General features: G+C 70.1%; 47 protein-coding genes and 12 pseudogenes (1 of these 59 cut by a window edge). 25 read left to right on the plus strand and 34 right to left on the minus strand.

Annotation, left to right across the window (positions count from 1 at the left end):
- Positions 1-629: 629 nt before the first annotated feature.
- Positions 630-908: a hypothetical protein gene (locus tag JW592_RS12820; protein WP_307805393.1), complete on the minus strand. Its 279-nt coding sequence runs from the start codon at positions 906-908 to the stop codon at positions 630-632.
- Positions 909-1,118: 210 nt separating this feature from the next.
- On the opposite strand from JW592_RS12820, the gene JW592_RS32705 reads away from it, so the two are divergent.
- A complete protein-coding gene (locus JW592_RS32705; RefSeq protein ID WP_229375883.1) occupies positions 1,119-2,015 on the plus strand; it encodes a hypothetical protein in 897 nt (298 codons plus the stop codon).
- 47 nt (positions 2,016-2,062) lie between these two features.
- Here the strand turns inward: JW592_RS32705 and JW592_RS12830 are convergent.
- From JW592_RS12830 to JW592_RS12850, 5 genes and pseudogenes are all read right to left on the minus strand, one after another.
- Positions 2,063-2,462: pseudogene (locus tag JW592_RS12830) on the minus strand (response regulator); the annotation flags it as partial.
- A gap of 314 nt (positions 2,463-2,776) precedes the next feature.
- Positions 2,777-4,090: an FAD-binding oxidoreductase gene (locus JW592_RS12835; RefSeq protein WP_209265170.1), complete on the minus strand. Its 1,314-nt coding sequence runs from the start codon at positions 4,088-4,090 to the stop codon at positions 2,777-2,779.
- Between the two features lie 193 nt (positions 4,091-4,283).
- Positions 4,284-5,708 (minus strand): MFS transporter, encoded by a 1,425-nt coding sequence (locus JW592_RS12840; protein ID WP_209265171.1) that lies wholly within the window; start codon positions 5,706-5,708, stop codon positions 4,284-4,286.
- Positions 5,701-6,615, minus strand: a complete 915-nt coding sequence (locus JW592_RS12845; RefSeq protein ID WP_209265172.1) for an NADP-dependent oxidoreductase — start codon at positions 6,613-6,615, stop codon at positions 5,701-5,703. The genes JW592_RS12840 and JW592_RS12845 overlap by 8 nt, the downstream gene beginning before the upstream one ends.
- Positions 6,616-6,646: 31 nt before the next feature.
- The gene (locus JW592_RS12850) at positions 6,647-7,150 is read right to left on the minus strand and encodes a nuclear transport factor 2 family protein (RefSeq protein ID WP_209265173.1); all 504 of its coding nucleotides are present in this window, start codon (positions 7,148-7,150) and stop codon (positions 6,647-6,649) included.
- A 115-nt stretch (positions 7,151-7,265) separates the two neighbouring features.
- Here JW592_RS12850 and JW592_RS12855 point away from each other — a divergent pair, with 115 nt between their 5' ends.
- The gene (locus JW592_RS12855) at positions 7,266-8,162 is read left to right on the plus strand and encodes a LysR family transcriptional regulator (RefSeq protein ID WP_209265174.1); all 897 of its coding nucleotides are present in this window, start codon (positions 7,266-7,268) and stop codon (positions 8,160-8,162) included.
- A 332-nt stretch (positions 8,163-8,494) separates the two neighbouring features.
- Here JW592_RS12855 and JW592_RS12860 read toward each other — a convergent pair.
- Positions 8,495-9,291 (minus strand): annotated as a pseudogene (locus JW592_RS12860) (transposase family protein).
- Positions 9,292-10,273: 982 nt separating this feature from the next.
- Between JW592_RS12860 and JW592_RS12865 the strand changes: the two are divergent.
- Positions 10,274-12,250 (plus strand): hypothetical protein, encoded by a 1,977-nt coding sequence (locus JW592_RS12865; RefSeq protein ID WP_209265175.1) that lies wholly within the window; start codon positions 10,274-10,276, stop codon positions 12,248-12,250.
- A 66-nt stretch (positions 12,251-12,316) separates the two neighbouring features.
- On the opposite strand, the pseudogene JW592_RS33190 reads toward JW592_RS12865, so the two are convergent.
- The 3 genes and pseudogenes from JW592_RS33190 to JW592_RS12880 form a co-directional block, all read right to left on the minus strand.
- Positions 12,317-12,604 (minus strand): annotated as a pseudogene (locus tag JW592_RS33190) (transposase); the annotation flags it as partial.
- 277 nt (positions 12,605-12,881) lie between these two features.
- Positions 12,882-14,038 (minus strand): annotated as a pseudogene (locus JW592_RS12875) (IS3 family transposase); the annotation flags it as partial.
- A 203-nt stretch (positions 14,039-14,241) separates the two neighbouring features.
- Positions 14,242-15,852 carry a serine hydrolase domain-containing protein gene (locus tag JW592_RS12880; RefSeq protein ID WP_209265176.1) on the minus strand — a complete coding sequence of 537 codons (1,611 nt, stop codon included), beginning with the start codon at positions 15,850-15,852 and terminating at the stop codon, positions 14,242-14,244.
- 82 nt (positions 15,853-15,934) lie between these two features.
- Here JW592_RS12880 and JW592_RS33340 point away from each other — a divergent pair, with 82 nt between their 5' ends.
- The gene (locus JW592_RS33340; RefSeq protein WP_209265177.1) at positions 15,935-16,591 is read left to right on the plus strand and encodes a TetR/AcrR family transcriptional regulator; all 657 of its coding nucleotides are present in this window, start codon (positions 15,935-15,937) and stop codon (positions 16,589-16,591) included.
- A gap of 38 nt (positions 16,592-16,629) precedes the next feature.
- Positions 16,630-17,068: pseudogene (locus tag JW592_RS32720) on the plus strand (transposase); the annotation flags it as partial.
- Between the two features lie 252 nt (positions 17,069-17,320).
- Here the strand turns inward: JW592_RS32720 and JW592_RS12890 are convergent.
- A complete protein-coding gene (locus JW592_RS12890) occupies positions 17,321-17,965 on the minus strand; it encodes a hypothetical protein (RefSeq protein ID WP_209265178.1) in 645 nt (214 codons plus the stop codon).
- Between the two features lie 107 nt (positions 17,966-18,072).
- On the opposite strand from JW592_RS12890, the gene JW592_RS12895 reads away from it, so the two are divergent.
- Positions 18,073-18,339: a hypothetical protein gene (locus tag JW592_RS12895; protein ID WP_209265179.1), complete on the plus strand. Its 267-nt coding sequence runs from the start codon at positions 18,073-18,075 to the stop codon at positions 18,337-18,339.
- A 185-nt stretch (positions 18,340-18,524) separates the two neighbouring features.
- Positions 18,525-18,832, plus strand: a pseudogene (locus tag JW592_RS33580) (mycothiol-dependent nitroreductase Rv2466c family protein).
- Between the two features lie 62 nt (positions 18,833-18,894).
- Here the strand turns inward: JW592_RS33580 and JW592_RS12900 are convergent.
- Positions 18,895-19,455 carry an NUDIX hydrolase gene (locus tag JW592_RS12900; protein WP_209265180.1) on the minus strand — a complete coding sequence of 187 codons (561 nt, stop codon included), beginning with the start codon at positions 19,453-19,455 and terminating at the stop codon, positions 18,895-18,897.
- Between the two features lie 291 nt (positions 19,456-19,746).
- Here JW592_RS12900 and JW592_RS12905 point away from each other — a divergent pair, with 291 nt between their 5' ends.
- From JW592_RS12905 to JW592_RS12920, 4 genes are all read left to right on the plus strand, one after another.
- Positions 19,747-20,427: a class I SAM-dependent methyltransferase gene (locus JW592_RS12905; RefSeq protein ID WP_229375884.1), complete on the plus strand. Its 681-nt coding sequence runs from the start codon at positions 19,747-19,749 to the stop codon at positions 20,425-20,427.
- 196 nt (positions 20,428-20,623) lie between these two features.
- A complete protein-coding gene (locus JW592_RS12910) occupies positions 20,624-21,232 on the plus strand; it encodes an NUDIX domain-containing protein (protein WP_307805394.1) in 609 nt (202 codons plus the stop codon).
- A 13-nt stretch (positions 21,233-21,245) separates the two neighbouring features.
- Positions 21,246-22,646: a phosphotransferase gene (locus JW592_RS12915; protein ID WP_209265181.1), complete on the plus strand. Its 1,401-nt coding sequence runs from the start codon at positions 21,246-21,248 to the stop codon at positions 22,644-22,646.
- A 35-nt stretch (positions 22,647-22,681) separates the two neighbouring features.
- A complete protein-coding gene (locus tag JW592_RS12920; RefSeq protein ID WP_209265182.1) occupies positions 22,682-22,918 on the plus strand; it encodes a class I SAM-dependent methyltransferase in 237 nt (78 codons plus the stop codon).
- A 153-nt stretch (positions 22,919-23,071) separates the two neighbouring features.
- On the opposite strand, the gene JW592_RS12925 is transcribed toward JW592_RS12920, so the two are convergent.
- The 6 genes from JW592_RS12925 to JW592_RS12950 form a co-directional block, all read right to left on the minus strand.
- On the minus strand, positions 23,072-23,515 hold the full coding sequence (locus JW592_RS12925) for a hypothetical protein (protein ID WP_209265183.1): 444 nt from the start codon (positions 23,513-23,515) through the stop codon (positions 23,072-23,074).
- Positions 23,516-23,527: 12 nt separating this feature from the next.
- Complete coding sequence (locus JW592_RS12930) at positions 23,528-23,815, minus strand: hypothetical protein (RefSeq protein ID WP_209265184.1); 288 nt, start codon at positions 23,813-23,815, stop codon at positions 23,528-23,530.
- Positions 23,816-23,848: 33 nt separating this feature from the next.
- Positions 23,849-25,390, minus strand: a complete 1,542-nt coding sequence (locus JW592_RS12935) for a caspase, EACC1-associated type (protein ID WP_209265185.1) — start codon at positions 25,388-25,390, stop codon at positions 23,849-23,851.
- Positions 25,383-25,772 carry an effector-associated constant component EACC1 gene (locus tag JW592_RS12940; protein ID WP_229375886.1) on the minus strand — a complete coding sequence of 130 codons (390 nt, stop codon included), beginning with the start codon at positions 25,770-25,772 and terminating at the stop codon, positions 25,383-25,385. Before JW592_RS12940 ends, JW592_RS12935 begins: the two co-directional genes overlap by 8 nt.
- A 71-nt stretch (positions 25,773-25,843) precedes the next feature.
- Positions 25,844-26,059: a hypothetical protein gene (locus JW592_RS12945; RefSeq protein ID WP_209265186.1), complete on the minus strand. Its 216-nt coding sequence runs from the start codon at positions 26,057-26,059 to the stop codon at positions 25,844-25,846.
- A gap of 595 nt (positions 26,060-26,654) precedes the next feature.
- Positions 26,655-27,506, minus strand: coding sequence for a helix-turn-helix transcriptional regulator (locus tag JW592_RS12950; RefSeq protein ID WP_209265187.1), 852 nt, complete (start codon positions 27,504-27,506; stop codon positions 26,655-26,657).
- 86 nt (positions 27,507-27,592) lie between these two features.
- Between JW592_RS12950 and JW592_RS12955 the strand changes: the two genes are divergently transcribed.
- Positions 27,593-28,387: an SDR family NAD(P)-dependent oxidoreductase gene (locus JW592_RS12955; protein WP_209265188.1), complete on the plus strand. Its 795-nt coding sequence runs from the start codon at positions 27,593-27,595 to the stop codon at positions 28,385-28,387.
- An 811-nt stretch (positions 28,388-29,198) separates the two neighbouring features.
- Here the strand turns inward: JW592_RS12955 and JW592_RS12960 are convergent.
- The 4 genes and pseudogenes from JW592_RS12960 to JW592_RS32730 all read right to left on the minus strand — a co-directional run.
- Complete coding sequence (locus tag JW592_RS12960) at positions 29,199-31,052, minus strand: glycoside hydrolase family 15 protein (protein WP_307805395.1); 1,854 nt, start codon at positions 31,050-31,052, stop codon at positions 29,199-29,201.
- 142 nt (positions 31,053-31,194) lie between these two features.
- Positions 31,195-31,362: a hypothetical protein gene (locus JW592_RS12965; protein ID WP_209265189.1), complete on the minus strand. Its 168-nt coding sequence runs from the start codon at positions 31,360-31,362 to the stop codon at positions 31,195-31,197.
- A gap of 194 nt (positions 31,363-31,556) precedes the next feature.
- Positions 31,557-31,649 (minus strand): annotated as a pseudogene (locus tag JW592_RS32725) (transcriptional regulator); the annotation flags it as partial.
- 27 nt (positions 31,650-31,676) lie between these two features.
- A pseudogene (locus tag JW592_RS32730) lies at positions 31,677-31,973 on the minus strand (Tn3 family transposase); the annotation flags it as partial.
- Between the two features lie 54 nt (positions 31,974-32,027).
- On the opposite strand from JW592_RS32730, the gene JW592_RS12975 reads away from it, so the two are divergent.
- Positions 32,028-32,231, plus strand: coding sequence for an immunoglobulin domain-containing protein (locus JW592_RS12975; RefSeq protein WP_209265191.1), 204 nt, complete (start codon positions 32,028-32,030; stop codon positions 32,229-32,231).
- 7 nt (positions 32,232-32,238) lie between these two features.
- The gene (locus tag JW592_RS12980; RefSeq protein WP_229375887.1) at positions 32,239-32,625 is read left to right on the plus strand and encodes a hypothetical protein; all 387 of its coding nucleotides are present in this window, start codon (positions 32,239-32,241) and stop codon (positions 32,623-32,625) included.
- Here the strand turns inward: JW592_RS12980 and JW592_RS12985 are convergent.
- Complete coding sequence (locus tag JW592_RS12985) at positions 32,608-32,844, minus strand: hypothetical protein (protein WP_209265192.1); 237 nt, start codon at positions 32,842-32,844, stop codon at positions 32,608-32,610. The two genes, JW592_RS12980 and JW592_RS12985, sit on opposite strands and share 18 nt — an antisense overlap.
- A 405-nt stretch (positions 32,845-33,249) precedes the next feature.
- Positions 33,250-33,807, minus strand: coding sequence for a TetR/AcrR family transcriptional regulator (locus JW592_RS12990; RefSeq protein ID WP_209265193.1), 558 nt, complete (start codon positions 33,805-33,807; stop codon positions 33,250-33,252).
- Between the two features lie 74 nt (positions 33,808-33,881).
- Between JW592_RS12990 and JW592_RS12995 the strand changes: the two genes are divergently transcribed.
- Positions 33,882-35,057: an FAD-dependent monooxygenase gene (locus tag JW592_RS12995; RefSeq protein WP_209265194.1), complete on the plus strand. Its 1,176-nt coding sequence runs from the start codon at positions 33,882-33,884 to the stop codon at positions 35,055-35,057.
- A gap of 247 nt (positions 35,058-35,304) precedes the next feature.
- A pseudogene (locus JW592_RS13000) lies at positions 35,305-35,501 on the plus strand (transposase); the annotation flags it as partial.
- A 54-nt stretch (positions 35,502-35,555) separates the two neighbouring features.
- Here JW592_RS13000 and JW592_RS13005 read toward each other — a convergent pair.
- The gene (locus tag JW592_RS13005) at positions 35,556-36,008 is read right to left on the minus strand and encodes a bacteriocin immunity protein (RefSeq protein ID WP_229375888.1); all 453 of its coding nucleotides are present in this window, start codon (positions 36,006-36,008) and stop codon (positions 35,556-35,558) included.
- A gap of 242 nt (positions 36,009-36,250) precedes the next feature.
- Between JW592_RS13005 and JW592_RS13010 the strand changes: the two are divergent.
- Positions 36,251-36,709, plus strand: a pseudogene (locus JW592_RS13010) (transposase); the annotation flags it as partial.
- A 122-nt stretch (positions 36,710-36,831) separates the two neighbouring features.
- Entirely contained in the window at positions 36,832-37,050 is a 219-nt protein-coding gene (locus tag JW592_RS13015) for a hypothetical protein (RefSeq protein WP_372446501.1), read from the plus strand.
- Between the two features lie 653 nt (positions 37,051-37,703).
- Here the strand turns inward: JW592_RS13015 and JW592_RS13020 are convergent.
- Complete coding sequence (locus JW592_RS13020) at positions 37,704-38,339, minus strand: TetR/AcrR family transcriptional regulator (RefSeq protein ID WP_209265196.1); 636 nt, start codon at positions 38,337-38,339, stop codon at positions 37,704-37,706.
- A gap of 145 nt (positions 38,340-38,484) precedes the next feature.
- On the opposite strand from JW592_RS13020, the gene JW592_RS13025 reads away from it, so the two are divergent.
- Positions 38,485-39,243, plus strand: coding sequence for an SDR family NAD(P)-dependent oxidoreductase (locus JW592_RS13025; protein ID WP_209265197.1), 759 nt, complete (start codon positions 38,485-38,487; stop codon positions 39,241-39,243).
- A gap of 237 nt (positions 39,244-39,480) precedes the next feature.
- Here JW592_RS13025 and JW592_RS13030 read toward each other — a convergent pair.
- Positions 39,481-39,798 (minus strand): annotated as a pseudogene (locus JW592_RS13030) (iron chelate uptake ABC transporter family permease subunit); the annotation flags it as partial.
- A 398-nt stretch (positions 39,799-40,196) separates the two neighbouring features.
- Between JW592_RS13030 and uppS the strand changes: the two are divergent.
- The 3 genes and pseudogenes from uppS to JW592_RS32735 form a co-directional block, all read left to right on the plus strand.
- Positions 40,197-40,883 carry a polyprenyl diphosphate synthase gene (uppS, locus tag JW592_RS13035; protein WP_229375890.1) on the plus strand — a complete coding sequence of 229 codons (687 nt, stop codon included), beginning with the start codon at positions 40,197-40,199 and terminating at the stop codon, positions 40,881-40,883.
- Positions 40,880-42,349, plus strand: a complete 1,470-nt coding sequence (locus tag JW592_RS13040; RefSeq protein WP_209265199.1) for an oxygenase MpaB family protein — start codon at positions 40,880-40,882, stop codon at positions 42,347-42,349. The genes uppS and JW592_RS13040 overlap by 4 nt, the downstream gene beginning before the upstream one ends.
- 68 nt (positions 42,350-42,417) lie before the next feature.
- Positions 42,418-42,798 (plus strand): annotated as a pseudogene (locus JW592_RS32735) (transposase family protein); the annotation flags it as partial.
- A gap of 7 nt (positions 42,799-42,805) precedes the next feature.
- Here JW592_RS32735 and JW592_RS13045 read toward each other — a convergent pair.
- Positions 42,806-43,435 carry a TetR/AcrR family transcriptional regulator gene (locus JW592_RS13045; RefSeq protein WP_209265200.1) on the minus strand — a complete coding sequence of 210 codons (630 nt, stop codon included), beginning with the start codon at positions 43,433-43,435 and terminating at the stop codon, positions 42,806-42,808.
- Positions 43,436-43,544: 109 nt separating this feature from the next.
- Here JW592_RS13045 and JW592_RS13050 point away from each other — a divergent pair, with 109 nt between their 5' ends.
- Positions 43,545-43,955, plus strand: coding sequence for a DUF6069 family protein (locus tag JW592_RS13050; RefSeq protein WP_209265201.1), 411 nt, complete (start codon positions 43,545-43,547; stop codon positions 43,953-43,955).
- Positions 43,956-44,259: 304 nt separating this feature from the next.
- Here JW592_RS13050 and JW592_RS13055 read toward each other — a convergent pair whose 3' ends face one another.
- Positions 44,260-45,813, minus strand: a complete 1,554-nt coding sequence (locus tag JW592_RS13055; protein ID WP_307805396.1) for a serine/threonine-protein kinase — start codon at positions 45,811-45,813, stop codon at positions 44,260-44,262.
- Between the two features lie 565 nt (positions 45,814-46,378).
- Between JW592_RS13055 and JW592_RS13060 the strand changes: the two genes are divergently transcribed.
- Together JW592_RS13060 and JW592_RS13065 are read left to right on the plus strand one after the other, a co-directional pair.
- The gene (locus JW592_RS13060) at positions 46,379-47,443 is read left to right on the plus strand and encodes an alpha/beta hydrolase (RefSeq protein ID WP_229375892.1); all 1,065 of its coding nucleotides are present in this window, start codon (positions 46,379-46,381) and stop codon (positions 47,441-47,443) included.
- A 470-nt stretch (positions 47,444-47,913) separates the two neighbouring features.
- Positions 47,914-49,419 (plus strand): MFS transporter, encoded by a 1,506-nt coding sequence (locus tag JW592_RS13065; protein WP_209265202.1) that lies wholly within the window; start codon positions 47,914-47,916, stop codon positions 49,417-49,419.
- A 607-nt stretch (positions 49,420-50,026) separates the two neighbouring features.
- Here the strand turns inward: JW592_RS13065 and JW592_RS13070 are convergent.
- The 5 genes from JW592_RS13070 to JW592_RS13090 all read right to left on the minus strand — a co-directional run.
- The gene (locus JW592_RS13070) at positions 50,027-50,641 is read right to left on the minus strand and encodes a cytochrome P450 family protein (protein WP_209265203.1); all 615 of its coding nucleotides are present in this window, start codon (positions 50,639-50,641) and stop codon (positions 50,027-50,029) included.
- A gap of 184 nt (positions 50,642-50,825) precedes the next feature.
- The gene (locus JW592_RS13075) at positions 50,826-51,872 is read right to left on the minus strand and encodes a methyltransferase (RefSeq protein WP_209265204.1); all 1,047 of its coding nucleotides are present in this window, start codon (positions 51,870-51,872) and stop codon (positions 50,826-50,828) included.
- Positions 51,873-52,239: 367 nt separating this feature from the next.
- Positions 52,240-53,367 (minus strand): lantibiotic dehydratase C-terminal domain-containing protein, encoded by a 1,128-nt coding sequence (locus tag JW592_RS13080; RefSeq protein WP_209265205.1) that lies wholly within the window; start codon positions 53,365-53,367, stop codon positions 52,240-52,242.
- Entirely contained in the window at positions 53,364-56,147 is a 2,784-nt protein-coding gene (locus JW592_RS13085; RefSeq protein WP_209265206.1) for a lantibiotic dehydratase, read from the minus strand. The genes JW592_RS13080 and JW592_RS13085 overlap by 4 nt, the downstream gene beginning before the upstream one ends.
- A protein-coding gene (locus JW592_RS13090) for a SagB/ThcOx family dehydrogenase (RefSeq protein WP_209265207.1) crosses the window boundary here: on the minus strand, positions 56,144-56,401 show its 3' portion. The gene runs 1,473 nt beyond the window's last position; the window shows 258 of its 1,731 coding nt (coding positions 1,474-1,731); its start codon lies beyond the right edge, outside the window; the stop codon is at positions 56,144-56,146. The genes JW592_RS13085 and JW592_RS13090 overlap by 4 nt, the downstream gene beginning before the upstream one ends.

The following is a 56,401-nucleotide window of genomic DNA, read 5'->3' on the forward strand; positions in this document are numbered from 1 at the left end:
CCCGTTCAGGCGTCGTCCAGGCCGGGCCGCACCCTCACGATGTGTCGGGGGCGTCGGTACGCTTGCACCGCCGCAGCAACTGCCGCTCTCCGATGGATTTTAGGGATTTTCGCACCGGGGGTGGCGGCCCACACCACGGGGTCTGTTGTGGCGCCCGCGTAGTCCGATACCGCCACGCGAAGGGGGCAGATGGTAAGCGGCGGCCTCCCGCACCACCGGGAGGCCGCCTCGCGTAGCCCGATGCCCACCTCTGCGGCAAGACCGCCAGGAGGAACGACATCAGTACCGACAAGGAGCCTAGCTCCAGCGACAACGACGAGTCACCCCGGCGCTGGCAGGGGATGCGCCGCACGGTGGCGCTCAGCCTGCTCGCCGGAGCCGCGACCTCCCTCGGCAGCCACTTCATCACCGGCCTTGTCTGGTGGCTGCAGAATCGCTGACCCGCCGCAAGCCATGCGCGTCCGCGGCGAGACTCCCGGGCGCGCACCGCTCTTCAGGAAGGGCAATGACGTCGGCTGTTCCGCAATGCTTCGGCCTCGGCCAGGTGGCACGGAGTTTCGGGGTCATGCCGGGCAGACCACAGTTCGAACGCAGGTGGGGCCTCAGGAAGCCCGGCGCTTCACCTGGCGTCAGGGGCAGTCGCCTTCCCAGTCCCACAGCCGAGGATCAGAAGAGCGAGGTCCGTAGAGCGTCCGGCCCCCGGGACCGAACCGGCCGATCTCGGTGATCAGGGCCGCTCCGTCGGCCAACTCCTCGTCGCTGCATGCGGTGACATCGAGCAGCAGCCCGTCGAGTGGGCCGCCGACCAGTTCGCGGTAGCGGCCGGGGTGGGCGTAGGGGTGCGGGTCGTCGTGATCGCTGCCGTAGACCCGCCGACGCGGCTCACTCCCACCCGGAACTGACACCACCGCCCAGCCCCCTCTGACACTGGTGCGCAGGCCCCACTGACATTGGTGCGGTCACCGGGGACGGCCGACCCCGCCTACACGAACGGCACGTCATCCACCCGGCCCACAACAGGCCACCAGGCCCTCACTCCTGCTGACACCCAACCCGCTTCCACCGCATCCCCAATTCACACCGGTTACATAAGGTGACTTCTGCCTGATGATGTGGTCATGAGTGACAGAAGAGCACGCACCTACGCGGTGTGCGCAGTCAAGCTGGACGAGGACCACACAGACGCCGCCGAGGGGACCTTCGACGCGGCCCTGACGAACGCTTTGGTCGCGATCGTCGCCGCCGAGTGGCCCAAGGAAGTAAGGAAGTCCAAAGGCCCCACGTCCCAGACCAAGCCGGCGTCAGCCCTCCTGAAGCTGATCAGGGATAAGGCCGAAGAGGCGGGGAGCGGTGTCCGAATTGCACCCGATGGCCATGATGTGTTCCTCCTCAGCGACCCCCACGCCGACGAGGGAAACCGTGGTGTGGAGGAAGCACCTGCTGCGGAGACGCCTTGGGACGACCTCTTCTCCGAGCCGTGGCCGGCCGCTGGGCCCCTCGAAACGCGGGTCGACGTCGGCACGCTCCAGGACGCCCTCGACGTCACCCAACCGGTCCGCCACGCCCGCGAAGACGGGGACGAGGCGGAGGAGGAGCCACGGCTGCTGGAGCGGCGGCATGTGGAGGCCCTGCTCGCGCTGGACTCCCACCCCAGCCTGAGGGCCCTGGTCATGGAGCAGGAGTACCGATACGAGGACAGCGCGCAAAAGCAGGACGAGAGGGAGAGGGAACAGGCCGTCCGGACCCTGGAGCGCATAGGCGAGGAGGAGGCCGACCGTCGGGCGGCGGCCGCGGACGAACTCCACGACGGTCCGTCCCCGGGCGATCCGTACGCGCTGGAGATCCAGGAGTGCCCGGTGTGTGGCTACGAGGCGTTCAGCTCCGACGATGGCGACGAACTGGGCATGGGGGTCGGCTTCGGTGAATGCCTGGTGTGCCACTACCGGCGCACCCCGGCCATCGCCAACGCCATCGCGCGCCAGATGGAGTGGCAACGACGCTGGGAGCGCGACTGACCGAACGGCACCGGGCGGGCGTGTGTGAGTGGAGTGTCTCAGGGTTGTCAGTGGTTGCTGCGTTGGTTTCGTTCGAGGTGGATGCCGGTGAAGACGGCGACTTTGGCGCGTAGGACCCAGGAGTCGAAAGGTTTGGCTAGGTAGTCGACGGCGCCGGCGGCGTAGCCGCAGGCGGAGTTGTCGGGCCCCCATGGCGGTGAGAAAGATGATGGGGATTTCGCGGGTGGCGGGGGCGGCGTTTGATGTGGGCAGCGGTCTCGTAGCCGTCCACGCCCGGCATCTGCACATCCAGCAGGATGACGGCGAAGTCGTCGTGGTCCAGAAGTTCCTTGAGTGCTTCGCGGCCGGAGGAGACCGCAACGATTTCCTGGTCGAGGGGTCGAGGACCGCCTTCATGGCCATGCGGTTGTTGAGGTTGTCGTCCACGAGCAGCACCCGCGGCATCCGCCTGGCCCCGCGCCCCCGGTCCGGGGACGGCCTGGGGAAGTACCTCTCCCCCGCCTTCTTCTTCGGCTTCGGCGCTCTCCTCCAGGCTGCGCAGCTGCCGCTCCAGCGCGTGCACCGCTCCTCGGCCTGCGCGCGGCGCAGCTCGGTCTCGCGTACTTCGAAACGGTCGGGGCCCAGGCAGCGCCGGGTGCCGCGGCGGCAGGGACGTCGGTGACCGAGTGCACGCCGAGGAGGACCCGGCTGGCGGCGACCAGCGCCGCAGGCGCCTGGCCGCCGGCCAGCCGTGTTCGCTTCACTCCATCGTTTCGCGGCGATCAGGAGGCCGGGTCCGCCAGGACGGGGAAGTTACTACGGAACACGCCGTGCGGGTCGCGTTCTCGCTTGATCGTTCGCAGCCGGGCGAGAGCGTCCGGTGTGAACGCGGCTGAGGCGTCCTCGCCGGGCGCGAGGTAGGTCAAGGGCTTGCGGCCGCTCAGTTGCGGGGCGAGGGCTGTGCGCAGCTCGTCCTGCCGGGCCCGGATAGCGGTCGCGGTGTCCGGTGTGGCGGGCACGCCGAACAGATAGAGGGCGAAGGGCTCGGTCAGTGGCCCCTGCGGGCTGTCGGACGGTCCGGCCAGGGCGCCGCCGAGGTGCCGCAGCTGCACCGTGAGCAGCGGCTCGATCGGTTCGGCCAGCAAGGCTTTGGCGGTGACGTCGGTGAGCTCGGTGAGAAGCTCCCCTCTGGCGAGTCCTGGGCCGGGATCGGTGGGCTCGGCGGTGATGGCGCCCAGTTCGGCGATCGGGATGGTGGCGCGGCTGTCGGAGGTCGGTGTTCCGAGGTCCCCCAGCGGACGCAGCAGTGCTCGTCCCTCGGCCGGGTGGCCGAGGTAGGTGGCGTCGACCGCAACCAGCGGAGCGGAGCCGGGGAAGTGCAGCAGGTCGACCCAGACGGTGAGCTCGTCCGGCGCGGTGGAGGTGATGTCGCGGAATGTGGCGAGTACGTCGGGGGCGTGGTCGGCGGGCCAGAGCATGCGGCCGCCGTACAGTTCGGGAGCGGGGTGCAGGGTGAATTCGAGGGCGGTGACGATCGCGAAGTCGCCACCGCCGCCGCGCAAGGCCCAGAACAGCTCGGGGTCGGACTCGTCGGTCACCCGCGCGCGGTGTCCGCCGGGGTCGACGATGTCGAAGGCGGTGACACTGTCGGCGGCCCAGCCGTGCTTGCGGCCGAACCAGCTCAGCCCGCCGCCGAGGGTGTAGCCGGCCACGCTGACCACTGGGGAACTGCCCGGGAGACCGGTGAGACCGTGCGGGTCGGCAACGGCCTGGATCCGGCCCCAGCTGACGCCGGCGCCGACGCGGGCGGTGCGGGCGGCCGGGTCGACGCGCACTTCGTTCAGCTGCCCGGTGCGAAGCAGGATCACTCCGTCGACGTCACCGGTGGCACCGTGGCCGTTGGGTTGCGTCGCGATCGTCAAACACTGGTCGCGAGCGTAGCGGACCAGCGCGGCCACGTCGTCGGCGTCAGCGGCCTCGACGACGGCGGCCACCGGCTGGTCGACGGCGAGATTCCAGGGCTTCGTGGCCGGGGCGAAGTCGTCGTCGCCGGGCAGCAGGACACGGCCTCGGATGGCGGAGCGAAGGTTCGTCATGAGTTCTGTCCTTTGGGGATGGGCGAGATCGGGCCGGTCTGCCTGCGAGCTCGTGTCATCGATGGTTCCGTCCTTGTCGCCGAGGAGTTCGCCATACCGGTGCCGCCAGCAGGTCGAGAACGCCCAGGTCCGAGACGAAAGCCTGCGGGATCGTTCGCGTTGGTCAGCAGGGCGGCGATGTCGCGTCTGGCGTTCACGGGTCGACTCGTGCGGCTGAGTTCGCCGGATCGGCCTGCCGGAGGGACGGGGTGAAGCCGAGAGCGGTGACAGCGGCGGCCAGGATGCCGGCTGCTGCGGCGAACAGTGCGGCGCGCAGGCCCTCGACGGTGGCGGCGGTTTCGCCCAGGCCGGCGACGGCGACGAGCACGGCCAGGCCCACGGCACCGCCGATCTGCTGGGTGGTGGAGGCCATGCCCGATGCGATGCCCTGGTCCCGGGTGCCGATGCCGGCGGTGGCGGCGCCGAACATCACCGTGTATCCGGCTCCTTGGCCCAGGCCGAGCACCAGTAGGCCGGGCACCAGGGTGAGGTAGCCGGCCGTGGTGCTCAGGCACAGACCCACCGTGATCGTGCCGGTTGCGCCGACGAGCAGGCTTGCCACAACGGCGGTGCGCATGCCGTGACGGGTGGCGAACCAGCCGGCGATCTGCGATCCGGCGGCGATGGCCGCCATCGGAACCAGGAACGCCAGTCCGGTTGCCAGGGCGCTGTAGCCGTGCACATCCTGGAAGTAGAGGGTGAGGAAATACAGCAGCGCACCGAATGTGCCCATGTAGAGAAACGTGATGGCGGTGCCGGTACGCAGGTCGCGGTCGCGCAGCAACCGCATCGGCAGCAACGGCTCGGCGCTGCGCCGTTCGATCACGACGAACGCGCTCAGCAGTATCAGGCCGGTGGCGGCCGGAGCGAGCACCGCCGGGGCGGACCACCCCGACTCGGGGCCTTGGACCAGTGCGAACACCACAAGTGTGATGCCGCCGGTGGCCGACAACGCGCCGGGCAGGTCGAACCGCCCGCCCGCACGCCGGTTCCCGCGGGGAATGAGCGGCAGCGCGCCGAGCGCGGCGAGCACCGCCAACGGCACGTTCACCAAGAGCACGGCGGTCCAGCCGAACGCGTCGGTGAGCACTCCGCCCAGCAGTGAGCCCAGGATCATGCCGCTGCCGCCGGCGGTGCCCCAGACGGCGAACGCGCGGTTGCGTTCCCGTCCAGCGGCGAACCCGGTGCTGATCAAGGTCAACGTGGCAGGGAACAGCAACGCGCCACCCAGCCCTTGCACCGCCCGCGCGGCGATCAACATTCCCGGTCCGGTCGCCAACCCGCCAGCCAGCGAGGACACCGCGTAGAGCACCAGCCCCAGCACGAACATCCGGCGCGGTCCGGCCACGTCGCAGGCCCGGCCGCCCAGAAGCAGGAACCCACCGAAGGCGACCGCGTAGGCGCTGACCACCCACTGCAGGGTGTGCGCCGAGAAGCCGAGGGCGTCGCTGATCTCCGGCAGTGCGACGTACACGATGTTGTAGTCGAGGGCGATGATCAGCTGCGCGAACGCCAGCAGCGCCAACGTCGCGACCGGCCGCCGGAACCGGGCTGGCGCGTCGGTCAGCTCGTCAGTCATCGTCGACCGCCTTGAGCACGATCTTCCCCGGCACACCGTTGTGTTTGGCGAGAAACGCCTGCCTGGCGTCCGGCAGCGCGTATGTGGCCTCGACCATCGGGCGGAGCCGCCCGGTGCGGACGCGGTCGGCGAGTTCGGTCAGCTGCGCGCGGTCGGGCTCGACGATGAAGTACACCGCCCGTCCGCCGGACACCGCCGGGGGTGGCGCGGAGATCGACACGAGCGTCCCCCCGGGCCGCACGACGGCGGCCGAGCGGGCGAGCACGTCACCACCGACCGTGTCAAAGACCAGGTCGGCCCGGCCGTCGAACCAGTGCCGGTCGAGGTCGACGAACTCATGCACGCCCGCCTCGATCGCCACCTCCCGTTGAGAGCTACGGTCGGTGCCGATCACGTGCGCTCCGGTGTCCCTCGCGAGCTGGACGGCCACGCTGCCGACGCCGCCACCCGCGCCGTGGACGACGACGGACCGCCCGGCGGCCAACTGCCCATGGCTGAACAACGCCTGCCACGCGGTCAACCCCGGCATCGCCAACGCCGCCGCCGCGACGTGGGTCACCGTGTCCGGCAGAACCGCCAGATCGCGTGCCTCGGCGGAGAGGTACTCGGCCGCCGCCCCGTCGCGGTGCCGGTCGGTCAGCCCGTACACGCGGTCGCCGACCCGCAGTCCGGTAGTGCCGTACCCGACGGCCGTGACCACGCCCGACACCTCGTGTGCCGGAACGACCGGTGTCCGGTCCCGGCCACCACGGTCCACCCAGGTCACCGGCCAGTCCAGCTCTCCGGGGGTGAAGGAGGCCGCGTGCACCCGTACGAGCACATCTCCCACGCCCGCGTACGGTTCGGGCGCCTCCTCGTAGACGAGTCCTTCCGGGCCACCCGGCTGATGGATTCTGACGGCTTTCACGTGTTCTTCCTTTGTGAGGTTCCGGAGCGGGTCAGGCGGTGAAGATCGCGTTCGGGTCGCCGGTGAACCAGGTGTTGTCGATCCGCATGCGGTGGATCAGCCAGCGCGTGCCGTCCCGGGTCAGTTGGACGTCATAGGGGTTCTTCAACAGCGCGAACACCCCGTGATCGGCGGTCAGCAGGTGCTGGGCCTCGACGAGCGCGGTCAGCCGCGCGGTGTCGTTCTCGATGACGACACGTGTGTTGGTGACCTGGTGGGTGGTGTCCACCCGGCCCGTGAACAGGCCCAGGATGGTGGTCACGATCGTGTCCCGGCCCGCCATCAGCGGCGGCCGCGCGCCCCACTTCGCGGCGGCCGGCCGGAAGTCGAGCTCGGCGTCCGCGGTGAAAGCCGAGGCGAACAGCGCCCTGTCCTTCAGGTCCTGGCCGAGGGCGAAGCGGTGGAGCGCGTCGACGATCTCGGCACGATCCCGCAGTTCCCGCACGACTGCCGTGCCGCTGTCGGCGGCCAGCGCGTGGTCATCGGTGACGTACATTCCTGCTCCTTTGTGGTCCGGTTTCGATATCTCCAATCTCCGGTGGGCGGAGCTGCGGAACAACGCCGATGTGTGCCACGATCGTGAAGCCACGGTTAACGAAGTGGGGATGGGTATGCTGGAGCGACACGAACTGGAGGCGTTCCTGACCCTGGCCGAGGAACTGCACTTCGGCCGCACGGCGGAGCGGCTGCGCGTGTCCACCGCCCGGATCAGCCAGACAATCCGCAAGCTGGAACGGCGGGTCGGGGTCCCGCTGTTCACCCGGACCAGCCGCCGGGTGGAGCTGTCCCCGGTAGGACGTCAGTTCTACGACGACCTCCGGCCGGTGTGGACGTCGATGACCGCCGCATTGGCCCGGGCGATCGAGACCGGCCGCGGGTTCACCGGGACACTGCAGGTCTGCTTCACCGGCGCGGCCGCCGGCCAGTTGCTCGTCGGCGCCACCGAACTGTTCCGGGAGCGCCACCCGGACTGCGATGTCCGGATCCGCGAAGCCCAGATGGCGGAACTGATGCCCTGGCTGCACGACGGCGAGGTCGACATCGCGCTGGCGACCTTCCCTGTGCACGAGCCGAACATCGACAGCGGCCCCGTGCTGGTGTCCGAGGACCGCTTCCTCGCCGTCCCCATCGGCCACCCCTTCGCCGACCGCGACTCCGTCTCCGTCGAGGACCTGGCCACGGTCACCATGCTGCGGCTACCGGACACCCTGCCCGAATCCCTGCGCGCCGACCGCACCCCCGCGACCACCCCGGCCGGACACCCGATCCGCACCGGCCGGTCCGCTGCCACGTTCCAGGAAGTGCTCACCCTCGTCGGCGCCGGCCACGGCGTCTTCCCGGTCGGCGCCAACGTCAAGCGCTACTACGCCCGCCCGGACATCGCCTACGTCCACCTCCGCGACGCGCCACCCCTGCGGTGGGGCCTGCTCTGGCGCGCCGACAGCGCCACCTCGCGCGTCCACGCCTTCAGCGACGCCGCGCATGATCTCGTCTGCGCACACCGATGACCACGCCCTCGCGCGCGTCCGCCAACTGGGAGAATCGCGACCCCAGGCCCTTCACCATCACCCATCTGGAATCGAGCCTTCCTGAGCAGGTAATCCAGCGCGCGGCCAGCAAGCCCGACGGGAGCTGAGGACGGCTGCAGCGCAAACCGGCGTCAACGGGCGCGCTCTCATGGCTGATCGATAATGCAGTCGGAAGCGCGGCAACGCTGACCAGCTGGCAGAACGGGCGGCTCGGAGAGACCTGGCCGGAGTCAGAGCAGTGTCGCAAGACTAAAGCGTGTTGCAGAAGGTCGTGTTCGGGCAGGTCAAGCCGGGTTTGTGACCCGGTCTGGTCATGCGGCGAGGGCGAGGTTGTGCATGTGGGCGACCGCCTGGACCGCATGATGGAGGCCGTTGCCGCGCTGGCGGCAGTCGCGGAGGATCTTGTAGTGCTTCATGCGGGCGAAGGCGTGCTCGACGCGAGCTCTGACCCGTCGGTGTTCGGCGTTGTCCTCCTCCTCGCCGGGCAGCAGGGCCCGTCCGGGGCGTTTGCGGTGCGGGACGATCAGGCCGGTGTTGAGGTAGGCGCCGTCGCCGAGGACGGTCACGCCTTCGCACCGGTCGGCCAAGCCGGAGTCCCGCCACGCTTTCGCGTCCGCGGTATTGCCGGGCACCGGCCGGGCCGCAGCGATGACCAACTTGGTGCCGGCGTCGATGATGACCTGCACGTTCGCCGAGAACCGGTAGTTGCGCGAGGACGCTGCGACCTTCCGGTCGCGGACCGGGAGGAGGTGCCGTCCACGATCCACAACCGGTCGACCACGTCGGCCGGACGAGAGACAGGCTCGATCGCCGGCAGCGGCCGCAGCCGCTGGATCACCCGGCACACCGTCGCCGGCGAGACCCCGAAGAGCGGCGCGAGCTGCCGCATGGTGAGGTTCGTGCGGTAGTACACGGCCACCAGCAGCACCCGGTCGGCCAGCGGCAGACGCCAAGGACGGCCACCCCCAGGACCGTTCCCGCCTCGTTCTCGCACGACCTTCAGCAGCCGCTCGAACTGCCGCATCCGCAGACCCGTGAACGTCTCCACCCACAACGGCTCAGCCCTCAACACCCCCGCATACAGGGAAAATGCCCGCCCCCCAGCCATCTGCAACACGCTTCAAGGACAACCACACCGCGGTACCGCTCTGCCACCATGTACCAATGACCAGAAGCCCCAGCAGTAAAGAACTGGCAAAGCCGCGCTAACGGAGCAGGCCAGGGAGTGTGGTCCCCGCGCGAGCGGGGGTCTTCCGCAGTACCGCACGCAGGGGCTCAACGCCCTGGTGTGGTCCCCGCGCGAGCGGGGGTCTTCCGCAGTACCGCACGCAGGGGCTCAACGCCCTGGTGTGGTCCCCGCGCGAGCGGGGGTCTTCCGACAAGAGCCGCCACCTGCGGACAACAGGTGGCGTGGTCCCCGCGCGAGCGGGGGTGTTCCGACCCACAACGTGGGCCTGTACTGCAACGTCGAGTAGTCCCCGCGAGAGCGGGGGGTGTCGCGGTGATCTCCCTTGAGACGGTGGCACCGGCAGTTGGTCCCCACGCAAGCGGGGGCGGTTCGGACCGGCGACGGCGGGGTGGAGTAAAGCATCATCCGCAGGGGTCAGAGGCGCGGCGGCGGCCTACAGCTGGGTATAGGCGTTCGATTGTGGAGTGGTGCCCGTGGCGAAGGATCCATCTGGCGACGACCCGGGGCGAGGGCGGCCGCGCCATCACGGGCCGCGGCGAGGTGCGCTTCTGGCGGAGGTAGGGCGCGAACGCGCTGGTAGCTGCCCTGATAGCCGAGCGGGACGATCTCTTCCCACAGTTTCCAGGCATTCGTGCCACCCTCATTCCAGCGGTCATCGAGGGAGGTCTTGAGCTCGTCGAGGACCGCTGCTCGGGCCCGCCGCTGACCGGTGAAGAGGTCTTCCGGCTTGGCGGCGTCCGCGTAGTGTTTGACCGTTCGGCTCGTCCCTCCAGAAGAGCCGCACCCAGCTCCTTTCCTTCCGCACCTTGCTCATGGGCGGCCCAACCCGCGCGCAGTTCGCGGGCCACACGGTCGCCGGGTACCGGCGAAAGGCGGGCACGTGATCCGGCAGGATGGCCGCATGCCCCACACCCCGATACGCCCCGCACAGCCCTTCGACGAGAAGTGGATCACCCAGGCCCTCAGCGGTTTCATCGAAGGTGCCGGACACTGGATGCCCGGCACGCTCGCCTCGTTCACCGAGGTCGGCGGCTACTTGACTGGGAGTGGCGAGGAGGCGCCCGCGCGATACCGGGGTTGGAACTGGTACCGGTTCATCGGCCGGTGCGGCGCCGTGGCCCTGCGGGCGAGCTCCTTCCACGTGCAGGACCATCTGCGCGCGGTCCAGCTGGCGATGCTGGACGTATGGGCAGAAACTCCCTTTGCTGACCCGGAGGTTCGCGCCCGGATGTGTACGGGCGTCCTCGAACTCGCCGACAAGGACACGCATGCCGCGCGGACCCACGACGGTGCGGTGGTCGCTCTGCACGGGATCGGCGCCGGCCGGGACGGGCAGCGTTTCGTCGAGTTGCGCACCGGCTCCGTGCAGCCGCCAGCACCCGGTCGGATCACGGCCACCGAGCCGGTGCCTGCAGCCGGTTGGGACACACCTGACCGGCTGCGGCGCCTCGTGCACCTCGTACGAGAGAAGGGGCCCGCGCCCTGGGACCGCGCGGCGGCCACGGTGCTCGCCGAGCGGACCGGACTGAGCCGGGCCGGTGCCGCGCTGCTGCTCGCCGGAATGCCCGATGTGAAGTACGGGTCCCGGGGCCTCAATGCCGAGGCGCGCAAGGTGATGGGGCTCAAGCAGTCCGAAGCCGAGGCCGGTGAGCAGGAGTTGGGGAGCCTGCGGGTGGCCGAGCGCCTCGATCTCCTGGCCGACGTGCTGCCCGCGGACCCCGGGCAGCTGTGGCAGGAGGGCGGGCAGCTGGCACTCGCCGAGCGGGTCGCCGAAGCCTGGCGCAGGCAACAGGGCATACGCCCCGCCGTGCCGGAGGCGACGCTCGCCGTCGCCTCCGAGCACATCGATGTGCGGATGGCCCCAGCAGCCGTGTGCGCCGTGTTCGCCGATCCCGCGCGCGAGCCGCGGCTGACCCGCGACCCGGACACCCGGCTGCGGGTGAACAGCATCAGCGGCGGCGGCTGGGAGGGCGACGAGGGTTTCCTTTTCAGGGAGCTGCTCACCGTGGTCTGCGACGCCGTCGACTGGGTGTACGCGGAGCTTCCCGAAGGAGATCCCGTACGCCAAGGTGTCCCCGCGACCGTACGGCTACTGCGGGAACGCCTGGCTCACCCGGGGTTGCTGCTCTCCGCCCGCGGCCGCAGCCTGCGCGGCCGCACCGTGGCGGAACTGCTGCCGGACTTCCCCGGCGCCCTGCCCTACTTGGACGCCGCAGAGCCGCTTGACCATCCCACACTCGACGACGGCCTGGTCGTCGTGTCCGAGGCAGGGTTCGACCGGCGCGGTGAGCGCGAGGCCCCCGGTGTGTACTTCCGGCCCGGCCGCTACGGGGCCGACGAGCGCTCGCGGCGCTTGGAGGCCGTGGTCGACGAGGAGGACTCGAATCTGGCGCTGGTCCGCCGACTGCGCGGTCCCGAGTTCGATCGGATCGTGCAGCGCATCACTGAGGGGTCGCTGCCGCCGGGCGGCTACGAGACCGATCCGCGGCTGTCCGCACCAAATGTGCTCGAGGAGGCGATCGCCGCCACCGGTCTGGATACGGACGCCGCCACGTTGTATCTGCAGCTGCTGGCCCTGCCCGTGCCCACCGACCGACGTATCCGCCGCTTCAACCAGTGGACTCCCGGGCACCACAAGGCTGTTGCGGCCGGACTCGTCGAGGCCGGTCTGGTGGTCGCCGACCGCAGGGCCCGGGCCGGGCGGGGGGTGTTCCTCCCCGGCGACTGGGCGGGCGGGGACAAGTTCTACCCTCCGATGGAGACCTGGAAGGCCGGGCTGCTCGGGGTCCGGGTCATCGGGCGCAAGGTCTACTCCCGGCCCGTCGCCGGGCCCCTTCCCGAACTCTTCGCCCGGGCCTGGCGGACGCGTCCCCACTGAGCGTGGCGGCACGTTCCGCAGGTTGCGCCGGGTTCTGGATCAGTTTGATCACGCTCTGTGCTCGCATCACGCCAGAAGCACGCGTTCCCGGAGGAGCGCGAAACCAGCTCGCCCGTACATCTGACGCTTGATCATTTTGATTCGGTTGACATGGCCTTCGACGATCCCCGCGTTCCAGGGCAGGGTGAGGCCCGTGATGACGGCGTCGAGATCACGTTCGAGGCCGTTGATGAAGGTGTGCATGCCGGGCAAGTCGTCGGCGTGAACCGCCGCCATCCATGCGATGAGTCGGTCACCCTGGAGCTGAGTGAGCACCTGGGTGAAGGAACGGACATGGCTGGCCAGGGCGTCTAAGTACCGCATCGGACCACGTTCGCCCTATTGGGCGTTGAGCGGGCCGACGTGTCGGGCGGATGATCTGGTGCTGGTTCGGTGGAGCTACTGGTCGGGATGCAGCAGGGAGATCAAGGCAGTACACACCACCTCGCGGCACCACGTGGCGATTGAGGCACTGAAGACACGCTCAGGCAACCACAAGCCACAGATCGACGTCACACTCGTCTCATCCTGCTACCAAGCCCCCGAACACGGGCCTGCTGCAGTGTTGGGTGACAGGTTCGGTTACGCGGCCTGAGCCGGCCGGTGTGGTGTTCATGACGGTTTCGTACTCGACGGGAGTGAGGCGGCCGAGTGCGGTTTGTCGACGGCGCCGGTGATAGGTGCGTTCGATCCAGGTGACGATCGCGGTCCGCAGTTCCTGCCGGCTGGCCCAGGCCCGGCGGTCGAGGACGTTCTTCTGCAGGAGGCTGAAGAAGGACTCCATGGCGGCGTTGTCCCCGGCCGCGCCGACTCTGCCTATCGATCCGGTCATCCGGTGCGCCTCCAGGGCACGGCGGAACTTCCGTGAGCGGAACTGCGAGCCGCGGTCGGTGTGCAGCACGCAGCCGGCCACGTCCCCGCGCCGGCCCACGGCGTTGTCCAGCGCGGTGACTGCGAGGTGGGACTTCATGCGGTCATCGACGGAGTAGCCGACGATCCTCCTGCTGAAGGCGTCCTTGATCGCACACAGATACAGCTTCCCCTCCGCCGTGCGGTGTTCGGTGATGTCGGCCAGCCACAGCCGGTTCGGTCCGGCGGTGGTGAAGTTGCGCCGCACAAGGTCGTCGTGGACCGGCGGGCCGGCCTTTCCGCCCTTGGCGCGCTTCTTGCCGAACACGCTCCACCAGCCGTTGTCCCGGCAGATCCGCCACGCGGTCCGCTCCGCCATGGGTGCCCCCGCGCTACGGGCCTCGTCGGCCAGGAAGCGGTAGCCGAACTCCGGGTCCTCGGCATGCGCGTCGAAGAGCGCGTTCGCGCGGTGTGCTTCTTCGACCGCCGCCTCGGTGACCGGGCGGCCCAGCCAGCGGTAGTAGGGCTGGCGGGCGAGCTTGAGGACCCGGCACGCGAACGCGACGGGCACTCCCTCCGCGGCCAGCTCCTTCACGAGCGGGTAGATCCTTTTCCCGGAAGGTGGGCCTGCGAGAGATAGGCGGCGGCCCGGCGCAGGACCTCGTTCTCCTGCTCCAGCAGCTTGATCCGCCGGCGTGCATCCCGCAGTTCCGCACTCTCCTGGCTGGTCGTTCCGGGCTTGGCCCCCTCATCGATGTCCGCCCGGCGCATCCACTTCCATAGCGTCATCGCGTGGACCCCGAAGTCGGCAGCCACTTGCTCAACCGTCACACCCGGGCCGCGGTCCCGCGCGACCCATACGACATCCTCGCGGAACTCCTTCGGACAGGGCTTGGGCACAGCGACATCCTTCCCACCCGCCCCACAGGGCAAGCCAGTTCAGACGTCACCCGATCGTGCAGCAGACCCGAAAACGTTCCCGGGGGGTTGGTAATCACCTGTCAGGGCGTGCCGCATCGAGCGTATTTATCCTGCTGGGTATTGAGCTGTGTTACTTCTTGCGGTGGCCGCCGGTTGACGTGCTTCCAGTTAGTGCCTGGCTGTCATTCAGCGATCGCGTCCGGGCCCCGTTCCGCTCGTCCCCGCACGATGTCCCGTAGTGCGAGAGTGAGCCGCACGAAGACGGTCAGGGCGCCGGCAGTGGCTGCGGCGCACAGGGCGAGGAAGGAGTCGGGCACCCAGTTCAGGAGTTGGCGCGCGCTCATCGAGCGGGCCAGGGCGAACAGTGCGATGCCCGGCAACGCGCCGGCCGCACACCAGGCCGTGGTCATGACGGCGAGGCGTGTCCGGGATGAGTACACACGCTGTCGCCGCAGCAGGGCGAGGGAGCGGATCGTGGCCGCGAGCAGCAGCAGGGCCGAGCCTGTGGTGGTCCACACTGCAGTGTGGTAGGGAAGCGCCGTGGCGGCTTCGGCTGGTTCACTGCCGGCGAGGATTCTGGCGGCTCCGAAGCCGACCTCCATGACCGCCGGATCGTGGAGGATTCCGTGCAGGTTCTGTTGGACGACGAGGGCGGTGTTCTGTTCGGGCAGGAGGAACAGCATCGCCGAGTAGCCGGGTGTGGCGCCCGTGTGCCAGATCGCTTTGCCGAGGGGCGCGTCCAGTCCGCCGATGCGCCAGCCGAGGCCGTATCCCGTGCGGTTTCCGCTCGGCCTCAGTGTGCCCTCTTCGCGCATGAGGCGTACGGACTCGGGGGTCAGGACGGCCTTGCCGTCGGTGGTCTTGCCGGCTCTGAGTTGGAACGAGGCGAAGGCCGCCAGGTCGTGCAGGTCGCCGCCGAGATAGCCGTACCCGGCGCCGTCGTCGTCGATACCGTCCGCGATCGCGGCGGGGATACCCCACAGGAGCTGGTGTCCGGGAGGCAGTGCGCGCTCGCGGGCCGAGGCGGCGTCGGTGACCGCGTCCTTCATCCCGGCCGGTTGGAGTACGGCGCGCCGTAGGTATTGGGCGTAGGGGCGTTCGGTGACGGCTTCGACGAGTGCGGTCAGGACGAGGTAGTTGGCGCTGGCGTACTGGTAGCGCGCGCCGGGTGGGCCGAGTGGCTTGATGCCCTTGAGGTCGGCTATGCGTCGCGCTGGGTCGGGGCAATGGGTGCCGAAGCAGTCGGTGATCTTGGAGGTTTTCGCCTCCGGGAGTCCGGCGGTCTGGTTCAGCAGATGTCGGACGGTGACCTGTGAGGCGTGTTTTGTGCCGCCGAAACGGAAGCTTGGGAGGTGGTCGACGACCCGGTCGTCGAGGCGGAGCCGGCCGGACTGGATGAGTGTCATGACGGCGGTGGCTGTGGCGGGTTTGGCGACCGAGCCCCACAGGAACGGGGTTTTCGCGGTGACGCGTCGGCCGTTTCCGTCGGTGCCCCATGACCGTTGGTGGAGCGGTCCGTCGGGCCCGACGACGGCGTAGGAGAGTCCTGGGGTGTTGGTGGCCGTCATGCGGGTGCGCACGAAATTGTCGAGTTCGTCGTATGTGGCGTGTGCTGCTGGCCGGTCGGCTTGGGCTGGTTGTGCCGCGGCTGTTTGTGGGATGGCGGTCAGCAATGCGAGTAGCAACAGGGTGACGCCGACGGCGGTGGTGCGCAGGTGTAGCGGCTTGGGGCCGGAGGGCGGTGGAGGGGTGGGTCTGAGGTGGAAGGGGGGTCTGGGGAAGGGGGTGGGCATGGGCACGCGCGCTCCTCGCGATAACCGTATGGATATACCGTATAGCCATACGGTTTTTACCGTACCCTGATACGGTTATCAAGTGCCGAGGACAGCGGACCATGAAGAACGCAGACGTCAGATCGCCGTGGCGGTGTGCGAACTCATCTCCAACAACGGCTTCGACGCGGTGACCGTCGCCCGCACGGCTGCGACGGCGGGCATCTCAGTGGGCCTGGTACAGCACTACTTCCGCACCAAGGACGAGATGCTGTTGCACGCCTTCCACCACGTCAGCACCCATGTCCGGCACCGGATCGACAAACGCATCCAGGCGGGCATCGAGCACCGCCGACCCATCGCCAAGGTGCTCGCAGCGGGGATGGCCGAACTGCTTCCGCTCGACGCGACCCGGCGCACCGAGTTCCGCGTGATGCGTGCCTTCGCCGGGCGCGCCCTGGATGTCCCTGCGCTCGCTGAGGTCGACATCGAGACCGCCAGGGCGCTGCGCGCGGACATCGCTCAGGCCGTGCGCAACGGCAAGGAGTGCGGCGAAGTCGAACCCGACCTGGACCCATGGCCGGCGGCCGTGCGTCTCGCCGCGGTCACGGACGGGCTGGCACTCCAGGTCTACCGCGACCCGGATGGCGTGCAGGGAGTTCCCGCGAAGGAACTCGCCGCCTCGATTCTCGATGCCGAACTCGGCGTCACGTTCACCGGGCAATGCCAGCAGTACGACTCCCGGAAGGACCGCCTGTAGCGGCTGCTTGTTTGCGCACGGCGCTGACCGAGGGCCGTGCCGCGGCCCTGGAAGCCGAAGTCAACCAGTACCTAGCTGAGTTGTCGGATGAGCGGGACGAAGTCGGGCGCCGTCTGGTGGTCCGCAACGGTCATCACCGCGAGCGGACGGTGGCCACCGCCGCCGGGCCGATTGCGGTGAAGTCACCGCGGGTGAACGACAAGCGGGTCGATGGCGAGACGAGCGAGCGCAAGCGGTTCTCGTCCAGGATCCTCGCCCCCTGGTGCCGGAAGTCCCCGAAGATCAGCGAGGTACTGCCCCTGCTCTACCTGTACTTCTGTCCTCCGGCAACTTCGTGCCAGCGATGGAACAGTTCCCGGCACGGCCGCCGGGCTCTCGCCGACCACGGTGACCCGGCTGACCAAGCAGTGGAGCGACGACCACGCCGCTTTCCAGAACCGGGACCTGTCCGGATCCGACTACGTGTACGTGGCTGTCCCATCGCCTGAGCGCTGACGGTGGCCTTGACCTTCGCCCCGGGATAGCGTCCCTCCAGCTCCTTGACCAGGCTCTGCACCCGGCGGGGGGTCTCCCCCGGGCTGACCCCCCGCATCACGGGAAGTGGCGGCAATTCCTCGCCGTTGGACCAAGACCCCTCGATGACCAGATCGGGACCGATCATCCGGGATCCCCGGTCCCGGGCCTCTTGGGCTGCCCAGTCCGGCGGCGCCGTTCTCGACACCCTCAAGGTCAGGACGTGCCAGCGTACTGCCCCTCTCGGACTGGCTCGGGAAACGCTGGCCTTGCGCGGCGCGGCTCCAGTGGGTGTCCGCGGCCGATCGGCCACAGTCTGGGGGCGTGGAGCTCGCTGTTGTAGGGCTGGAGGTACGGCCTGCCGGTTTCTGGGTTGATGGTCATACGGGCCTGCGCGATCCAGCGCTCGTACTTGCGGGAGGGCTGCGCGCGCTCACCCTCGGCTTCCACCAGAGGGAGGTCATAGACCTCCGAGATGGCGCGCTTCGGGGAGAGGCCGAGCTTGAGCGCGTAGTTGTACATCGTGCCGATGGTGGCGGCCCGCAACTGCACGCCGTCCGTCTTCTTCTTGTGCGGCGTGGGAAGGGCCAGGGAGACCACCCAAATCGAGCTACGGGGGAGTTCCCTGGCTGCCTCAGCTGCCTTTCTTATGCGCCGGACCAGTTCGGGATCGTCGGTCGGTCGCCGGGCGTTGCTCCGGGTTCGAGGGGGCGGGACGTCCCGGACAGTGCGCGAGCTCCAGGTCGACCAGTCGATGTCGACCTCTATCGCCCAGCCCGGCCACCCGTAGAGATTCCGCAGGGTGACGCCGGTCTCGGTGAGGTCCATCTCGATCTCACCGAACCCCATCCCGAATGCCATACGGCCACTATCTCGCAAGCCCGCGTTCGGCACCGTCGCGGTCGTCCGGAGAACACCCCCGATTTTGTCGGGCAGGATCTCCCGGCGATCGCAACGATGCTCGTGCCATGACCAACAGCAGCTCCACCCAGACGCCTTCCTCCCGGCCCCAGCAGTCCTACCCGACTCCCGCAGGCCCTGCTGCCGCGGCCCTGCTCCCTCTCCTGATCCTGCTCTTCGTCCTCGTCATCCTCATCATCGGAACCGGTCTGCTCTACGTGACGCTCGCGCACCCCTCGCTTGCGACCCCGCTCACAGTCGCGGTCGCCGGCGTGACTCTCCTCGTCACGATCGCGGGTGCGATCGCCGCCTTCCTCGCCGTCTCCAGGAGGTAGCTTCCCTGCGCGCAACCGGTCTGCTCTCTCCGCTGGTTGTGGACGGGCAGTGCCAATACACTTCCCACCGCTGTCCGCATGCCGCCCCTGCAGTCAGAGCACGGCAGTACGCTCGTTCCTCACGGTGACTAAGAGTGGGTTACGCATGGACGACGGCGCTCCGATCAACGTCAGCAGCCTCCTCAATGGGGACGACCCCATTGAGGAGGCCAGTGAACACGGGCCTGCCCGCCTCCCTGGCGTCGGCCGCCACGAGCACGGAGTTTGATCAGCTCATCAAGGACTCACACGACGAGGCGTTCAGCGAGGTCGGCCTTGACGTCGGGACGCCCGTTCTCCGCGTCGGCGGCACGGCTCTGTTCGGACCCGTCCTCAGGCAAGCCCCCGCGGTGAAGCTGCCGGACGGCTCTGGGACGGCCCGGTCATGGTCGCCGGGACGGACGGGTTCTTCGGACTCAAGCGAAGCCGGGACAGCAAGCCGTCCTTCGAATGAGCGAATCCGCACCGCGGCTGACGCGCCCCGGGCCCTCTGGCCGCTTCGACCGTGGGCCCGGGTCAGCCAGCCTGAGTCGGCGTGCTGATCGCTCGCGCGATGCGGGGCCCTACGAGGCGTTCGGCCAGATCCAGCGGGTACCAGCCGACGCCGGTCACCTCGGACTCCTGGATGCGCCCGATCTCGGCACCGGCCGTGGTGAAGGAGTACCCGATGTCCAGGTGGTAGTGCTCCGGCTCGTCCTTCTCGGGCCTGGCCGGCGCCTTGCCGTACTCGATGTAGGCGAGAGTCGGCGAGACGGGGAAGACCTGGCTGGGGTCGATGCCGGTCTCCTCCGTCAACTCGCGCACAATCGCGTCGATCAGCGTGGCGTCGGTCGGCTCAAGGTGACCTCCCGGCTGGAGAGTGATCCCGTACGCAAGGTGCTCGATGAGCAAGATCTCGGTGTCATCGCGGACGAGGAGCGCGCCAACGGTCACGTGCACGGTGAAACTGCGTCGGGAGGCAAAGTTCCGGCCTTGGCCCAGGAGCCGCAGCGGCTCGGACAACTGCTCGACCTCTTCCGGGTAACGCTCAAGGTAGGTGGCGAGGGCACCCGAGATGTCGGAATCACTGATCGCCACGGGCCACCTCCACACCGGCCCGAGAGCATAGGTCTCTGTGACCGATTGTTCGGGTGTGAACGACGAGAAGCGACACGATCAGCTCCATAGAAAGCGCGTGGCGTACGAGGGGGTTCGCAGCCGACAAGCGGGACCTGATCGGTGCGCCCCGACCCGCCCGTCAAGCCCGCCTCGCGACACCCGGCATCCCAACCACGAAGCGGGGTACTGACGTTGACACGAGACGCCCTTACCGGCTGAGACGAGGACGCCACCGCCGAGTCCTATGCCGCGTTCACCCGCGCCTTCCCCATGTATAGCTCCTCCAGCCGGGACCTCGCCCACCGCGCCCACCTCACCGACAGCCGCCTGATCGTGGACCTGTGCGGCGGTACCGGCGTGACTGCCGAGGCAATCCTCAGCCTGGCCCCGCCCGACGCCAGGGTCATCTCCCTCGACAGCGCTGCCGCCATGCAACGCATCGGACGTCGCACCATCAACGATCCCCGCCTGTCCTGGGCCGCCGCACCCGCCGAGGACCTGGCTATGCACGCCCCCGCCCACGCCGTCGACGCCGTGGTGTGCAACTCGGCCATCTGGAAAACCGACGTTCCCGCGGTGTTCGCCTCGGTCCACCGCGTCCTGCGGCCCGGCGGACGGTTCGTGTTCAACGTCGGGGGAGGACTCGCCAGCGTCACCCACCCCGACGGACAGACGGGCCACACCGGCCCCTCGCTCCGCTCCTTGATCCAGCAGATCGCCGCACGTGACTACGGCTATACCCCGCTACCGACGAACGGCGACAACCTGAAGTTGCCGCTCCCGGCCATCACCCACCATCTGGCCGACGTTGGGCTGCTGACATTGGTGGACACGGAGGTCACGGCCCCAGTACACCACCATGGCGGAGAGGAAGGCATGGCTGTCGATCCCGGTATTTGCCTGCCCCGACGGCGACTTCACCCACGAACAGCGGATGGAGATCCTGGATAAGGCGTACGCCCAGACCAGCCCCGCCGAAGTGACCGTGACGACTTGACTCGTCGTCGTCGCTCAGCCGCTGGCCGGCACTTCGTGACCGTCCCAGCCGCTCAACCTGCCCGCAGGCGCCCGCCGCCGTCCTTTGACCCGCGGTCGGAAGCGGCTCTCAGACAGTGCCGGGCGCGCGTTCCGCCACCAGGTGCCGCACGTGCGTGCGCATGCGGCACGGTCCTCGGGGAAAACGCTCTCCCATTCCTCGTCAAGGCTGATCCACACCGCCAGCTGGCCCCGGCGTCGCTGCCGTCGCCACCACGGTCCACCACCGCCACGTCGGAGCTGGCTTCCCCGGCAAAGAGGTGAGCGGGGGGCGCCGGAAGGAACCGAGCTCTACATTGTCGGTGTCCACCTGTACCTCCAGGACGAGCACGGCCGGATCCTCCTCGGCCTGCGCCACCCCGACTCCGCGTACGCACCGGCCACGTGGCACTTTTGGGCCGGCCACTGCGAGCGGGAGGCCGTGGTCGCCTGTCTGGTGAGGGAAGCGAAGGAGGAGGCCGGGCTGCTCATCGACCCCGGCGACGTCGGGTTCATGCACCTGGTCCACCTCATCGACTCACCGCGCGCGCTGCCGCGGATCCAGCTCGTCTTCCGGGCACGCTCCTGGTCCGGCACTCCGGAGGTGAATGAGCCCGACCGGTGCGTGGAGTGGCGGTGGTGGCAGCCGCAGAACCTCCCGGCCGTAGTTGTCCCCTACACCCGCACAGCGATCGACGGGATACTTGCCAGACGCCCGTACTCCCAGGTGGGCTGGGCTTAAGAAGGCGGACACAGTGAGCACGAGCGGCGTACAGCGCCATACCGAACCGGTCGACGTCCACTTGATCCTGCGCCGGGAGGCCGGCGGCGGGGCGGAGGTCCTCCTCTCCCGGCGCACCGGCGCGGTTTACGCGGCCGGGTTGTGGCACCTCCCCTCTGGCCACCTGGACGGTCCGCACGAGGACGTTGCCCAGGCTCTGGTGCGGGAGGCGCGGGAGGAGACCGGCGTGGTCATCGACCCGGGAGACGTCCGGGCGGTCGTGACCGTGCACCACCGCAGCCCCAGCGGCCATGCCCGGGTCGGCATCTTCTTCGAAGTCCGGCGCTGGGAAGGGGTGCCGCGTATCCAGGAGCCGCAGGTGTGCGATGCCATGGACTGGTTCCGCCTGGACGACCCGCTGCCAGGCCCGATGGTGGCGTACTGCCGCGCCGGACTGGACGCCTACCGCAGTGGCGCCCGGCTCGCGGTGCACTTTCAGCAGCCCTGCGACGCGATCGCCTATGTACCCGAGCAGGACCGCCTCCGCCTCATCCCCGCCGCCGGCCCCTCGCCCGAATGGGGCGATCCGGAGCCGCGGGTGCGGCGGTTCGCGGAGCAGGCGGTCGGACGCATTGCCCGGTGGGTGGATGCCTCCTGGGTCCGGGGCGGCAGCCGGGTATGGCGGGTGCGCGGCACGACGGGCGGAACGTGGTACGTGAAGGTCCACCAAAACGAGCGGTTCCACGAGCGGGAGGTGGGCGCCTACCGGACCTGGGTGCTCGGTCTCGGCGCGGCCGCGCCCCGGCTGGTGGCCGCCGACTCCCGGTTGCGGGCCGTGGTGGTCACCGCGGTGCCGGGCCGCCCGCTGCACGGCAGCGTGCACCCGCCCGAGGAACAGATGGGTCTCTTCCGCCGGATCGGCGCTCTCGCCGTGGCCATCCATCACAGCGCGCCCGCGCAACCCGCACCCGCCGGTGGGGACGTGCGGCTGGGGGAGGTCGAGCGGCACCTGTCCGGAGCACGTTCCCATCTCGGCCCGGGTGACGAGGACTTTCTCCGCTGCCTCGCGAAGCGCGCGGACCAAGTGCCTGCCCTGGAGCACGTGCCGACCCACGGGGACTTCCAGCTCCGCAACCTCCTGTGCGCCGAAGACGGCAGTCTCGCGGTGATCGACTTCGAGCGCAGCGAGCCCGGGCCCGCCATCCGGGACCTGGTACGTCTCTCCGACGCCTGGAACGGGCGGCCGGACCTGCACGACGCCTTCCTGGTCGGCTACGGCCGCAAGCTCACCCCGGCCGAAGAAGAACGCCTGGCCGTCGAGGCGGCCCTCGATGCCCTCTCCGGCATCCAGTACGGCGCCGCTCACGGCGACCCCGAACTGATTGAGCGCGGGCGCCGCACCCTGGCGCGCCTGCGCACCGACCAGCACCAGTGAAGACCCCCGTCCGCACCACCAACGAGGAGCGCACCGTGGCATACGACCGATCCGACTGGTCGCGGCACTACAACGAGGGCAAGGGCTTCCGGCCGCTGCGCAACGTGGAACGCGACCTGCTCGCCCGGCACACACCCGCCCCTGACGGAGCCGGGGCGCTGGAGATCGGCTGCGGCACGGGCGACCTCGCCGCCCACCTCGCCGAACGCGGTTCCGGCACAGCGCAAGGCCCGCCGCGAGTACGAGAACCGCGTCAGCACCCTCACGACTGACACCCAGCCCTGAGGGGACGCCTGCTACCGCACCAAGATCATCCCAAGGCTCCTTTTGGACTCACCTCGGCGACATCCCAGATACACACGGCCAATTCCCGGCACCCAGCCGTAGCTCGATCCGGTAGCGCGCCCGTCGGAGGGCGGTCGACGTCAGGGCCGGGTGCGGCGTTCGTGGAGGTCTGCGGCCGTGTCGAGGATGCGGTCGATACCGGCCGCGACGCCGGCGTCTGTGTTGGTCAGGTACCGCAGGATCGCCGCGCCGGCCCCGGACACCGCCGCGGGAGGCACTGGGAACGTGCGGAAGAGCAGTGGGAGTCCGTAGATCTCGCGGAGGATCTCCTCCACGACGAAAACGTTGACCGGTCGCCGCTCCCTGCGGTGTCGGGCTGCGACCTCGTCGCTGAACGCCACGATGTCCTCGATCCCGCACCGGTCGCCCAGCCGTGGCACGAGGAGCACGGCGGCTACGGAGACGAGGAAGTCGTTGAAGGCGATTCTGTCGTCCGGTGAGAGGGCGTCGTTGAGCGCCTTCGCCCTTCGGTCCTTGAGGACGAGGCATCTGACCTGGTCGCGGAACCGTGGTTCGACAGGCATGCCGGCCGCCTTCTACTCGACGTGGGTGAAACTCATGAGGACGTCGAGCACGGCGTCCTCGAACGACTCGTGTCTGCCCACCTCGTCCAGTCGGAAGAGTCCGGTGTTCCGTACGACGGCGAAGGCCGACCACAGTCCCAGGTGGTGGTCCACCCGTCCGGCGTGGAACGTCTCCCCGCCGTCTTCGAGGACGACGCCGACGATCTCCTCGCCGGGGCGCGCGTCCGGCTGCGGCCGAAGCGAGAACCGGTGGCGTTCGAGGGACTGCCGGAGTTCCGTACTGACTTCGGGAATCGTCATGTCTCCCTACCTTGTCCTGGGTCACGGTTCGGGTCACTGCGCCGCGCGAAGGAGTCCGGCAGCATGGTCGCGGAGCCTCCCCGGACCGACGGCCTCGTAGTAGTCGCGCGCCGTGCGCGCGAGGTTCGCTCTGGGTGGCAGCAGAGCGAGGAAGTCGACGAGGACGCGCTCTTGTTCCGTGTCGTCGAGGGTGGCCCACTCACCGTGAGGTCCGCCGCAGGCGTCGAGGAGGACGTCGAGGCACTGGGCGGTTGCCAGCGGTTCGCTGCCGTCCCAGTTGGCCAGCCATCGTTGTCGTAACGCCTCGGCGGCGAGACCGGAGAGAGTGGGCGCCGCGGGCGCCGGGCGCGCGGGTTCCGGCTCCTCCTCACTCCTCGCGTCCGCGGGCTCGCGGGACGTGTCGATCCCGAGGCGGATGCGTTGCCGGAGTCCGATCAGCCGCTCCTGGGCCGCGCCGTTGCCCCGGCGCGCGGCGAGGTCGTACCAGTACACGGCCTGGGCCGCGTCGTTGTACTGCTCCTCGTAGAGCTGTCCGAGGTGCAGCGGACCGACCGGGTCGCCGGCTTCCGATGCCTTCGAGTACCACTGCGTGGCCTCCAAGAGTTTCGCCTTGTGGACAGGTCCTGGCTCGACACCCTGCATTCTCGCCTGGACCCGGCCTTCGGCGATCTGCCCGAGCCGGTTCATCGAGGGGGCGTGTCCGGCTTCGGCCGCCGCCCGGTACAGCGCGGCGATCACCGGCAGCCGCTCGACTCCCTCCTTGGTCTCACGGCGGTACGCCTCGTGGAAGACGGTGTCAGGGTCGGCGCCGGGTTCGGGCGGGGCGTCGGGGGCGTTGTTGCGGGCGAACACCCAGCCGGCGGCGTGATCCTCGATGCGGCGGCCGGGCTCGGGTCTGCCGTCCTCAACCAGTTGGTCGGCGACCACGCCGAAGATATGGTCGAAGGTGAGACCGGCCGGTCCGCCAGGGATGCCCTCCTGCACCGTCCGAACGAGGGCCTTGGTGAAGTACGTCTGGGCGCCGATGACTTCTTCCGTCTCGTGCCAGGATGCCTCGAAGGCGCTGCTGCTCATCAGTACGTAGGCGCCGGACACCGGGGGCAGGCGGGTGGCGGAGAGGCGACCGTATTCCTCCGTGGCGAGCCCCGCGTAGCAGCAGTCGAGCACCGCGATTTTGACCGCGGCTCTGCTGGCCCGGAACGCGTCCCGCACCGCCTCGAACGACAAGCCTGTGGCGGCCGTGAAGTTGGGATCGGTTCGGGTGTCGCCCACGGCGAGACACAGCCGCTCGCGGTGGTCGTAGATCCCGTGTCCGACGTAGTAGAAGAGCGCGACGTCGGTGGCTTGAAGGAACGTCTCGATGAGTTCGACATGGGTCGTGCCGAGGGTGGGGCGGTTGTTGAGCAGCTTGATGGAATCGCGAGGCCACGAGCCGCACACCGGGTCCTGCAGCAGTTCCCGCATCCGGTGGTAACTGCGTCCGACCGCGGGGACGTCGTCGAAGTCCCGGTAGTCCCAGGTGCCCATGAGGACCGCACGTGACCGGGAGTAGTCCCGGTTCGCCAGGTTAGTCATCGCCGAGCAGGCGGTCGGTGATCTCGATGGCGTGCTCGGGGTTTGGAAGGTTCTTGCCGTCGAAGGTCACGGATCGGTCGCCCCGGGTGATCGTTACGCTCACGGACGATCGTCTGGATCTGATGAACGCTGGCAGGGTGCGGATCACGACGGTGAGCACTGCTGCGGACGGCACGAGCAGGTGCAGCGTCTCGGCGACGCCCAGCTTGCCATCCTCCGGGCCGGAGCGACGCCGGTTGACGGTCGCGTCCGGGATCGTGCTGAGGCGGCGGAACAGCGGACCGACGCTGGCCGGCTCGGAGACTGTCACCGCACAGACGAACGATACTTCGGCGGCATCCGGGGCGGTGTCGGAATGCTGCGCAGAGATCGGTTCGCTCATCGGGGTCCCCAGGTCGATGGTCTGCTCGGCTCGGCTCGGTCTCCGTGGGGGGCGTGCGTGTCCTCAGATCCTCAGACCTCCACCCGCCGGACCAAGTTGTAGTACAGCGAGATGTCCTCGGGACCGTGCAGGCGAATGTCCTCGCCGTCGCCGCTCACCGCGCAGACCCACCCGGGCGGAGTGGAGTGATTGGGCTCGGCGAGGGTGAAGGGACCTTGCCCGTTAATGGCCCACACGGTGCTGCCGAGGCCCACGGTGTGACCGTCCTTGGTTCGGTAGGTAGCCATGCAGCAGTCCTACCACCGCTCCTGCCTGTGCGTGGGCCCTTTCACAGAACGCCCCTACAGGCTGACCGAAAGTCGTGCCTTTCCACTTACGCGGTGTGGACGCACGGCCTGTCCATCGGAACAACCCAGCATGCCGCATGCGACAGAACGGACGGCGATCCTCCTGTGCTGGGGCGATGGGTGTTCTCGTCTAGGCAATGAGGGAGCTGGCTGCCGCGTCGGCCGCACCTCCGCCCCCCAGCAGCGTCAGGAAGTGCTGCACGGCCGCGGCGAGCTGGAGGGCGACGCTGGGGAAGGCCATGGGTTCCGGGTGCGGTCGCCCGCGGTGCCGTAGCGGGCGACGTAAGCCCGCATCAGGTTGAGCGGCCGCGACACGGCCTCGTTCCACCGGGGTCGGTGAGTTCGGCGAAGCTCATCGCCGTGTCCCCGTACTCGATGTCCAGGCGGAAGGTGCGCCGTACGGGTTGACGTTGGACGAGAACAGCGCGGTCAGGCCGCACCGGTCCTCGCCACTCAGCTTCTTCACCCAGGCCCGCTCGGACACTCCCGCGTGTCGCGCAGTCGGCGATGGTGTTCGCGGTGGCTGGCTGTGGCGCTACGGCGTGTAGTGACTGGCCTGTGCTCCCAGGACGTTCAGCAGGGCGAGGGCCTCGGCACTGGGAGATCCCGGCGTCGCGGTGTAGAGCACGAGGTACTGGTCCCGGTCGGGAAGAGTGAGGGTGTCGCAGTCGACGGTGACCTCCCCGACGGCTGGGTGGCGGAAAGTCTTCGTGAGCATCGGCGCGGTCTGTACGTCGTGCCGTTCCCATAGGCGGGCGAAGTCGGGGCTGACATCGCGGAGTTCGCCGACGAGTCCGATCACCGCGGGATCGGTGGGGTAGCGGGCGAGGGTGGCGCGGAGCTGCATCACGACGCCCAGCCGGAAATCGGCGGTATCGGAGAGCCCGTAGAGCGTCGCGTCGGTCGTCTGCGGCCCGGGGAAGGCCCGGCGCGCGAGGTTGCGGTCCTTGGCTGCGAGAGGGGCGAAGTCCTCCATGAGCGCGGCCGCGAGTTCGTTCCATGCGAGGACCTCGAACGCGGCGGACATCACGAAGCCGGCCGTCTGCGGCAGTCGTTCCAGGAGCGTGAGGATGCTGGGGCGGACGTCACGCCGGTGCAGTCCGGTGCGGTTCGGCGCGGTGCCCGCGAGGACGTGGAGGTGGTCGGACTCTGCGTCGGTGAGCCGCAGCGCTCCCGCGATCGCGGCCAGGACGTCGCCCGAGGGGCGTGGCGCCCTGCCCTGCTCGAGGCGGATGTAGTACTCGGTGGAGATGTGCGCGAGGACCGCTACTTCCTCGCGGCGCAGACCTGGTGTGCGCCGTCGCGGGCCGGAGGGGAGGCCGACGTCCTGTGGGCGGAGCCGCTCGCGGCGGCTGCGGAGGAATGCCCCGAGCTCCTGTTTGTCCATACGTCCAGTGTGCGCGGGGTGCGGCGGCGGATCCTGGTACAGCCTGTGCCTGTATCCGGCCGGCAGCCGGCCGGACGCTGGCTGTCATGACGAACAACACGAACACCACCGACAGCGCATCCATCGGCCTGCTCACCGGCAAGGTCATCTTCATCACCGGCGCCAGCCGCGGCATCGGGGCGGCCGCCGCCCGGCTCTTCGCCTCCGAGGGCGCCACCGTCGTGCTCGCCGCCCGCAGCACCGACGCCCTCGAGCGCATCGTGAAGGAGATCCGCGCCGACGGCCACGTCGCTGACGCCGTCACCCTGGACCTCGCCGACCCCGCGAGCATCCGCGCCGCAGTCGACCGCGTCGAATCGCTTCACGGACGGCTGGATGGCGCCTTCAACAACGGCGCGGTCCCCCAGCGGCAGTTCGGCCCGGTCGAGACCACCAGCGACGAGGACATCGACGAGCAGTTCGCCGTGAACTTCCGTTCGCACTGGACTGCCATGACAGCCGAGGCCGCGCTCATGCGACGGAACGACGGCGGGGTGATCGTCAACACCTCCAGCATCGGCAGCCGCCGCGCGAACCCCGCCCTGCCCGCCTACGGCGCCATGAAACGCGCGCTCAACAGCCTCACCGAGACCGCCGCGGTGAACTGGGCCGGTGACCGTATCCGGGTCAACGCCATCACCCCCGGCGGCACCTCAACCGAGATGATCGACACCTGGGAGGCAGCGACTCCCGGCATCGTCGAGCAGATGACCACGGCGATCCCGCTCGGTCAGATGGCGGAGCCCCGGCAGATCGCCGAGGCGGCCGCGTGGCTGCTCAGCGACCGCGCCTCGTACGTCACCGGCGCGATACTGCCGGTCGACGGCGGTGCCGGTGCCTGAAAAGAGTGGCCCGGGTCCCGATCCGCGCTCCAGGCCGTGTCGACAACGCCCGGACCGCGTCGACAGCCCCCCGGGGGGGCGTGTTTGGAACGTTGAACAAGGTCACGGGACGCTCTCGGTATGGCGCGTGGAGACTTGACGGACGAGCAATGGCCCCGGCCGGCAGTGACGTTGCCGCCTTGTCGAGGACGAGCCGTACGCCTCGGGACGGTCGCCATGCCTTCAACGCGATGCGGTGGCGGGCCCGCACGGGCCGGAGTGTCCTGGGCCTGTGCGGCGCGAGCGGCGTTGCTCCGGATCGCCTCTGGGACACCGCGCCCTGCTGGCACAGGTCTCCGATTCCGGGCCTCCTGCCGATCGAGATGCCCACGCGGATCGACACCGACCCGGCGCCGCGTCATCGCGCGAGGGCGCCTCCTGGCAGCTCCGTCCCCGGCCACCGTGGCCGGGGAAGCCGGAACGCGGTGCGGCACGCACGACGAATCAGTCACCCTCGCGGCCGCAGTCGGCGGCGGCCAAACGCATGGCTAGCGGCGGGTACTTCGAGGGCGCCGGAATCCAGTCAGCGGCGAACGAGTGCCGCATCGCAGACCTCATGGCCCTCATCCGAGCGACCGCTGACGCGACGGGCAAGGACGAGTACGACGTGCGTGTCGCGATCGACTGGACCGGCTCGGAGCCGCTGACCACCTTGACGGAGGGCGACTTCGGCCGGTCCTACGAGACGATTCCTCCACCGCTGCGCACCTGCCGAGAACGTCGTGAACCCGACCGAACCGGTTCCCGGCACCCGGAGACCGGAGTCCGGCGCTCACGCCTCCGGAGCGGACGGCGGGGACGAGGACGGTGCGGCTGCGGCACGGTCGAGTGCGGCTGCGGCACCGACCAGGCCCACATGGCTGAACGCCTGCGGAAAGTTACCCAGCAGTTCGCCGATACGCGGATCGACCTCCTCGGCCAGCAGCCCGAGATCATTGGCATATCCGGTTACGCGGTCGAACAGCCGTGCCGCCTGTCCGGTACGCCCGGCGTGCGCCAGGGCGGAGACGAGCCAGTACGAGCAGAGGACGAAGGCGCCCTCACGGCCGCTGAGCCCGTCGGCGTTGTGCTGGTCCTGCGCCTCGTAGCGCAGCACCAGCCCCGTGTCGGTGAGCTCGCCCGCGATGGCGTCGATGGTGGCGAGCATCCGGGGCTCGGTCGCGGGCAGGAAGCCGTACAGCGGCATGAGCAAGGCGGCGGCGTCCAGCTGATCGGAACCGAACGCCTGGGTGTAGGCGCCTCGCCGACGGCTCCAGCCTTCCCACAGCACGGCCCCCCGTACGCGGTCCCGCTCGGCGGCCCAGGCACTGATGCGGGCGTACCGACCGAGGCGCGGAGCAAGCTTTACCGCACGGTCCAGGGCGACCCAGCACAGCACCTTCGAGGAAAGGTGGTGCCGCGGCTGCCCGCGCATCTCCCACATGCCTGCGTCCGCCTCCCGCCAGCGGCGTGCGGCGGCGTTCGCGAGGTCGGCCGCAAAGCGCTGGATCTCCGGGTGCAGCTCGCCCAGCCGCTCCCGGTACAGATGGAGTGCGTTCAGCAGCTCTCCGTAAACGTCCAACTGGGTCTGCGACCACGCCGCGTTGCCGGCGCGTACCGGCCGGGAGTCGCGCCAGCCGCGCAGATGGGGCAGCTCGCGCTCGGACAGGTCGTGGGCGCCGCCCACTCCGTACATGATCTGGAGCGAGGAGGTGTCGTCGGCTGCTCCGCCGGCCGCACTGGTCATGAAGGACACGAAATCGGTGGCCTCGTCGGGGCAGGCTCCCAGATAGAGCGCCTCCAGGGTGAGGCTGGCGTCCCGGATCCAGGCGTAGCGGTAGTCCCAGTTGCGCTCGCCGCCCACCGTTTCGGGGAGCGAGGTGGTGGGCGCGGCCACGATGGCACCGGTGGGCCGGTAGGTCAGGCCCTTGAGCACCCGGGAGGAGAATCGCACTTGTTCGTGGTGTGGCCCCTGGTAGATGTCGTGATCGGCCTCCCAGGACCGCCATGCCTCGACGGTTTCCCTGATTCTTCCGGACACCCGCTCGGGCGGTGTGGGCTCCGGCGGAGCTTCGCCAGCAGGCGTCCACACCATCGCGAGTGCGACGTGCTGACCGGCAGACACCCGTGCCCGCGCCCGGGCACAGGCGCGGCCTGCCCGCAGCGGTACGGCTGTGCCGACAGCGATCTGGTTCGGCCCGCCGAACGTGCGCACTCCCCGCCCGGTCTCCCGTAGCAGTGGCCGGACCAGGCCGTACTCGGGGCGTGGCACCAGCTCGATGTCGAAGTCGACCTCGCCGGCGATCCCTTCCACCTCGCGGAGAAGTTCATGGGGTGGCCGCAGACCCACGGTGTGCCCGCTCTCCCCCTCCCCTACCGCCAGTGCGTCCCGCAGCCGGGCCACCCCGGTCGCGGTGGTGAACTCCGTCTCGATCACCAGCGATCCCGGCAGATAGCGACGGCGGACGTCGAAGGCACCCACCGGCGTGAGAGCGAAGTGACCGCCGCCCGGATCGAGGAGGCGGGCGAACAGCGCAGGGCTGTCGTAGCGGGGCATACACAGCCAGTCGACAGATCCGCGCCGGTCGACCAGTGCCGCGGAGTTGCCGTCGGCGAGCATTCCGTACTCTGCGATCGGCGTGGACACGAGTGCATCACTCCTGCCGTATGTCTTCGCGTCGCTCCCCTGCCGGATGTGTGACACGCAGCGTGGACACCGCCCGGGGCGACCGTGCACTGCCGCCGGCGCTCCGCACTGCCCATGGGCGTGCCCTTGCCGTAGCCGACTCTCATGAAGCCGGCCCCTCCAGGCTGAAGCCATCGGCTGAGCCGCGCATCCGCGGACGGACCCGGCCCGTCATCGGCTTGGCGACCGCCCCCACGACCACGCCGTGGATCAGCGTGATGTGCATGGACGTCATCCCCAGGGCACGGCCGCGCATCATGAGAGCTGTCATCACGGCTGTTCCTGCGGGTCCAGCGAGAAGTGCCGGGCCAACTGCGAACTCCTGTAACACCCCCTTCCCCGGTGTTACGTGCACAGGAGCCCTCCTGTGTCTGCTCCGGAGCCCGGAGGGGTGTCGCTGACTGTTGCCTCTGACATCGAGGTGCTGGCCCGGTTCGGTAGTGCGCTCGCTGACCCGACGCGCACATCGGCACAGGTCCGGTCGGTCTCGACGGCGACCACGGCGGTGCGCAGGTCGTCCAGCGCATGGCCGAGGCGTTCGTCGGCCAGCTCGTAGTGAGGGCCAGGCCGGTCGCGTGCAGTGCCGTGCATGGTCTTGTCGATGCGGCCGTACTCGGCGAACGCCGCCCCAGCGGGGTGGGGGTGGCCCTCGCGGCCGAACATCCGCAGCAGGTCGTAGGCGCGGACCCGGTTGGTGATGAGCGAACCGGCAACCTGGCGCATGTCCGGCCAGTGCGTGACGACCTTCTTGAGGTTCGCCTTGTTACAGGCCACGGCCTGAAGTGGCCCGTACCCGGGGCCGGCTCCTCACCGCCGGCAGATCGGCCCGCCAGAACCGCTGGTCGTCCAGGTCGCGAAGCGCGGGGCGAAGCGGAAGCCGAGTGAGCCCGCACCCTGCTGCGGACCAGTCAGGCCCGCGGCAGGGTCCCCACGCGCATGCAGCCACTCGACCAGCCCGGCTACGTCCGCAGCATCGTTGAAGCCCGCGACCCGCAGCTCGCTGAGCGCACCGCCTACCAGCTGGCCGTGCTCACCAGCGGCAGCGAACCGACTGAACCTGAGCCGACCAGCGACGGCACCTACAGCGTGTGGAGTTACGCGACCAGAAGCAGGAACCAAGCCGCGGGAATTCCCGGATAGCATCAACATGGATTCCGAGATGGATTCCGACGCAAGCGGCGGCGAAGCAACGCGCAGCGCTACGCTGAGGTTGGCATTCGGACAGCAGCAGCATGAGGAGGTCGGCGCCGTGAGCGACCAGCCGTGGACCATCGAGCGCATCCGCGATGCCCTCCGCGACCCCGACCTGGCGCAACGCTTCATGGGTGAGATCAACACAGCACCGGCCCACCACCTGCTCCACGTCTTCGCCAGGTGGGAGCTCATCGCGAAGAACCGGCAGGCGGCGTTCACCGAAAACCAGGAGATCATCGCCCGGGAGCAGCGAGGTGAAGGCCCCGCCGAAGGGTCCATCGACGTCACCGAGCGGATCCTCGAGGAAGCTGCCCGAATCCGGTCACGCGGCGCCGCCTGATCTGACAATCTTTACGGGGTGTACCAGCTCCGTCACTACAACGCGGCCGTCACCGCAGTCTGGGACAGCCTCCCCGACAACGCCAGGGACGAGCTCAACCTCGCCCTCTTCGAAATCATCGAAGACCCCTACGGCGCCACCCGACCGGTCCACGACCGCCCCGAAGACGTCGAGCGTACCCTCACCCTCCAGCACACCACCATCACCCGCGCCGCCCATCCAACGCGTCTACCTCCGCACCATCGACCTCATCGCCTGAACCCGACGGGCCCCCGCCGCGGCCAGGGGCCCGGGGCTACCAAACCCGTCAGGTGGAGAGGCGCAACTATCAGCTGGACCAGCCCAACCCAGGCGGCTGAGGGAAGGGTCCAATATTGGACCCTCCGCACACGAGGAGGGTCCAATACCGGACCCTGGGGCGTCGGCCGGTGGGTCTGTACCGGGCCCCGCCGCGGCTGGCGCACCCCTGACCGGCGCGCAGGAGCCCCTCGAGGACCTGGAGCTGTCTCCGGGCGGTGACAACGCCGACAGGGACGGTGGCCGTCACCGGCAGCGGGGTCGGGGCGGCGGGTCACTGCACCGCCCACCAGCTACCCCGTCAGCGCCGGGTTGCTTCGGCGGGGCTCAACGCAGGGCGGCGGCGACCAGACCTTCGAGGGCCTCGCGCGGCACTTCGCCGCCGCTCACAAGCCGGTCGAAGACCAGTCCGTCGAGGCAGGTCAGCAGCGTGTGCGTGCGGTTCTCGACATCAGTCACGCCGTGCTCGGCGAGGAACCGCCGGACGGCCTCCCGGCCGGCGTTCTCGCGAGGTACGAGGATTTCGCGCAGCTCCGGGTCGCGCGCGCTCTCAACGACGCAGGCGTAGCGGGCGAGTGAGCGGCGGCGGCCCTCGCCAGTGAGACGCTGTCGGGTGAGCAGCGACATGCCGTCCACGAGTTCCTCGGCGGTGCGGAGGGGTGGGAGCTGTTCGGCCGTCGACTGCAGTTCCGCTTGGTCGAGTTGGACAAGGCGCATGACGAGTGCGGTGAGCAGCGCGGTGCGGGTGCGGAAGTATGCCGAGGTGGTGCCGGATGGCAGGGCCGCTTTGCGGTCGACCGCGCGGTGGGTCAGACCGCGGATGCCTTCGTCGGCGAGTACGTCGAGGGCCGCGTCCGCGAGGAGAGCGCGCCGATCTGTAGTCATGGTTCCTTTTCTACACCTGTAGTACCTCAGGTAGGGTCACCTTTCTACAGATGTAGAAGGACTGAGGGTTCGCCATGGGCAACACAGCAGTGGTCGTCGGAGGGGGCATCGGCGGGCTGGCCGCCGCGATCGGTCTGCGCCGCATCGGCTGGCAGGTGACGCTGGTCGAGCGCGCGCCGATGTTGGATGACGCGGGGGCGGGCATCTCGCTGGCCGCCAACGGCCTTCGGGCCCTGGACGGACTCGGCGTCGGCGAGGCGGTGCGGGAGGCGTCGCGAGGCCAGTACAGCGGCGGGACCCGCACGCCGAAGGGCGGTTGGCTGACCCGGATGGACGGCGCGGAGCTGGAGAAGGCGGTGGGCACGCCGATCATGGGCATCCCCCGCTCCACCTTGCACCGGCTGCTGCGCGAGGCCCTGCCCGCTGAGACACTGCTGATCGGCTCCGAGGCCAGTTCGGTTGAGCAGATCAGCCCTGGCAAGGTTCGCGTCGGCTGCGGCGGCACGGTGCTGGAAGCCGATCTGGCGGTGGCGGCCGACGGCATCGGCAGCAAGGTCCGCAGCCTGCTCTTCCCAGCCCATCCCGGCCCGGTCCACAGCGGCTCGACCGTACTGCGTGCCATCACCGGGCAAGCGGTCCACCTACACACCGACTTCGAGCTGACCTGGGGGCGCGGCACCGAGTTCGGGCACATCGCATTCCCTGACGGGCGCGCCGAGTGGCACGCGGTCCTCAACCTCCCCGCTGGAACGCGGTTCGCCGACCCTCTGGCCGAACTACGCCGACGATTCCACAACTGGCACGACCCGATCCCCGCCCTGCTCGATGCGACCCAGACCCATGCCGTGCTGCACCACGACGTCAACGAACTCGGCATGCCGCTCCCCTCGTACGCCGTCGGCCGGATAGCGCTGCTGGGCGACGCAGCGCACGCGATGACCCCGAACCTGGGGCAGGGTGCCTGCCAGGCACTCGAGGACGCGGTCACCCTTGCCGCCGCACTCGCCACCGCGCCCACCGTCGAAGCGGCGCTTGCCCGGTACGACGCCGAGCGCCGCCCGCGCAGCCAGGCAGTCGCACGGGCCGCCCGGCAGGCTGGGCGGATGGGCCAGCAACTCTCTCACCCACTGACCGTGGCCTTGCGGAACATGGCGATGCGGATGACACCCTCCCGTGTCGCAACACGCATGATCCTGCGGCATCACGCCTGGGTCCCACCCCAGTTGTTCCAGGACGCCGGCCTACGCTGATGCCGCGGGAGCCGGTGGGATCAGCGGCTGCTCATGCGGTGCGTCCCGCCCGTTCGCTGGCCAGGCGCTGGAGGGCGCGGACCCGGTGACGTCCCAGGCTCGCGTCGGTCTCTGGTCGTGTTGGTCATTGAGGGTTTTGCGGTAGAGGTTTTCGGGCTCGGGCAACGCACGGCGGAACAGCTCCCTCATACGTGCCAGTCGGCCTGAGCCCGAAGAGCGGTCCCGCCGCGCCCGAAGGCTCCTCGTCATGCACCGACGCCGCTACCCCTCGGACACCACGAACGTCGAATGGGCGCTGATCGAACCGCTGCTGCCCACCCCAGCCTGCGAGACCAGCAAGGGCGGCCGACCGGACCCCCTCCCCGCGAGATCGTCGACGCCATCCGCTACGTCGTCGATACGGGCTGCGAGTGGCGTGCCCTGCCCGCTGGCTTCCCGCCCTTTCTGTGGAATCCGAGTCCTGGTGTCAACCCTCTGGGGGACTCTTGGCTCAGCTGGTCACAATGGGATCGCGCGGTAGCTCAGTGCCGCATCGGTGATCGTCTCGGCGGAGGCGTCCTGCAGTCCGGCTGGAGGATGGAAGATCAGGTCAGCTGCCCGCGGATGGGGCACGTTGACTTCAAAAACCCGCAGGTAGTAGTCGGCCTCGGAGCCGGTGCCCAAGATCCTGCAGACGATCTCGACGAGCTCGCCGCGCGTGATGTCGGGCACCTTCGGCCATGGCGGCCGTGCGGCTTCCCGGGCGAAGTCCTCCAGGTCGCGCCATCCGTAGTACTCGGCGAAGTCGAGCATCGTGTACTCGTGCCCGGTCTTCTTGTTGAAGGCGGCGACGGCCTCTTCAGCGGGGCCGCCGCGAGCGATCAAGTCGGAGATGCGCTCGATCTCATCGCACATCTCGTCGAGCTGTTGTTGGGTCACGGGCGGTGGCAGCAGCTCCGAGCGTAGGTCCATGCCTCGCATTATGCGTAGACGATCAGACCGTGTGCTCTGGGAGCCGGGTGTCGGTAACCAGGGTCTGGAGTCTTAGCGGATCGTCTCTGGCTCTGACGGCCCTTGGCGAACGTCGATGACCGGCAGGAGCGTCGCGGTGGACGGGAGCCCGATCTCTCGTGGGGTCAGCCCGGCAGGAGTGGGGATGTCGACGAGCCGCTCCAGGAGCTGGTCGAGGGCGGCGCGTTCGTCGTCGGTGAGGGGATGCCGGCCAGCGTCTTCGGCGCAAGCGCCACCTGGTCGTCGATATCCGCAGACTCCCACTCATGGTCACGGTCGCCCCCGCCGACCTGCCCGACGCCGCCGCGGCGAAGGAAATCCTCTTCGGCCTCCACTTGATGCATCCCGAGATCACGATCGTGTGGGCCGACTCCGCTTACGCCGGCAAGTTCGTCGACTGGACGAAACAGCACCTCAACCTCACCATCAAGCCAGTCAGCCGTCCCAAGGACGCTTCCGGCTTCGTCGTGCTGCCCCGTCGCTGGGTCGTCGAACGCAGTCTTGCGTGGATGGTGCACGCTCGCCGCCACGCGAGGGACTACGAACGGCTCATCCAGCACTCCGAGACCCTGATCACCTGGGCGGCCATCACCCTCATGACCAGGCGCCTCGCTCGGAAAGGGGCCGCCCCCAGCTGGCGGAGGCAACCCGCGTCGGCCGACATCTGACAGTGCCACTTCCACGCTGGCGTGCCAAAGCAGCCGAAGCCACCACGGACGCCGATCGCCGCACCCTCAGCCGTCTCGCCGGCCGTCGCATCGTCCGCACAGGATTCACTCTGATCATGCCCCAATGGGGCGGCTGGACCAGCGACCTCGAACAGTCCGCCGAGCTCTTCGGCCGCTACTACCCCGAGCGCGTCGAGCAAATGCGTGTCGCCGCGGCCGTTGGTCACGCACCGTCGCCTGATCCGGTGGTGCTCGGGATGCTCATCACCGACCTCGGCCCGTGGCTCGCAGCCGAATACACAGCCGTGCACGGCGAGAAGGCCCCGCGTCCCTGACAGGCAGCGCCGGGCCGTTCCCACCTACGCAGCCATCAGCGGAGCGAGGACCGGCGCCACGCTCGCCGAACCGCAGTGCCCACAGTGCCACCGGAGGGTACGGGCCGCCGGGGTGAGGCGCGGGCTGGTAGGCGCCGACCGGGCGGGCGGCCATGGTCGGGGCTGCAGCCAGGGCGTCAGCGGGCTGTGGGGGCGGCAACACGGAAGGCCGGGGCGTCTCCTGCACGGTTACCGGTGCCGTTCCGGCTGGCGGAACGGCAGCGCCCGGAGCGGCGGTCTGCGTCGGGAGTGGGTCCTTCACGGGTACGGGGGCTACAGCCCACGGGGTGATGTCGGCCACCACGGCGGCCGGTAGCCAGTCGCCGGGGCGCCGCAGCTGGGTGTCGCCGGAGGCCGTCCGGCACATGTGCAGGATGTCGTCGAGCTCCGGCCGGTCCCCCGGTGCCTTGGCCAGGCAGCGGGTCACCAGTTCCCGCAGTTCGTCCGGGAGGTTCGGTCGAGACCCGCTTGTAGACCAGGTTCGCCACTCGGGGCCCCTTCCGTACGGAGGATCGGACCCAACCTTCGTCAAACGATTGTTGCCGGCAGGTATCACGGGTGAAGGTGTCGCGGTCCTTGGCATTGCGCGTCAGTGTGGAAATTCCGGCTTCGGGTCAGGCCGACGGGTCGGGGGTGTATCTGGCGAGCATGGTCTGGACGGCCTCTTCGACGGCGTTGTGGATGTCGGAGGCTGCGGGGTTCCAGCCGGTCAGCAGCATGCGGGGCCACAGGACGTAGTTAGCGATCATGCCGAGGAACTGGTTCGCGGCACTCTCGGCGTCGGGCACATCAGCGTTGCCCGCCTCGTGCTCGGATTCCAAGTAGTGCTGGACGGAGGCGAAGTAGGGCAGTTTGCCGAGCTGGAACTGCATCCGTCCCAGCTCGGGGAAACGAGGCAGTTCGGCGATGACGATCCGGAACAGACCTGCCATGCGGGGCTGGCCGATCAGGTCGGCGTAGCGGTGGCCGATGGCTGTCAGCCCGGAGCGCAGATCTCCCGCCTGGGGCCGCGCGGCGGTATCGCCGGCGTCGCGCTGCCAGGACTCGGTGACGATGGCCTCGAAGAGGGCCGCCTTGGTGGGGAACTGCTTGAACAGGGTGGACTTCGAGACCCCGGCCGCTTCGGCGATCCGTGCGAGGGAAGTGCCGTCGTAGCCGCGGTCCAAGAACAGTTCTGTGGCCGCGGAGGTGATCGCCTCGCGCTTCTGCTGGGCGAGCCTGCGGTGATGCGCGGTGAGTTCTGCTGCCATGCGGAGAGTATGCCGCAGCCCCGAGGCGAGTCACTTGACTCGCCTCGGGGGGCCGCTTACGGTGCACAAGCAAGGCGAGTCGAGTGACTCGCATCTGATCTGCGGCACCTCGGCGCATCCTGGTTGCCGCACGGTGGAGGAATTCATGACAGTCGACAAGATCGCTTTGGTGACCGGTGCGAATCGCGGCCTCGGGCGCAGCGCGGCCATCGCCCTGGCAACACGCGGGGTGCGGGTCGTGGTCACCCACCGCGGTGATGCGGCCGGGGCTGAGAAGACGGTGGAACAGGTGCAGGCCGTGGGTGGGACTGCCGCTGTTCTCCGGCTCGACATCAGCGACGTCTCCTCCTTCGCGTCCTTCACCTCCGAACTGGGCGCGCAGCTCGAGCGCTGGGGTACTTCGCGGCTCGACATCCTGGTCAACAACGCGGGAGTGGGAGTCTTCGGGCCGCTGGAGACTGTCACGATCGACGACTTCGAAACGGTGATGGGCACCAACGTCCGGGGCACGTTCTTCCTCATCCAGTCGCTCGTGCCGCTGCTGTCCCAGGGCGGTCGGGTCATCAACGTCTCGACGTCACTGACCCGCCACACCAGCCCCGCCACCTCGGTCTACTCCGCATCGAAGGCCGCCGTCGAAGCTCTGAGCCGCACCCTCGCCGCAGAACTCGGACCTCGCGGCATCCGGGTCAACTCCATCGCCCCGGGGCCGACCGCCACCGACTTCAACGGCGGAGCGATGCGGGACGACGCCGGAATGCGCCAGGTTCTGGCAGGACAGACCGCGCTCGGCCGCGTCGGCGAACCTGAGGAGATCGGTGACGCCATCGCCACGCTGGCCTCCGAGGGACTGCGCTGGGTCACCGCCCAGCGCATCGAGGTCTCCGGCGGCGCCCTCCTGTGACGCCGGGCGACGGCCGGTAGGGAAGCAGGCCGTGACGGCCCCAACTCACTCCGAGCCGACCGACTCGTCCTCATCCTCGTCCAGCTCTGGCGCATCAGCACGCCCTGGAACACCAGCCGGTCCGGGTGCCGCTTGCGCCCGGGGTACCGGGTCCGCCGCTCCACCTTCGGATAGCAGCGGCTCGATCACCGCCCACAGCTCGTCATCGACTTTCCACGGCTTCGGCCGCGCCACCCTGCCGATCACGGCGGTCATCAGGCCGGCGCCGAGCTGGGACGGTGCGATCACGGTTCGGCCCACCAAGTCGGCGGCGCAGACGAGGGTGGCGCCGAGGAGCATGGCGACCGGAACCACTCGGGCGTGCTGCCGGCCCACGAGGGCACGGGCGGCGTGCGGTGCCATGAGTCCCACAAAGCCGATCGTGCCGGCGGCTGCCACAGCGGTGGCGGTGAGCAGGACGCTCAGGGCGAGGAAGCCGAGGCGCCCGCGTTCCAGGTGCAGCCCGAGTAGCTTGGGGGTGTCCTCGTCGAGTGACACCCGGTCGAGTTCCGTGCGCCAGGCTCCACGATCCGGCCATGGGGCGACGGGGGCGGCCGAGGCGGATGAGGTTGTTCGTGGTCACCGGAGAATGCTGCCGATGCGGCAGGGAATCGGACATCTGAGCCAAGGGTGACAGTCCCCCGTTCGACCGGCCAGGACCCCTCCGCGCTGTCAGACTCCTGAGGAGAACGCCCGGTGGGGGGGTGGTCATGTGCGGTACGGGGTGGGCGTGAGCGAGCACGGCAGGGCCGACCGTGCCGTTCCGGGCGAGTCGAGGCTGGGTGTGACGGACCACGGCGTCAACCGTGCACGCGCAGGCGACGGGGGGCCGGCCGGTGGGGCGACAGTACGGCGATCAGCAGAGGCAGGACGACGGGCCGGCGCTTGCGGTGCCGCGGCACGTAGCCTGCGTGATGGACGGCAACGGCCGCTGGGCTCAGCGGCGTTCGCTTCCCCGAACGGCGGGCCATCGGGCTGCGGAGAGCACCGTCATCGACATCATCGAGGCGGCCCGGGCGGCCGGAGTCGAATGGCTCAGCCTGTACGCGTTCTCCACCGAGAACTGGAACCGTCCCGGCACCGAGGTCGACTATCTGATGCGTTTGGTCCGCCGGGTTGTGCGCAAGCATGCGCCGCTGCTGCTCGCGCGCGGCATCCGCTGCCGCTTCCTGGGGGCCGCAGACCCGCGCATCCCCCGCGAACTGGCCCAGGACTTCGACGATCTGACGACGCTGACCGCCGGCAACCTGGGGATGACGCTCACCGTCGCCTTCGACCACGGCGGACGCCGAGACATCGTCGAGGCCGCCAGGTCGCTGATCCGCAACGAGATACCCGCCGATGATGTGACCGAGCGGCTCTTCGCGGACCACCTGCCGTTCCCCGACACCCCCGACGTCGACCTCGTGATCCGTACCTCCGGCGAGCAGCGCATCTCCAACTTCATGCTCTGGCAGGTCGCCTACGCCGAGTGGGTCTTCCCCGAGGCGCACTGGCCGGACTTCCGGGCCCCTGACTTTCTCGCCTGCCTGCACGCCTACCGGCACCGTGACCGCCGCTTCGGCGGCGTGCCGCCCCAGACGAACGGAGACCCGTCATGACGACTGGAACCACGGGAACGGCCGACGAGGCACCCCTGTTGGGGCCGGAATCGCAATTCCGCGCCTTCTTCGACGACCCGCGCTGGGCGCTTGCCATCATCCGCGCCACCGTGCTGGAGGCCGCCCACCCGCAGATCGGTGCCGCCCTCGCCGACAACTCCACCTTCGTCGCTCATCCCTGGCGTCGGCTGCGCAACACCTTCCTCAGCATGCGGCGCATGCTCGACGCCGACCCAGCAGTACGCGAACGGGAGGCCGCCCGTCTCAACAGGCTGCACGCCCGCATGAGCGGCTCCGACTCCCGCGGCCGCGCCTACGACGCCATGGACCGCGCGACCCGCGCCTGGGTGGTGGCCACGCTCTACGAGAGCGCCGTCACCATGTGCCGGTTGAGCGGTCAGCCGCTCGACCAGGACACCATGGAGCACGTGTACGCCGAGTACCGCGCCTTCCTCGCCGCGCTCGACGGCGACGCCGGGGAACTCCCCGAGGACCTGAACGACTTCTGGCGGTACTTCGACAGGGTCGTCGAGGACGAGCTGGAGAACACCGAGGCAGCCCGCATCATCCTCTACCGGCTCTTCGACCACCTGCCCGCCCCGGCACTGCTCGACGGCGCGCCGACGCTGTGGGCGGTCGGCCGGGCCGTCGTCGGACCGCTCCTCGGCTCGATCACCGTCGCCTCGCTTCCCGAGCCGTACCGGCGCAGGGCCGGCCTGCCCGAGATGCCCGGCGCCACGACCCTCATGCAGGGCGCCTACCTCGCCGCCGGACTCACCCGTTTCCTGCCCGAGGGCTGGGTCAATGCCGAAACCATCATCGAAGCCCTCTCCCTCTCGCCCGACAGCGACGACCCCCGCGCCAGGACCGTGACCGCACTGCGCGCCCGCATGAAGCGGGCATCGGCCCTGCTCCGCCTCCTCACACCATCGAGCGGTGGCACCGGCACCGAACCGGTCCCGGCCGCCCCGACGGCCACCGGAGAGGGCCGGCGCTCGGCGGAGGAGTTCTTCCGTCAGGTGCTGGACCAGACCGGCGACGGCCACCTCGACTGGCCTGACCTCGCCGCCATGGCGCGCGAACTGGCCACCCGCCTGGACCTGGACGAACCCGAGGAGACGCGGCTCTACGACGCCTTCGCCGCCTGGTGGCGCGAGCTCCAGGCCGCCCTCGACACGGACGGCGACGGCCGTGTCAGCGCCGACGAGTACGCCGCCGCCGTGCCCTCCCTCGCCGGTCACGCGCTCATCCGCGTCGCCGAGGTGCTCTTCGACGCCACCGACAAGGACGGCAGCGGGACCATCGACGCGGACGAGTACCGGGCGCTCTTCCGCACCGCCTTCCACCGCGACCTCACCACCACCGACGGCACCTACGGCCGCAGCGCCTTCGTGGGCGACTTCCTTTCCTTCATGTCGGGTCGCCGCAGGAACACCCCGTACGACCCCGTTCTCACTGACGCCTGACCGCATGAGGCGTGGTCTACAAGATCCGTGCCGGCATCACCTGCGGTGACCTGCCCGAACGCCACGACGGCCTGACCAGCAAAATCCATCTCGCCTGCGACGGCCGCGGACGCCCCTGGCCATCCTCCTTACCCCCGGCCAACGCCACGACGGCATCTGTGCCAAGGCTCCGCTGGAACGCATCCGGGTGCCCCGTACCGCGGCCGGCCGCCCGCGCTGCCGACCCGACCACGTGCCGCCAGCGCGGGATCGGCCACACCATCCCGGAGAAGACCGACCAGCGAAAGGATCGCCGCAACCGAGGCCGTCGCGGCGGACGGCCCCCGGCTTCGACCGCGAGATCTACCGCCGCCGCAAATAGGATCGCGACCAGGTATGACAAGACGGCCGCCTCCTACGAAGCAGCAGTCACCCTCGCCTCGTTCCTACTCTGGGCAAAATCACTTTGAAGACGGCCTACCCCTCATCCCTGGCTCCGGGGGTCGTGAAGGTGGCCTCCAGGAGTGCTGTGAGGTGCTGGGCGAAGCCTTTGCGGGACCAGCGCCGTCGGGTCATGAGCCGGTCGAGGATGTCAAGAGACGTCAGGGCCCAGAGCATGTCGGTGGCAGTGTCGACCGTCCAGGGGGGCGCGAGACGGTGTTCGGCCTGCAGCCGTTCGATGACCCGGCGACTGCCTCTGCGCCAGTTGGTCAGGGTGGTCTCCCACAGTTCGGCGGCATCGGGGTCGGTGTGGCGGGCGCGTTCGACGGCGTGCAGGACAGCCAGGATCCGGGGGTGGGACCTGGCGATGTGCTCGGCCCACTCCCGCAGTGTAGCCAGGGCATCGGGTGCGTCCCACACTTTCTGCAGCGAGGCGGCCAGTTGTTCGACCTCGCCCAGGCTGCGGTAGAGCGCGGTGAGGAGTTCTCCGCGGGTTGAGAAGTGCAGGTAGGCCCCTCGGCGTGAGACGCCGGCGCGTTCGGCGGCGGCGGCCATGGTCAGGGATTCGAAACCCTGCTCCTCGATGAGCTCCCGGGCTGCCTGCAGGAGCGCGGCTACGGTCTTGCGGCTGCGAGCGTTCCGGGGCTCCCCGATGGTCCTGGCCATGCCCACCTCTCCGTTGAAATTGCACATTGCGTGAAGTTGCTATTGCTGGAAAGTACGCGCCATGTGTACTTTATCAAGTGCACACCATGTGAAGTTAAGGAGTCTTTCCATGACTGCTGCCAAAACCACCCGCACCTCGGGAGCCCGCCACCCGCAGATCACCGCCGTGGTCCTCGCGACCACTGCACCGGCCGTGGTCTGGCTCGCTGCGAAGGCGGCGGGTGCCGATATGGAAGTCACCATGCACGGACAGCCGACCATGCGCGTCGGCCTGCCACTCGTCCTGATCGCCGCCCTGCTGGCGAACCTTGCAGGCTGGTCGGCGCTGTTGCTGCTGCGCCGCGTGACCAGCCGCTCCCGTGCCGCGTGGACCGTCCTGTCCGGCATCGTGCTGCTCGTCTCCTTCGCCCCCGTGATCAGTGCCCGGGCCTCCACAGGCACCACACTTGCCCTGGCCGTGATGCACCTGGTCGTGGCTGCGGTCCTCGTTCCCGGACTGCGGCGGGCCACGGCGACCTGACGGGAGCTTCTCGGGGGTGGGCTTCCGCCACCGTGCGCGTACGCCTGCGGCCCCGTCGGTGCTCACTGCCGAGAGGGCGGATACAGGTCGAGCCGCTGATGCCGACCGACCCGTATCAGCGGACGGCGGTGGGCCCACCACCACGCAGGCTTGATGCCCCGCGGAACATCTGCACCTGCTCGCCCCGGCGGTCTCGCCGGCGACGCCGCGCAAGCAGATGTGCAGCTCATCCCGTGTCGACGGCCTCGACGACCACCGGGCTCAAGGCGTCGTCCGGATGGCGGGCTCACCGCACTCGTGCCCGTCAGGGGGCTCCCAGTTCCTTGGCCAGCTTGTTCGCCGAGTCCTTGGTGAAGCTGCCGCTGATCTCCATAGCACCCCCGCTGATGGGCCCGGTGACGGCAGGTGCACTGATCAGCCGGTCGCCGAGGACGATGGCGATGTGGTTTTGTGGGGAGCGGCGTTGGGCCGCCCGGCTGGTGAGGTCCGCGAACCGTTTGGCGTCCTCATCCTGGAACGATGCCTGGATCATCCAGCCCGTCTGGCCGCGCTTGGTGCGCACGTGCCGGAGCTGCTTGACGCTCATGCGGTTCTCGGCCGCGGTGGAGATGTGGAAGCAGGCTTTCTGGTCCTGAGAATAGAAGGTGGGCGGCGGCAGCTTGTCGGTGCACTCGCCCGGTGCGATCTGTTCCACCAGGGCCAGCCGCAGGTCCTCCCGCACCGCACCGGGGGTGGCCTCGCCGCCCTGCTGCAGCGCGTAGATGACACCGCCTCCGGTGAGGAGCCCGGCTGCCGCCAGAGCCACAGTGAGCCGCACCCCGGTGCGACGGAGGCGGGGCGGCTGGAGCCCTGGCGAGCGGGGCAGGTGTCGGGTGTGGGCGGTGGCGGGCGGAGTACGCACGGTGGCCGCCGCGTCAGGGGCGATGCGCCGCTGGGCCGCATCGACCTCCTGGGTACGGCGTCTGCCGTACTGCTCGATCGCGGAAGACCAGCCTTCCGGGAGCCAGTCGGTGGCACCGCGCGCTTGTGGACGCTCCGCGAGAACGGCGCCGACCTGGTCCAGCAATGCGTGCGCGGTGGGCCGTCGAGCGGGGTCCTGGGTGAGGCAGGGGAGGATCAGGGCGTCCAGTCCGGTGGGCAGGCCGTCCAGGTCGAGGTCACCCTCGGCTGCTCGTACCAGTTGTTCGAACGCGCTGCCCTGGCCTGTGTCGCGGTAGGGACTGCGGCCCGTGGCCAGGTAGAACAGTGTGGCACCCAGCGAGAAGACATCGGATGCAGCGGTGGTCGGCTCGCCACGCGCCTGCTCGGGGGCGGCGAAGGCGACGGTGCCGAAAGTTGCCTTCGTACGGGTGATGTCGGCGGCCTGCGAGATCCCGAAGTCGATCAGGCGGGGGCCGTCCTCCGGCAGCAGAATGTTGGAGGGCTTGATATCGCGGTGGACCAGCCCGGCGGCGTGGATGCTCACCAATGCCTCGACCATTCCGGCCGCGATCCAGTGCAGGGCGGCGGGCGGCAACGGGCCTTGGGACACGACCAGTTCGCGCAGCGACGGCGCCGGGATGTATTCGGTGGCCATCCAAGGGACGTGGGAGTCCGCGTCGGCATCCACGACACTGGCCGTGAACACCCCTCCTACGCGCCGGGCCAAGGCCACCTCGCGGGCGAAGCGGCGCCGGTCCGCGTCCGAGACCGTGCCCTCGTCGGGGTCGGCCAGCAGAATTTTGACGGCAACGGTGTGGCCGCCTGGGGAGCGGGCCAGGTAGACGCGGCCCATACCACCGCTGGCCAGTTCCGTGAGTACGGTGTACGGCCCGATCTGTTCGCCGGGGCTCGCAGCGCCCGTCCACTCCGCCCGCACTGGCGTCTCCCCCCGTCCGCCCGGCCACGGCAAGCCGCGGTCACGTAGAAGCAAGGTTCAGATTAGAGGATTCACGCAGTGGTGCGGCCTCGCCTGCCGCGTTCGTCTGACTGGTCACCACAGAAGAGCCTGGCACCGGGGTGCCTCGCCAGGCCGCCGACTGCCGCGGTGGTGGACTCTTCGTCGGTGGTGACCGCTGAGCCACCACGCGGTACGGGCGAGGTCCGACCGAGCCGCCGCTCTGCCGGGACCTCGCATGGCGAGTGCCGGACCTCACCGGCCATCGGATCGAACGCACAGCCCCGAGAGGCCGGTGTGTGATGCCCCGGAGTCTCAAACCGCCGCCGGTCGACGCGTGCCCGGCGCCGTACGGCGGTCGCGGTGCAGGCTCCGCGCGGCCTGCCGCACGGTTGCACTGTCGCACGGCCATACCGGTGCTTCCCGACGCGCGGGTTACTCGTCCGCGCCGGGGGTGACGCTGTCCGGGTGCACTTCCGCGGGCGCCGCCGCCGACTCCCCCTGGGCTGGACACTGACTCGGGCAGCGTGTCCCTAGGGTCGGCCGTATGGACGCTACAGGTGATCCGAAGGTCGGGCCGGGCAGGACCCGGCGGCAGGTACTCGTGCCGATGGCCGCGCTGGGAGCTGCGGCGGCCGTGCCCGCGCTGGCCGTGCCCACGCGCGCGTCCGCGGCGTCGCCCATGGGCGCGCGGGTTGTCGAGGAGCGGCGGGTGGGTCCGCGGCTGCTCGATCTCACCGTGGAGTCACCGGCGATGGGCGGCAGAGCGTTCGTCCGGCTGCTGACGCCCGTCGGCTGGGAGCGGCGGAGGCCCGGCGACCGGTGGCCGGCGCTGTGGCTGTTGGTGGGCGGCGACGGGGACCACAAGGGGTGGACCGAGAGCTACGACTTCCACAAGGGCGTCGCACGCGCCGCACTGCGCGACGTGCTCGTAGTGATGCCGGGGATGCCGGAGTTCGGCTTCTATACGGACTGGTGGAACGGCGGCAAGGGTGGTCCGCCCGCTGTGGAGACGTTCCACCTGGACGAGGTGCTCCCACTGCTGGAACAAGACTACGGCGCGGGCCGGCGGCGTGTGGCGGCCGGTGACTCCCAGGGCGGTGCGGGCGGGCTGTTCTACGCAGCGCGCCGCCCTGGGCTCTTCCGCGCGGTGGCGAGCTTCAGCGGGTACATCCATCCACTCCAGCACGTCCGGGCGATCCGCGCGGGCATGACCTACCTCGGCCTCGACTGGCGTGCGCTGTGGGGCGACCCCGTGGCTCAGCGAGCCAACTGGGAGGCCCACGACGTGTACCACCTCGCGGAGCGGCTGCGCGGTGTACCCGTTCATCTGTCCAGCGGGGACGGGAGGCGGGGAGTGCTGGACCCGCCCGGAGCCGAGCCCGACCCGCACGTCCCGGGGCTGGAGGACCCCTCCGACCCGTTCCCCGAGGAGGTGCTCTCGCCTTCGGAGGCGCTGATGAACGAGGAAGCCCGTGCCGTCGCGCCACGCCTCGCGCAGGCGGGTGTCCAGGTCTCGACCCACTTCTACACCGGCATGCACGAGCCCGCCTACTGGGTACGGGAGTTGCACGACAGGCTGCCCTGGCTGCTGTGGCACCTGCGTGCGTGACGGACGGGTGGGTCCCGCCGCCCGTGATGGCCTCGTACACGGCGACCGTACTTCGGCAGCTTCGGCGCCACCACGACCACCGGCGCTTCTCGCATGCACCCGACTCCGGGATGCCGCGCAGGGCCCGGCTCGGGAAGCGGCCGCCGCAGTCCGGACGTCTGCGGCGTGCGACGCGGAGCCGCGGATGCTGCTGCCGGCAGCGATGGCTGCGCCGGTGTATCCACAGCAGAGGGCGGGCACCGCGACGGTGTCACCAGGAGTCCTGGCTCCCGGATCGCCGGAGGTGGCCGATGTGCCGCCCGCCTGGCGGCGTGGCAGGGGCCGGGTGAACTCGAACGCCGGTCTTCCACGCGCGTCGCTCCCCAAGAGTCCTGACCTGACGCGATGCCCGCATAACGTTGACCGGCATGGGAGATGACGAGCACGGGAGGTTTGCGGTGACGCCCGCGCGGTCACGGACCTGTCCTGCGATGCTGCCGATCATCCTCGCTCTCTCCCTCGCCTTCACGGTCACGGTCATCGACCCGCTGGTGCTCGGGCTGAACCTGCCGCAGGTGAGTCGTGCCCTGCATGTGCCGCCCCAGCTCGTCGGGTTCCTGGGCGGCGCGGCCACGCTGGTGATGGCTGCCGCCGTGCTCGCCGCGGGCGGTCTCGGGGATGCCTTCGGGCTCAAACGGGTGCTGATGCTGGGGCTGGTCACTGTCACGGTCGCCGACCTGCTCTCCGTGTTCTCCCCCGGGTACGGCTTCTTGCTGACGATGCGGTTCCTGGACGGCCTGGGGATGACCGCGCTGCTGGGAGTGCCGTTGGCCCTGCTGAAGACATCGGTTCCTCGGGAGAAGCGCCCCGCCGCCCTCGGTGTCTTCATGGCCGTCGAGATGGTCCTGTGCGGGATGACTCCCGCACTCACCGGTTGGGCGGTGGGAGCCGTCAGCTGGCGGGTGCTCTTCCTGATCGCCCCGGTGCTGGCCCTGACCTCGCTCTGGCTGACGGCCCGGTACGTACCGGAGGCCCCCGCCAAGGAGCGCCGTCGGACCGACGTGGCTGGTGTCATCCTGGTCGGAGCCGCTCTGCTGGCCCTTGTCATCGGTCTCGCCGCGGCGCAGAACGGTGTCTTCCGGCCGCAGACATGGCTGCCTCTGCTCATCAGCGCTGCCGCCGCCGTGCTCTTCGTGCTGCACGAGCGCCGCACCCCCGAACCGGCCCTGGATCTTGCGCTGTTCCGAAGCCCGCCGTTCAGCGTGGCCCTGGCGGCGACGCTCACACTGAACTTCCTCGCCGCCGGCCTCAGCGTCGCCCTGGGCCAGTTCGGCAGTGTGGTGCTGGCGCTGTCCCCCGAGGCCGTCGGCCTGCTGTACCTGCCCGGCACCCTGCTCAGTGCCGGTGCTGTAGTCCTGGCCGGGCGCCTGGTCGGGAAGTACTCCCCGCGGCCGGTGATGGTCGCCGGTCTGCTGCTGCTGGCGACGAGCGGGCTGTTGATGGCGGGCACACTCACCCCCACGATGGCGTTGTGGCTGCTCGTGCTGGCCACATGGCTGTGCAACCTGGGGACGCTGGTCACCTCCACCTCGGTGTCGGAGACGGTCCTCTCCGAAGCGCCGCCTGGGCATTCCGGCACCGTGGCCTCCGTGCAACTGGCCTCCGGAATGACCGGCTACGCGTTCGGGCCCACCGTCTACCTCCTGCTTCTCAACTTCTTCTTCCACCGGCAGTGGCTGGCGGACGCCGAGTCACGCGGACTGTCGGTGACCCGGGCGGAGCAGGCCGTGGACGCCGTGCGCAGCGGTTTGGCACTCAACCCGGGCAGTGCCGTGTACGACCCGAACCTGCTCCGGCTGGCAGGTGGGCTCGACCTCGGGCGGGACTTCGCGGACGCACTGCGGCTCACGATGCTAAGCGTCAGCGTCCTGCCGCTCGTCGTGGCGGCGGCGGCGCTTGTGCTGATGCGCCGCCGCAAGGAGCCGCGAACCCCCTAGGCACGGCCGCGGGCTCGCGACCCAGGACGAGCGGGCTCCGCACAGCGCCCCGCCCGAGCCGCGACGCGAACCAGACCGGCGACGTGGAGCGTCCTGCCGTTCGGTGCGAAGGCGTACGACCGGCCGTGCCCGCGCACCCCTTCGTCGCCCTGGCGGGAACCGGAACTGCCGGGCGGGCGTGGTGGGATGATGCCGAACAGCACGCTGGGCGGGCGTGGTTCGTGTAGGAGAGGGGCCATGGAGCCGCTGGTGGCGGCGGGCCCTGAGGGGTTCGATGACGAACCGCCCCCGGGAGCCAGGGACCGCCCGTCGGAGTGGGCCTTCGCCGTGCCGCTCTGGACACGGCCGTCTCCCGCGGACTGTTCGACGACCTGGCCGGTCAAGGCTGATCCGGCGCGGCTGGGCCTCGACGGCGAGCGGGGCACGCGCCGCACTGGCTACCTCTTCACCCCAGCACAGGGCTCGCAGGCACGCGAGGGTCTCGTTCCCTGGCTGTCTTCACCGAGGTGGCAATGGCCGACTCGTTCGTGGGTCACGGAACGCGCCGGGGTGTCTCAGCGGTTGACGGCGAGCGTTGTCTGTTCGAGATCCCTGAGGGCTCCGGGCATCAGGGAAGGAGGCGCTCGCGGTGCGTAGTGATGCCGGCCTTCGCCACTGCGGGTCCGGCGACCTTCGCGTAGAAGGGGGCGAACACGTGGCGGGACACGGTACTCACCGTCTCACCACTCACCACCTCACCGGGAGTTCGATCAGGTCGCCGGTCAGTACGGCCTCGCGCAGGCGGAGTTCCTCGATGGGGACTGCCAGACTCAGCATCGGGAAGCTCTCGGCGAGGTGATCGAGGGCAACCTGCCGTTCCATGCGGGCCAGGGAGCACGCCCAGGCAGTAGCGGGCGCCGTGACCGAAGGACAGGCGTGCTGCGGCCTGACGGGTGATGTCGGTGTGGGCGTAGCGGGGGATGCCGCCGCCTGCCTTGCCGGGAGCGCGCAGGATTTCCTCGACCGCGTCCGGGACCAGGCCCGGGTCGGCCAGCATGGCCTGCCACTGGCCGGGATCGGTGAGCAGCAGGGCGCCGAGTCCGATCTGGACGACGGTGGTCTCATGCCCGGCGAACAGCAGGGCCATCGGCAGCATGGCGATCTCGTCGTCGCCGACCCCGTCGGTGGCGCACAGCCGGGAGGTGACGTCGTCACCGGGCGCGCGACGTTTGCTGGTCGCCAACTCCTGCCCACACCAAGACAGTTCGTCGAGGCGGGTGGGCTGCCGCCACCGGGCTGCCGCGCCGCCTGCGGTGGGCGGCCTGGTCGGCCGAGGTCTCACGCGATCCCGACCGGCGCCCCCGGTCGCGGAGCAGACTCATCGAAGTCGTCCGGCCCGAGGCTCCGCGCATGGCCGAGCGCGGACGTCAGCGGGCGACGAGCTCCACCAGGGAGCGGTAGTAGCTGAGCTTGCGCACCGTACCGAGGTCGAATCCGGCGCGGTCTCCGAGCACGGCGAGCTGGTCGCGGGTGCGCTCCTGCCCGGAGAAGTAGGTGAGCATCCGCAGGTCCATCTCGGAGCGGACCCGTGCCCCCTGCGGGTCGTCGCGCAACCCCTCGATCAGCAGCACCCGGCTGCCGGGGCGGGCCGCGCGGGCGCAGTGTTCCAGGATGGCCAGCGCGTGCTCGTCGTCCCAGTCGTGCAGTACGACGGAGAGCAGATAGCCGCCCGCACCGGCAGCCGCCTCCGGCAGCGGGTCGAGGAAGCTGGACTCCAGCACGGCGCACCGCTCGCCCAGCCCCTGCTCGGCGAGGTTGGTGCGGGCCGCGGCAGCCGGTCCTGGCAGCTCCACCAGGGTGGCGCGGAGTTCGGGGTGCGCGGTCAGCAGCGCGCACAGGAGCGTCGCGTCCCCGCCGCCGACGTCGACGAGGTGGCCGAGCGAGCCCCAGTCGTAGCCGTCGGCTGCGGCCTTCGTCTCGCCGGGCACGAGCAGCGAGGCGAGCAAGGAGTCGAAGGAGTGGGAGAGTTCGGCGTCGGCGTCCAGGTCGGCCCAGAACGAGCGGCCGTAGGCGGTGTCGTAACCGGGGCGGCCGGTGCGGATGCTCTCCAGCAGGTGGACCAGCGCGAGGTCACCGCGGCCGAAGGCGCTGCCGGTGTCGAGCCAGTCGCGGGGGCTGCCGGGGTGGTCGGCGCGCAGCTGTGCGCCGAGTTCGGTGAGACCGTAGACGTGCGGCTCGGGCTGGGTGAACACCTGTGCGTTGACCAGGTGGTGGAGCAGCCGCTCCAGCAGGTGTGCGGGGGTGCCGGAGCGCTCGGCGAGCCGGCCGAGGGGGGCGGTGCCCTCCCCGATGTGATCGGCGAGGCGCAGTGTGGCGGCGACGCGTACGGCCATGGGGGTGACCAGGTCGGCAACCTCCCAGATGTCGCTCGTGCCGCGGGGCCGCTTGTTCTCCTGGGTCACCGTCTGGGTCACCGTCTTCCCGGTCGTGGATGGGGTGCGAACGCCCGGCGGATGGCCGGGACGGTCCGCTTGCGTTCCGCCTCTCGGCCGCTCGCCGCCGGGCGCCGTCCGTTCGCCGTACGGCTGGGACGGTGCCCGGCGGCGGCTGCCGCACGGCTCAGTGGCAGGCCGGCCCCGAGGCCGTCGTGCTGGCGATGACCTGCGGCGGCTCCTCGATCTCCTCGATCTCGAAGGTCTCGGCTTCCAGCGCCTCCAGCTCGTCTACGAGCATGTGTCAACTCCTTTGGTAGGTACGCGAGTTACGCGACTGTACGCGGACACCCGCCATTGTGTGGATCAGTTTTCGCCATGGTCAATAGCCGGCCGGCGGCGGTCGCGGTCAATCCGCGGGCACTTGCTGGACGCGCTCCTTGAGGGCTCGGCTCAGCAGATAGGCGAGGTAGTCCTCGCTGCCGACGGTCACCCCGAGCCGGTTGCATCCCATGTGCACGAATCCGGCGAGCAGCGCGGCCCGCGCGGTCTCCACGTCCACCGGCGCGGGCGCCTCCGTCCCCTCCCCCGCGGGGAACACCAGTGCCCCACGCAGGGCCTCCTCGTCGATACGGGCACGCAGTTCGGCGCCGTGCTCGGCCCACCGGCGCAGGAATCCGGCGAGCCGGTCTGGCCTGCCGCCGAGGACCCCCGCGTGCAGGGCCTCCACCTTGTCGCCCACCGGGCCCGCCATCCGCAGGTAGGCGGCGGCGTAGGTGCCGTAGCGCTCCTTGAACAGGGGTTCCCAGTCGGCCATGCGCCGCTCGAAGAAGGCGACGGTGCGCTCGGTCCCGCCCAGCACCGTGAGCGCGAGAGTGGCCGTCAGCTGCGCGGCCAGCCCCAGCCGTACGCTGCCGACCTGCGTGTTGGCGGAGGCCAGCAGGCTCGCGACCAGGCTGCTGGAGCGGTCGGCGTGCCACTCGGAGAGCGCCACACCTGCCGGGCCGCCGTACCGCTCCAGCTCCGGCTCGTAGCCGAGGTAGGCGAGTGAGTCGTTGGGGCGGCGCGGCATCCGCACGGTGTCCGGGCCGTAGCGGGCGTCCCACTGCGCGTCGGAGAACTCCAGCCGGAACCGCTCCCGGTACTGCTCGTCGGTCAGATCCACCGCTGGGTCGTAGACGGAGGGGCAGCGGCGCAGGAAGTCGCCGACGGTCTCCTCGATCGCGCCGGTCAGCGCCGGGATCGCGGCCGGTCCTGTGGGGCGCACCCGCAGCCGCACGTGCGGGCCCTCCAGCCAGTGGCGCAGGAAGAAGCAGCGGTCGGCGAGACCTTCGGCGCGCAGCCGCTCGAAGAGCGGGCCGACACACTCGCCCAGCAGCGGGTCGCGGTCCCCCGCGTAGTAGACGTGCGCCGACAGCCACTCGCCGGGGCCCAGCTCGGCGGGCGGACGGTCGTCGGCGTTGAGGGGTGCGGCGGGCCCGGGGCGGCGCTGCCGCGCCGGGAGCCGCGCCTGGCCGGTGTCGATCGCTTCGCTCACTGGGGGTCCGTCCTTCCGGTGTGCTGTGTGAGGCCGGTGGGAAGTGGCGCCGCGTCCAGCTCCACGCACACCTCCGACACGTACGTGGAGCCGCCCGCGCTGAGGGCCGGTTCGGTGGCGTCGGGCAGCAGCTCGGTGAAGACGGCCTCCCCGGCGCCGCGCAGCCGGTGGTCCAGCAGCGAGAGGGACAGCGGACTTCCGGCGTCCACCGGATGCGGCTTGCGGTCGATGTCCGTACGGACCATCACCCGCTCCGGCAGCCCGGCGGCACGCCACCAGCGGCGACGGGCGAGGAAGCCGTGTGCGGTCTCGGCGGGTGGCTGCTGGCCGGGCAGTTCGGGCCCGGCCAGCCGCCGGCTGCGGCGGGCCAGGACCAGCGAGCCGTGCCGCACCCGGGGGCGGTGGGCCGGCCCGCCCCCCTCCAGGCATCCCCACAGGTCCGCCACGAGCGGCATGGCTGCCGGGGAGAGCGACAGCAGAGTGCGCTGCACGCGGGGCAGCGCCATGGGGACGAGGCCGCCGAGCCACAGCGGCACGACGCGCCTGCCCAACCGCCGGGAGACCAGCAGCAGTTCACCGTTCTCCTCGTCGTCGACCAGCCGCAGGTCGTCGATCGCGAGTCGGCGCTCGGCGGGCCCGTGCGGCGCCTCGGCGGGCCCGATCAGCCGGTAGGGGGCCGCCGCGGGCCGCAGCGCCAGGTTGGAGGTGTCGTAGCCGCCGCTCAGCTCCGCGGCGACGGCGCCGGGCGGCAGCAGTCGGGCGCACCGGGCCCGGATACCCTCCGTCAGCTCCTGTTCGGCCTCCGGCCCGAAGGACCTGGCGAACCGGGCGAGAGGCTGGCCGAGGCCCGAGTAGGCCCAGTTGAGGACGGCGAGCGGCGGCCCGCCGGGGAGGCGGGGTCCGGCCCACTGGAGGTAGCAGGAGTAGCTGCGCGGCAGGCCGGGGCTGCCGGGAGGCAGCGCGGCGGCGGCCCGGTGCAGCGCCGCCGGGTCCAGGACGAGCTCGGAGGCATCGGACGGCTGCGGCCGTCCTTCGGGGAGCCGGGCGTCGAGCGCGCCGCGCAGCGCGCGGGCGAACTCCTCGTGCGCCGCACTCAGCGCCGCGACCCGCGGGTCGTCGTAGGGGTTGGCGCGCGGCAGATACCTGCCGTCCGCGTCCAGCGTGCCCAGGCGGGTGCCGGTACCCGACAGCCGCGTGCCGCAGTCCCGGTACAACTCGTGCGCGAACCCGGGCACGTCGTCGCAGACCCCGCCGGGCCCGTACCGGGAGCGGAAGTAGGCGTGGGCCAGCAGCCGGTCCAGCAGCAGCAGATCGAAGGCGGGCAGCAGCCGGGCGAAGTCGCCGAGCGCGGGCAGCGGTCCCCGGGCCCAGGCCCGGCGGGAGGCGGTGGCGGGCGCGGCCAGCACGGCGTCCTCGTAGACGGCTGTCCTGGGCACGACCGGTACCGCACGGCCCAGCGCCCGCTGCGCCTCGGCCACCTCGGTGCGGAGCGCGGCGGTACGGCGGGCGCGCTCCGCCAGCGGCGCGAGGGGGAAGCCGTCGGCGTGCTCCCGTATCCGGTCGAGCCGGTCGGCCAGGGAAGGTCCGCTGCCTGTGGGCGGCAGCGGACCGAGCGTACGCAGCCGCCCGGCCAGTTCTGCGACCGGGTCCGGGTGGTGGATGTCGAGGGTGAGAGCGGGCGTGGTGAGCAGGCCCAGCTCCACCAGCTTGGCGAGATAGCCCTCCAGCCGCTCCCGCGGGCGGCCGTCCGGGTCGGAGCTGTGCAGCGCCTCGGCGAGCCGCGGCAGGGTCGTACCGGCGTCCCCGGCCGCGTCGAGCAGCCGCAGCGCCTCGTCGACAACGGGCCCGGCGGGCACCTGGAACGGCTCCTCCTGCAGCACGCCCGGCGTGGCGAGGGCGAGACCGGGATCGACGGACCGGTACCGGCGGCGTGTGTAGTGGATGCGCCCTCCCGAGCGGCGCCACCCACCGACCGCGTGGAACGGGAGGGCCGCCCGCGTGGCCGGGTCGCCGAGCGCCGCGACGGCGATCTCGTGGAGCGCGGTCACATTGGCGCGTGCACGCAGCAGCGGCTGCAGCGGAGCGTCGTCGACGGGGGCGAGCCCCAGGGGCGGGCCGGAGTCGTGGAAGCGCCCGCGCGTCAAGGTGGTGAGGGTGCTGAAAGGACTCGTCTTGAGCGCCGCCCGGTAGACGTACGACATCAGGGCGCGCTCCGCCTTCCGGTGCCGTTTGCCGCTCGGTGGCGCGTCACCGGCCGCCAGATACGCCGGGAGGGCGGCGTCCAGGGAGGGTGAGGCCGCCTGGAGTCCTGCCCGCAGCACCGGATCACGGGCGAGGCGACGCAACTGGAGGCGGGCGGAGATGAGTTCGGCGGCCTGGATGCGCTCACCGGCAGCCAGATGCTCCTCGTAGCGGCGCCGCAGGGCGAGCCAGTCGGCGGCAGCCGAGGGCGCCGCCTCCTCGGCGCCCCGCAGCGTCGCGCGAGAGGGCGTGCGGGCGTTGTGGATGTCGCGGCGGAGAGCGAGCAGGGCGCGGCGGCTCGCGGGCGCGGTGCGGGCGACAGCCTCGGCGAGGGCGTCCTCGGCAGCGGGTGCCAGCGCGGCCATCCCGTCCTCCAGCTCCAGCGCCGTGCGCGCCCACGCGGTGGTGCCGGGCGCGCGCAGGGGCGTGAGGGCCGCGGTGGGGAGCCCGGCGACGCGGAGCAGGAAGTCAGACGCGAGGGTGAACGGCGCGGTTGCGGTTGCGAGCGCGGGGGTCGGGTGGGAGGGGGTGTCGGTCATGGGCGGCCGGTCCGGTCCGTGCGAGGGCTGGGGCTGAGGTGGGGGTGGTGGCTGGGGCCGCCGCCAGGGCGGTTCGGGGCGAGGGAGGCGTCGAAACGGGGGCGGTCGCAGCGCTCGTGGCCGGCCATCAGGAGGAGCAGCGGCCAGGTGTCCGGGCCGACGGCCGGAGCGAGAGCCGCGTGGAGGGCCTCGTAGTCGAAGCCGAGCGCCGCACCGCAGCCTGTACCGAGGGACGCGGCAGCGAGGTAGGCGGC

It is taken from the genome of Streptomyces spirodelae (assembly GCF_017676385.1).
In the GTDB taxonomy this organism is placed as follows: domain Bacteria; phylum Actinomycetota; class Actinomycetes; order Streptomycetales; family Streptomycetaceae; genus Streptomyces; species Streptomyces spirodelae.

Excerpts from the sequence above, each read along its gene's own strand:
- JW592_RS12990 (WP_209265193.1), bottom strand. The coding sequence starts at position 33,807 with ATGACTACAGATCGGCGCGCTCTCCTCGCGGACGCGGCCCTCGACGTA.
- JW592_RS32705 (WP_229375883.1), top strand. The coding sequence starts at position 1,119 with ATGAGTGACAGAAGAGCACGCACCTACGCGGTGTGCGCAGTCAAGCTG.
- JW592_RS12935 (WP_209265185.1), bottom strand. The coding sequence starts at position 25,390 with ATGACTAACCTGGCGAACCGGGACTACTCCCGGTCACGTGCGGTCCTC.
- JW592_RS12880 (WP_209265176.1), bottom strand. The coding sequence starts at position 15,852 with ATGCCCACCCCCTTCCCCAGACCCCCCTTCCACCTCAGACCCACCCCT.
- JW592_RS13040 (WP_209265199.1), top strand. The coding sequence starts at position 40,880 with ATGACGACTGGAACCACGGGAACGGCCGACGAGGCACCCCTGTTGGGG.
- JW592_RS12985 (WP_209265192.1), bottom strand. The coding sequence starts at position 32,844 with ATGGGCGGCGCGGGTGATGGTGGTGTGCTGGAGGGTGAGGGTACGCTC.
- JW592_RS13005 (WP_229375888.1), bottom strand. The coding sequence starts at position 36,008 with ATGGACCTACGCTCGGAGCTGCTGCCACCGCCCGTGACCCAACAACAG.
- JW592_RS12840 (WP_209265171.1), bottom strand. The coding sequence starts at position 5,708 with ATGACTGACGAGCTGACCGACGCGCCAGCCCGGTTCCGGCGGCCGGTC.
- JW592_RS12940 (WP_229375886.1), bottom strand. The coding sequence starts at position 25,772 with ATGAGCGAACCGATCTCTGCGCAGCATTCCGACACCGCCCCGGATGCC.
- JW592_RS12950 (WP_209265187.1), bottom strand. The coding sequence starts at position 27,506 with ATGGACAAACAGGAGCTCGGGGCATTCCTCCGCAGCCGCCGCGAGCGG.
- JW592_RS12925 (WP_209265183.1), bottom strand. The coding sequence starts at position 23,515 with ATGCCTGTCGAACCACGGTTCCGCGACCAGGTCAGATGCCTCGTCCTC.
- JW592_RS12930 (WP_209265184.1), bottom strand. The coding sequence starts at position 23,815 with ATGACGATTCCCGAAGTCAGTACGGAACTCCGGCAGTCCCTCGAACGC.
- JW592_RS12855 (WP_209265174.1), top strand. The coding sequence starts at position 7,266 with ATGCTGGAGCGACACGAACTGGAGGCGTTCCTGACCCTGGCCGAGGAA.
- JW592_RS12905 (WP_229375884.1), top strand. The coding sequence starts at position 19,747 with ATGTATAGCTCCTCCAGCCGGGACCTCGCCCACCGCGCCCACCTCACC.
- uppS (WP_229375890.1), top strand. The coding sequence starts at position 40,197 with ATGGACGGCAACGGCCGCTGGGCTCAGCGGCGTTCGCTTCCCCGAACG.
- JW592_RS13050 (WP_209265201.1), top strand. The coding sequence starts at position 43,545 with ATGACTGCTGCCAAAACCACCCGCACCTCGGGAGCCCGCCACCCGCAG.
- JW592_RS12980 (WP_229375887.1), top strand. The coding sequence starts at position 32,239 with ATGGATTCCGAGATGGATTCCGACGCAAGCGGCGGCGAAGCAACGCGC.
- JW592_RS12895 (WP_209265179.1), top strand. The coding sequence starts at position 18,073 with ATGACCAACAGCAGCTCCACCCAGACGCCTTCCTCCCGGCCCCAGCAG.
- JW592_RS12835 (WP_209265170.1), bottom strand. The coding sequence starts at position 4,090 with ATGACGAACCTTCGCTCCGCCATCCGAGGCCGTGTCCTGCTGCCCGGC.
- JW592_RS13015 (WP_372446501.1), top strand. The coding sequence starts at position 36,832 with ATGCCCCAATGGGGCGGCTGGACCAGCGACCTCGAACAGTCCGCCGAG.
- JW592_RS13045 (WP_209265200.1), bottom strand. The coding sequence starts at position 43,435 with ATGGCCAGGACCATCGGGGAGCCCCGGAACGCTCGCAGCCGCAAGACC.
- JW592_RS12850 (WP_209265173.1), bottom strand. The coding sequence starts at position 7,150 with ATGTACGTCACCGATGACCACGCGCTGGCCGCCGACAGCGGCACGGCA.
- JW592_RS12865 (WP_209265175.1), top strand. The coding sequence starts at position 10,274 with ATGCCCCACACCCCGATACGCCCCGCACAGCCCTTCGACGAGAAGTGG.
- JW592_RS12945 (WP_209265186.1), bottom strand. The coding sequence starts at position 26,059 with ATGGCTACCTACCGAACCAAGGACGGTCACACCGTGGGCCTCGGCAGC.
- JW592_RS13060 (WP_229375892.1), top strand. The coding sequence starts at position 46,379 with ATGGACGCTACAGGTGATCCGAAGGTCGGGCCGGGCAGGACCCGGCGG.
- JW592_RS12955 (WP_209265188.1), top strand. The coding sequence starts at position 27,593 with ATGACGAACAACACGAACACCACCGACAGCGCATCCATCGGCCTGCTC.
- JW592_RS13025 (WP_209265197.1), top strand. The coding sequence starts at position 38,485 with ATGACAGTCGACAAGATCGCTTTGGTGACCGGTGCGAATCGCGGCCTC.
- JW592_RS13065 (WP_209265202.1), top strand. The coding sequence starts at position 47,914 with ATGCTGCCGATCATCCTCGCTCTCTCCCTCGCCTTCACGGTCACGGTC.
- JW592_RS12975 (WP_209265191.1), top strand. The coding sequence starts at position 32,028 with ATGCAGCCACTCGACCAGCCCGGCTACGTCCGCAGCATCGTTGAAGCC.
- JW592_RS13085 (WP_209265206.1), bottom strand. The coding sequence starts at position 56,147 with ATGACCGACACCCCCTCCCACCCGACCCCCGCGCTCGCAACCGCAACC.
- JW592_RS12890 (WP_209265178.1), bottom strand. The coding sequence starts at position 17,965 with ATGGCATTCGGGATGGGGTTCGGTGAGATCGAGATGGACCTCACCGAG.
- JW592_RS12995 (WP_209265194.1), top strand. The coding sequence starts at position 33,882 with ATGGGCAACACAGCAGTGGTCGTCGGAGGGGGCATCGGCGGGCTGGCC.
- JW592_RS12965 (WP_209265189.1), bottom strand. The coding sequence starts at position 31,362 with ATGACAGCTCTCATGATGCGCGGCCGTGCCCTGGGGATGACGTCCATG.
- JW592_RS13020 (WP_209265196.1), bottom strand. The coding sequence starts at position 38,339 with ATGGCAGCAGAACTCACCGCGCATCACCGCAGGCTCGCCCAGCAGAAG.